The organism is Aureibacillus halotolerans (assembly GCF_004363045.1).
GTDB classification, from domain to species: domain Bacteria; phylum Bacillota; class Bacilli; order Bacillales; family DSM-28697; genus Aureibacillus; species Aureibacillus halotolerans.
This window is the reverse complement of sequence record NZ_SNYJ01000006.1, coordinates 166,320-222,090: the sequence shown is the minus strand read 5'-3', so window position 1 is coordinate 222,090 and position 55,771 is coordinate 166,320. Positions and strand designations below refer to the sequence as shown.

Here is a 55,771-nt window from a genome sequence, read left to right as displayed (position 1 = left end):
CAGCGCGAGCTGAAGATCCCCTCGGAAAGCCATGCTTTTTCGAGGAAGCTGAAGCCGTGCCCCACAGAAAGCGAAGTATGTTGACGGAGCGGTCGACATTCCCGTGCACCCTAGCGCATCTTCAACTCGAAAGGACCTCATCGTGTTTTCTTAGTCGTGGAGTCTCGCTAGTCGTCGCTTTTGGTTATGATAAAGGGCAGTGAAGGGTTGCCAAAGAAACTCCAGAAGCAATCCTATGATGTGGTGATTAGTACCTATGCCATGCATCACTTGGCAGACGAAGAGAAAGTCGACTTCATCAAGCAGTTATTTTCTGTTCTTAATGTAAATGGACGAATTTTAATTGGTGATATTGCCTTTCCTTCTCGTCAAGAGCTTCTCTTTTGTAGGGAACAAGCTGGAGATGACTGGGATGAAGAGGAGTATTATTTCGTCTTTGAAGAGTTAAAAAGTGACCTTAAAGCCATTTGTTATTGCGCTTTTCATCCGTATTCGTTCTGCGGAGGCGTGATTGTGTTGAGGCCGATTCAAAAAGAGGCTTAGGTGATGAAAGGGGGCAAGGAAAATTTTTGCCACCATCATTAGATCGACTAGGGACACGCTTGCCAGTAAGACGCAGTGTGCGACACTTTTTATTATTAATTTTTATAAAACGCTTACAATTAAAAATCGTGTTGACAAACTGAATTTCCAGGATTATGATGTGATCAACTTCATAGCTATCTCATTCATGATCGCTTAATTTTTCATTTGAAAAAGCGGGGGACCCATTTATGTGGCAAGTCCACTTGGGGTGAATCCATTGCGTGCAATGGTAGGGTGACTCTTACACCCGAATCCGACAGCTAACCTCGTCAGCGTGTAAAGAGAAGAATGTCTAGACCTTATTTGCGTACGCATTTTTGTCGTGCACGTAAAAGGCGGTGAGACGCTCCTTCTCACGGCCTTTTTTTCGTGCCTAAAAAGGAGGGATGGGATAGCTTGGCAAGTTTGTATGAAAGATAGTGGTCAGGGGAGGTTAAGAATGGATATTCTCATGGTGGTACTAATGATTGCTTTAGGAGGCGCACTATTTGGTTTATTAAAATGGAGTACGAATCTGATAGAGAAAGGTGATTTACATGATTGACGTTATCTTGATGATCAGTGCCGTTGTTGCTTTTGGTTATTTAGCCTATGCATTGTTACACCCAGAACGGTTTTAGTTTAGGAGGGAATGACGTTGGAGATTTCAATGATTGCAGTTGTTGTGACGCTACTCGTCTTGGCTATTGTGGCAAAGCCAACTGGGCGCTATGTAGCGATGGTTTTTTCTCATGAAAAAACCAAGCTGGATCGAGTATTTATGCCGGTTGAAAACGGATTGCTTAAACTTTCTGGGGTATCAAGCGAAGAGCAATCTTGGAAAAAATATGCGTTTACTTTATTGCTAGTGAATGTTGTGATGATTGCGATGGTGTATGTGATCTTTAGGCTTCAGGGAGTACTTCCATGGAACCCGACGAACATCGCAGGGATGGAACCTTCAACAGCCTTTAATACGGCGATTAGCTTCATGACCAATACAAACTTGCAACATTACAGTGGAGAAACAGGGTTGTCCATGTTTTCTCAGCTTACAGGGATTGTTTTTCTGATGTTTACTTCTCCTGCAACAGGATTGGCTGTTGCGATGGCCTTTATACGAGGAATTAGCGGCAAACCAATAGGGAACTACTACGTCGATATGATCCGGGCGATGACGCGAATCTACCTCCCGGGTGCTATCGTGATTGGGGTCATTTTCATTGCCCTAGGCATGCCGCAAACCCTCTCACCTAGTATAACAGCTCAGACACTGTCTGGTGTAGAACAAACCATTCTGAGGGGTCCGTTTGGTGCGTTTGAAGCCATTAAACAATTGGGAAATAACGGTGGCGGTCTGGTTGGAATGAATTCCGCCCATCCATTTGAAAATCCGAATGGCATGACCAACGCTTTGCAAATCATTTGTATGCTATTGCTTCCCGCATCGCTGCCTTTTACATATGGGTACATGACGAGAAACAAAAAGCAGGGATCGGTTTTGTTTGGTGCAATGGCAGCGATGTTCATCGTTTTCTTGAGCATCTCCATTCTTTCCGCAAGTGGAGGAAATCCTGCGTTAGAAGATCTTGGTCCTATAGCGTCAGGAGAGAGCATGGAAGGAAAAGAAACCCGATTTGGTGTTGTTCAATCGTTATTGTTCGCCATTACGACCACTGCCTCTGAAACCGGAGCGGTCAACGCCATGCATGATTCATTGCTGCCAATCGCAGGTATGCTTGCGCTGGCGAACATGATGTTGAATACCGTTTTTGGCGGTGTTGGAGTAGGTCTGATGAACGTCTTGCTATATGCCATCCTCGCTGTGTTTATTGCCGGCCTGCTAGTCGGTAGAACGCCTGAGTTTTTAGGCAAAAAAATTGAAAGCAAAGAGATGACGCTACTTGCGCTGACATTGTTGGTTCAGCCGTTAATGATTCTCGGATTCTCAGCACTTGCAGTATCCACAGGCTGGGGTACTGAAGGGATTAGCAACCCCGGTTTCCATGGTTTGACACAAGTGGTTTACGAGTACACCTCCTCGGTGGCGAATAATGGATCTGGTTTTGAAGGCCTTGGGGATGCGACCCCATTTTGGAATATCACTACAGGGATTGCAATGTTCATCGGGCGTTATTTTTCCATTGTTGCCTTGATGGCTGTTGCTGGATCGCTCGCGATGAAAAATACGGTCCCGCAAACAACTGGGACGTTCCGGACGGATCAGCCACTTTTTGGCGGTATCTTAATCGGTACAACGTTCATCGTTGGCGCGTTGACCTATTTACCAATCTTGGTACTCGGACCGATTGCCGAGCTACTGACACTTTCTTAGGAGGCGCTTAGTGATGGCAGAACCAATGATTTCAGAACAAACGTCGGCGCAAAAAAAGCGTCTTTTTACGAAAGAGCTTGCGAGTCAGGCACTCATTGATGCATGTGTAAAGCTTCATCCAAAACATATGGTGAAAAATCCAATTATGTTTCTTGTCGAGGTAGGGTTTATTGCTGCACTTATTTTGGCATTTGTTCCGCGATCACCAGAATCGACAACAGAAGGTTGGTTTTCCTTAAGCGTAGCCATCATTCTTTTGTTTACGATCCTATTTGCCAATTTCGCGGAAGCATTGGCTGAAGGTAGAGGGAAAGCACAAGCAAATTCTTTAAAAGAAGCGAAGCAAAGCATTACGGCTCACCGTTTGTCAAAGGCGGGAGGTGTAGAAGATGTCCCTTCTACTGAGCTAAGAAAAGGCGATGTCGTTGTCGTGTCTGAGGGGGAGTTTATCCCTGGTGATGGCGAAGTCATTGAAGGAATTGCCACAGTGGATGAGTCAGCCATTACAGGAGAATCAGCGCCTGTCATGAAAGAGGCAGGTGGCGATTTTAACTCGGTCACTGGAGGTACGCGTGTGGTTAGTGACCAATTGACCATTTCAATCGTCAGTCAGCCAGGTGAATCCTTTCTTGATCGCATGATTTCACTAGTTGAAGGGGCAGAGCGACAAAAAACACCAAATGAACTTGCATTGCACACTGTACTGATTAGCTTAACGATGATTTTCTTAATGGTCGTAGTGACGCTGCCGTTCTTCACGAATTATCTCGGGTTTTCAATCGATCCAGTGATTTTGATTGCATTGCTCGTCTGTTTAATTCCAACAACGATTGGAGGACTACTCAGTGCGATCGGTATCGCCGGAATGGATAGGGTGACTCGATTTAACGTCCTAGCGATGTCCGGCAAAGCTGTCGAGGCAGCGGGTGATATCAATACGATTATTCTAGATAAAACAGGAACGATCACTTTTGGTAATCGGATGGCCGCATCGTTTGAGCCAACAGGATCTCATGAAATGGATACATTAATTGAGGCAGCAGTGATGACATCTTTGAATGATGAAACGCCAGAAGGACGATCTGTCATAGAATTGGCGAAGAAACAGTGCGTTGAGTTAGACAAATCGACAATGGAAGAGGCAACAGTAGTTCCATTTACAGCCCAAACGAGAATGAGTGGCATGACGCTTCCTGATGGAATGGAGTTTCGAAAAGGTGCTGTTGACTCAGTGAGTCAATGGATAACCTCACAATCAGGAACAGTGCCACTTGATTTGAAGGAAAAAGCAGAGCGAATCTCAAAGCTTGGAGGAACACCTCTTGCAGTGGCCGTCAATGACCAGATTTTAGGGTTGATTTATTTAAAAGACACTGTAAAACCGGGCATGAAAGAACGTTTTGATAAGCTGCGTGAAATGGGCATAAAGACCGTTATGTGTACAGGTGATAACCCCTTGACGGCAGCGACAATTGCGAAAGAAGCAGGTGTTGATGAATTCATTGCTGAAAGCACACCTGAAGATAAAATTCGCGTCATTCAATATGAACAGGCAAAAGGGAAGCTCGTCGCCATGACAGGAGATGGAACAAATGACGCCCCTGCCTTGGCACAAGCCGATGTCGGTTTAGCTATGAACAGTGGGACAGCCGCAGCAAAAGAAGCAGGCAACATGGTGGACCTTGACTCCAACCCAACCAAAATCATTGAAGTCGTAGCTATAGGCAAACAGCTGTTGATGACAAGAGGCGCATTAACGACATTTAGTATTGCCAATGACGTTGCCAAATACTTTGCCATTATCCCAGCCATGTTTATGACAGCTATTCCACAAATGGCCGCATTAAATATTATGCACCTGTCATCACCAACATCCGCAATCTTATCTGCGTTGATTTTCAATGCCATCGTAATTCCTGCGCTCGTCCCTTTAGCCATGCGAGGCGTTGCTTACAAGCCAGGTAATTCAATGGAGCTATTGAAGCGAAACATGTCTATATATGGACTGGGAGGGATTCTTGTCCCATTCATAGGAATTAAAGTAATTGACATTTGTGTTGCTCTTTTTATCTAGTAAGGAGGCAAGAATATGAAAACAATTGGAGTTTCATTATGGAGTGCGCTACGTTTTAGTCTTGTTGGCATGATCATTTGTGGCTTGTTGTATCCTTTAGGCATGACGGCTATTGGGCAAGGTTTGTTCCACAAAAAAGCTGAAGGTCAATTGATTTATAATGAGGAAGGGAACGTGATCGGCTCTGCACTTATTGGACAACAATTTACCGAGCCTGGGTACTTCCACGGACGTCCATCAAGTATTGAATACAATGCAGGGTCTTCAGGGTCACCAAACTTTGCACCATCAAATCCTGCATTAGTAGAACGAATAAATGCTTCCATTGAGCAATGGGAGCAAGAGAATCCAAACGTGCCGATTGAAGACGTCCCTCAAGAACTACTAACAAACTCAGCGTCAGGACTTGATCCACATATCTCTGAAGCATCGGCACTTGTTCAAGTGCCAAGAGTGTCGGAGGCAACAGGGTTGTCAGAGGAAACTCTTCAAGAATTGATTACCGCAAACACACAGGGTCCTTCACTTGGTTTATTCGGTGAAGCAGGTGTTAATGTGTTAGAGCTGAATATAGACATCAAGGCATTGGTAGAGGATAGTCAATAAAATGGATTCATCCTTTCCATTTCGTAAAAAAACACCTGATGAGCTATTGGAGGAAGTCAAGCGAGACCAAAAAGGGAAGCTGACGATTTATATTGGTTCTGCCCCTGGCGTCGGAAAAACCTTTAGGATGCTTCAAGAGGCGCACGAACGTAAACAAGCTGGCGTGGATGTTGTCATCGGCTTGATTGAGACACATGGGAGAGCTGAAACAAAGGCGTTAATCGAAGGTCTTGAAATCGTCCCACTCCAGAACATGGTGTATAAAGGTCGTACATTTCAGGAGTTGGATATAGATGCAATCATCGAGAGAGCGCCAGGTGTTGTATTGATTGATGAGCTTGCTCATACGAATATTCCAGGCAGTCGAAACAATAAAAGGTATCAGGATGTACTCGATGTTTTAGATAAAGGCATCGATGTCATATCCGCCGTCAACATTCAACATCTGGAGAGTCTGCATGACCATATCCAACAAATCACAGGGGTGGCTGTGCGAGAGAGAGTTCCTGATTTCATCTTGCAATCAGCCTCAGAAATCCTGTTGATTGATGTGACGCCTGAGATTTTGCAGCAACGATTAAAGGCGGGGAAAATCTATCACTCATCAAAAATACAGCAATCCCTTATGCATTTTTTTACTTTAAATAATTTGTCCGCCTTAAGAGAAATCGCATTGCGAGAAGTTGCTGATGATGTGGATGAGCGTCTGGAAAAAAGTCACGTCTTAACAGGCAGTGAGGCACCAACGACTTCAGAAAGAATTTTAGTCTGTGTTCAAAACAATGCCAATGCTGAAATGTTAATTCGTCGAGGCTGGCGAATCGCCAAACGCTTAAATGCCCCGTTGTATGTGCTTCATATTATTCAAAACAATTCATCTGCCAACCCCCATTGGCAAGAGCTTTGTGAGCAATTTAATGCCATTTTCATTAAGGAGAAAAAACTTGATCGAACTGTCCCAGCGGCGATTAGTGATGTAACAAAGCGTTACCGAATTACGCAACTTATTCTAGGGCAGTCTGCTCGGAGCCGGTGGGAAGAAATCTTTAAAGGATCGATCGTCAACACCATGATGCGTCATATGACTGGTGTTGACATTCATATTGTGGCAGATAAACGAAACGAATAAGAAAAAAGCTGCGGATGGAATTTATCCGCAGCTTTTTTTCTAGACTTAAATTACTGAATAAAAGAAGCATTGACGAGCTCGGTGAAATCAGGTTGTTCATCGTAAAATTCAAGATCAAAGGAAGAATCACCAAATGCCTGAATTGTTTCGGGATCTACGTCATACGTAAACTGCGTTCTTTCAAAAGCGCGCTCCATAATCGTGAGCTCAAGCTCTTGCTTTGTAATGTCTTTGATCCCTGCAATGGTAATATCAATTGCTTCGTCTTTGTTGTTTTGAATGAAATCAATGGATCTTTTGTGTGCAGAGACAAGTTTTTCAACCACATCAGGATTTTTTTCTAACAGCTTCGTGCTCGTTGCAAAGACAGCTGCTGGCAATGTTTCGCCAAAAGAAACTTCGTCCCAATCGATGATGACGTTCGCACCGTCTGCTTCAATAACGGACGCCCAAGGTTCAGGGGCAACCGCAACATCAACCCGACCTTGCTTTAACATCCCAAGATATTGTGCCGGTTTTCCTGTGACATGTTTCAGTGTGCCGCCCGTCCGATTAGACGTAAGCCCTTTTTCTTTCATAAACGTTTCAAATTGCACATCATGTGTACAGCCAATGCCTGGTGTTACAAAAGTTTTTCCATCCATGTCCTCTGGGGTCGTAATACCGCTTTGTTCGCTAGCGAGGACGACAGTCCCACCAGTAGATGATCCCGCAACGACCTGTACTTTTGCACCAGAGACAAAATTGTTCATCGCTGGTCCTGGTCCGACAAGTCCGGCTTCAATTTCACCTGCTTGGAGCGCTGTCATGAAAGTGCCCCCGTCGGCAAATGTCTTGTATTCTACTTGGACGTCGTCTCCAAGAGTTTCTTCGTAAAAGCCTTTTTCTCGTGCAACCATAGCAGGTGTATGGTTGATGTTTGGGAAATACCCAATGGTGACGGTTGTTTTTCCTTCGCCTGCGTTTGAAGAAGAGCTCCCACAACCGCTGATGACGAAGAGCAGAAGCATCGAAAATACGAAAATGATCTTTTTCATAGGAAGTTCTCTCCTTTTATATGTTTTTTGATAAACCCCAGCGCCGCAACACCGAGCGTTCAATTTTTTGTAAAATAAATTGGTCCACACAAGCCCCGATCACCCCTATGATAATGATGACAGCAAAAACGACTTGGGGTTGCGCAAAATCACTGGCGAATTGAAGGGTGTACCCTAATCCTCCTCCAATTCCACCAAGCATTTCTCCTGCCATCAATCCCCGCCAACCAAATGCCCAGGCGAGCTTTAGGCCAGTGACAGCATAAGGCACAGAGGAAGGAATCATGACTTTAAAGAAAAGATCAAGGCCCGAGGAGCCCATTGTTTTGGCTGCCTGCACATAAAGTGGGGGGACATTCATCATTCCGACACGCATGTTCATCGCCATAACAAACGTTCCACCAATGACGATGACAAAAATAATGGCCGAGCTACTGAATCCAAACCATAAAAGGGCAAGCGGCACCCAGACAATGCCGGGAACACTTTGTAAGGCCAAGATCATTGAGCCCAATGTGTCGTCGGCTGTCTTTGATTTTGCCAATAAAACACCAAGGCTTGTGCCGAGGAAGACGGAAATGGCGAGACCGACAATGAGATGCTTAAAGCTTTGCAAAATGGCTTGTGGCAGCGAGCCATCCAAAAAGCCTTCATACAGCGCAGATGCCACAGCGAGCGGTTCAGGAAATTGACTTTGGATGTTAATTTGCAATGCAACGAGCTGCCAAATACCAATGAGTACAATATAAAATGCAAGACGTTTTACAAAGACTTTCATACTTGATATTCCTCTTCTTTGACTTTTCGAATTTCTTCAGACAATAATGCAAGCACGCGCTCTTCAAGCGGCACTAAATCCTGCTTGTTTCTTCTTGGACGAGGCAAATCAACAGGAAACTCTGTAAGAATTCGTCCAGGCTGCGTCCCCATGACCACAACGCGATCGGAAAGCTGAATAGCCTCGGATACGGAGTGGGTAACGAAAACAATCGTTTTCTTTGTTTCACTCCAAATCCCCTCCAGTTGATCATGCAAATGCATGCGAGTTTGTTCATCCAACGCCCCAAACGGTTCATCCATAAGCAACAACTTTGGGTCCATTGCTAATGTTCGAGCGATAGCGACCCGTTGCTGCATTCCTCCAGAAAGCTCATGAGGATATCGTTCTTTGAATTTACTCAAGTGAACCATCTTTAGAAATTTATCTGCAATTACAGTCTGTTCTGTTTTGCTGTGCTTTTTTCGCAGAGGGAACCGAACATTATCAAGAACCGTCATCCATGGGAATAGAGCAGGTTGTTGAAAGACAACGCCTCGGTCTGGTCCAGGTTTGGAAATGGACTGACCATCCAATAAGATAGTGCCGTCACTGGCTGGTAGGAGACCAGCAATGATGGAAAGGAGCGTTGATTTCCCACAACCAGAAGGACCAAGCAACGAAATAAATTCGCCCTCGTCAATGGATAAATTGATGTCAGACAATGCCGTGAATTTTGTCTGCTGATCGATATGAAAATGTTGATTTATATGAGATAGCTGTAGAAACATGTGTCACAACCCTTTTCATTTAAAACTCATTTACTTGGTGGGTATAGTATATACGCCAACCGCATGTTCAATGACAGATGCCTAGATTATAAGCAAGAGTTTTCATTTGACCATATCCTATGATCCCCCAAAATAAGAGCATCGTTAGAAAGAAGCTAAAGGAGGCACCTCGTCTAGAAAGAAACCGAGAGCCGATAGAGTAAAAAACACACATGATCAAAAAGAAAAGAAGTGGGATCAGCAAAAGGCCTTGAAATGGGGTCACCCAGTAATAATCATAAAATGGAATAACGATTGTGGTATACCATTCATAAAAAAAGACGTAGTACAGTCCAGCTAGGAGAATAAACAATGCGATTCCAAAAAGCAGAGACCCCTGCCATAGTCGTTGTACGTGCAAACCCACACCCCCTAAACCAACCGTTTTTATAGGTATAATCAATTTTATGTAATTGTGTGATAGTAGTCAATGTTTTTTTTGAGAAACAATCCACTTCAAGTACGGAAGTGGATTGTTTCATGACAAGTCGTTAGGTGATTGTGACGCCTGCACTGACATATCCAGACACAGAACCAACCAACAAATTCGTAGCGGAAACGACGAGAACTAAACGAGTTCCTGCGGTGACAGCAGCGCTGAGTCCGTTCAAGTTCCCTCTTGCAATGTCCCCAAGATTTATTGGAGCAGAGAGGGGGGAGAGTGCGAGTAATGTGCTGGCAATAGGCGTTAAGATATTTGTGGCTGGTGCAGCTGAAGCATACAATTGAATACGGATGGTGGTAGTTCCCAACAAGGATACAGCGGTCGTAGCACTGAAAAAGCCACTCATTGAAGTAATGGTCCCTGTCCGTGGAACCATAAAAGCATAGTTGATGGCTTGTGTTCCTCCACCAGTCAAGTCGACCTGACCCGTTCCGAGTAAGTTGAGTCCAGTTGTGCTATTTCCAAAGCCAATAAGACTAATTGTTCCGATCAGCCCGCCAACAACTGTTGTGAGTGTAACGGGGGCCGCAGATGCATACGGAATAATTGCCCCCACCCCAGTAGGACCTGTAACTCCTGTCGGTCCAGTGGCTCCAGTGGCTCCGGTAACAGAAACTCCAGTTGGACCGGTGGCTCCAGTAGCCCCGGTGGCCCCGGTAATGGAAAGCCCAGTAGGTCCCGTGGCTCCGGTAACGCCGGTAGCACCGGTGATGGAAAGTCCGGTAGGCCCTGTTGCACCCGTAGCACCAGTGGCCCCAGTGACGGAAAGTCCAGTAGGTCCCGTGGCCCCCGTAGCGCCGGTGGCCCCGGTAATGGAAAGTCCAGTAGGTCCCGTGGCCCCCGTAGCGCCGGTGGCCCCAGTGATAGAAAGTCCGGTAGCACCAGTAGGTCCAGTAACGCCAGTGATAGAAAGCCCGGTTGATCCTGTAGCGCCGGTGATAGAAAGTCCAGTAGGTCCGGTTGATCCTGTAGCGCCAGTAGCTCCAGTGATGGAAAGTCCGGTAGGTCCAGTGGTTCCCGTAACGCCGGTGGCGCCAGTGATGGAAAGCCCAGTAGGTCCAGTGGATCCAGTAGTGCCGGTAGCCCCGGTGATGGAAAGCCCAGTAGGTCCAGTCGCTCCCGTAGCGCCGGTAGCGCCAATGATGGAAAGCCCAGTAGGTCCCGTGGCACCAGTAACGCCGGTGGCGCCAGTGATAGAAAGCCCAGTAGGCCCGGTGGATCCCGTAACGCCGGTAGCTCCGGTGATAGAAAGTCCGGTAGGTCCCGTGGCTCCTGTAACTCCGGTGGCTCCGGTGATGGAAAGTCCGGTAGGTCCAGTAGATCCTGTAACGCCCGTGGCCCCGGTGACGGAAAGTCCAGTAGGTCCCGTGGAACCAGTAGTTCCGGTAGCGCCAGTAATAGAAAGCCCGGTAGGTCCAGTGGTTCCCGTAACGCCGGTAGCTCCGGTGATGGAAAGTCCGGTAGGTCCGGTGACCCCCGTAGCTCCGGTGTTCCCGGTGATGGAGAGCCCAGTAGGCCCCGTGGTCCCCGTAGCGCCAGTGGCCCCAGTGATGGAAAGCCCAGTAGGTCCAGTGGAACCCGTAGCGCCAGTGGCGCCAGTGATGGAAAGTCCGGTAGGTCCCGTGGGTCCCGTAACGCCAGTGGCTCCGGTGATGGAAAGCCCAGTAGGTCCAGTTGCTCCCGTAGCGCCAGTGGCTCCGGTGATGGAAAGCCCAGTAGGTCCAGTTGCTCCCGTAGCGCCGGTGGCTCCTGTGATAGAAAGTCCGGTAGCGCCAGTAGGTCCAGTAAAGCCAGTGGCTCCGGTGATGGAAAGTCCGGTAGGTCCGGTGGTTCCCGTAACGCCGGTGGCCCCGGTGATGGAAAGTCCAGTAGGCCCGGTGGTTCCCGTAACGCCGGTGGCCCCGGTGATGGAAAGTCCAGTAGGCCCGGTGTTCCCCGTAACGCCAGTGGCTCCGGTGATAGAAAGCCCAGTAGGTCCAGTGGAACCTGAAACGCCGGTGGCCCCGGTGATGGAAAGTCCGGTAGGTCCAGTGGTTCCTGTAGCGCCGGTAGCTCCGGTGATGGAAAGCCCGGTAGGTCCCGTGGCACCCGTAACGCCGGTGGCGCCAGTGATGGAAAGCCCAGTAGGTCCCGTGGGACCTGTAGCGCCGGTGGCTCCAGTGATGGAAAGTCCGGTAGGTCCAGTAGACCCAGTAACGCCAGTGGCGCCAGTGATGGAAAGTCCGGTAGGTCCAGTGGGTCCCGTAACACCGGTGGCGCCAGTGATGGAAAGTCCGGTAGGTCCCGTGGGTCCCGTAACGCCAGTGGCGCCAGTGATGGAAAGTCCAGTAGGTCCAGTGGCCCCCGTAACGCCGATAGCACCGGTGATGGAAAGCCCGGTAGGTCCAGTTGAACCCGTAGCGCCGGTGGCCCCGGTGACGGAAAACCCGGTAGGTCCAGTGGCTCCTGTAACACCAGTTGTGCCGGTGATGGAAATTCCCGTAGGTCCCGTGGCTCCTGTAGCGCCGGTGGCCCCAGTGATGGAAAGTCCGGTAGGTCCCGTGGAACCCGTAGCGCCAGTGGCTCCTGTAATGGAAAGTCCGGTAGGTCCCGTGGTTCCTGTAGCGCCAGTGACCCCAGTGATGGAAAGTCCAGTAGGCCCGGTGGCACCAGTAACGCCAGTGGCGCCAGTGATGGAGAGTCCGGTAGGTCCAGTGGGTCCCGTAACGCCAGTGGCTCCGGTGATAGAGAGTCCAGTAGGTCCAGTGGCGCCAGTGATAGAAAGCCCGGTAGGTCCGGTAGCTCCAGTAACGCCAGTGGCCCCAGTGACGGAAAGCCCGGTAGGTCCGGTAGCTCCAGTAACGCCAGTGATAGAGAGTCCAGTAGGCCCGGTGGCACCAGTAACGCCAGTGGCCCCTGTGACAGAAAGTCCAGTAGGTCCAGTGGAACCCGTAGCGCCAGTGGCTCCAGTGATGGAAAGTCCGGTAGGTCCGGTGGCTCCAGTAACGCCGGTAGCACCAGTGATGGAAAGTCCGGTAGGTCCAGTGGAACCCGTAGCGCCGGTGGCGCCAGTGATAGAAAGTCCAGTAGGTCCAGTGGTTCCTGTAGCGCCAGTGGCGCCAGTGATGGAAAGCCCGGTAGGTCCCGTGGCCCCCGTAGCGCCAGTGGCTCCGGTGATGGAAAGTCCGGTAGGTCCCGTGGCCCCCGTAACGCCGGTGTTCCCGGTAATGGAAAGCCCAGTTGGCCCGGTGGTTCCCGTAGCGCCAGTGGCGCCAGTGATAGAAAGCCCGGTAGGTCCCGTGGTTCCCGTAGCGCCAGTGGCGCCAGTGATAGAAAGCCCGGTAGGTCCCGTGGTTCCCGTAACGCCGGTGGCCCCAGTGATAGAGAGCCCAGTAGGTCCCGTGGTTCCCGTAACGCCGGTGGCGCCAGTAATAGAAAGCCCGGTAGGTCCAGTGACCCCCGTAACGCCGGTAGCTCCGGTGATAGAAAGTCCAGTAGGCCCGGTGGCCCCCGTAGCGCCAGTGGCCCCAGTGATGGAAAGTCCGGTAGGTCCGGTGGCCCCCGTAGCGCCAGTGGCCCCAGTGATGGAAAGCCCAGTAGGTCCAGTGGGTCCCGTAACGCCGGTAGCTCCGGTAATGGAAAGTCCGGTAGGTCCAGTGGCGCCGGTAGCCCCGGTATTAGAAAGCCCAGTAGGTCCGGTGGCTCCAGTAACGCCGGTAGCTCCTGTGATAGAAAGTCCGGTAGGTCCGGTGGCTCCAGTAACGCCGGTAGCACCAGTGATGGAAAGTCCGGTAGGTCCGGTGGCTCCAGTAACGCCGGTAGCACCAGTGATGGAAAGTCCGGTAGGTCCAGTTGAACCCGTAGCGCCGGTGGCGCCAGTGATAGAAAGTCCAGTAGGTCCAGTGGTTCCTGTAGCGCCAGTGGCGCCAGTGATGGAAAGCCCGGTAGGTCCAGTGGCCCCCGTAGCGCCAGTGGCTCCGGTGATGGAAAGTCCGGTAGGTCCAGTGGCCCCCGTAACGCCGGTGTTCCCGGTAATGGAAAGCCCAGTTGGCCCGGTGGTTCCCGTAGCGCCGGTGGCCCCAGTGACAGAAAGTCCGGTAGGTCCAGTGGTTCCTGTAGCGCCAGTGGCGCCAGTGATAGAAAGCCCGGTAGGTCCAGTGGTTCCCGTAACGCCGGTGGCCCCAGTGATAGAGAGCCCAGTAGGTCCAGTGGTTCCCGTAACGCCGGTGGCGCCAGTAATAGAAAGCCCGGTAGGTCCAGTGACCCCCGTAACGCCGGTAGCTCCGGTGATAGAAAGTCCAGTAGGCCCGGTGGCCCCCGTAGCGCCAGTGGCCCCAGTGATGGAAAGTCCGGTAGGTCCGGTGACCCCCGTAGCTCCGGTGTTCCCGGTGATGGAGAGCCCAGTAGGCCCCGTGGTCCCCGTAACGCCCGTGGCGCCAGTGATAGAAAGCCCGGTAGGTCCCGTGGCTCCCGTAACACCGGTGGCTCCGGTGATGGAAAGCCCGGTAGGTCCAGTTGCTCCCGTAGCGCCAGTGGCTCCGGTGATGGAAAGCCCAGTAGGTCCAGTTGTTCCCGTAGCGCCAGTGATAGAGAGTCCGGTAGTTCCTGTGGGTCCCGTAACGCCAGTGGCTCCAGTGAAGGAAAGTCCGGTAGCGCCAGTGACCCCAGTGATGGAAAGTCCAGTAGGCCCAGTAGCTCCCGTAGCGCCAGTGACCCCGGTGATAGAAAGTCCAGTAGGTCCGGTGGCTCCAGTAACGCCGGTGGCGCCAGTGACGGAAAGTCCAGTAGGTCCAGTGACTCCAGTAGGCCCGGTGGCTCCAGTGATGGAAAGTCCGGTAGCACCAGTAGGTCCAGTAACGCCAGTGGCTCCGGTGATAGAGAGTCCAGTAGGTCCAGTGGAACCAGTAGCGCCGGTAGCTCCAGTGATAGAAAGTCCGGTAGGTCCAGTAGATCCCGTTGCACCTGTGACGCCAGTGATAGAAAGCCCAGTAGGTCCAGTGGAACCTGTAACGCCGGTGGCCCCGGTGATGGAAAGTCCGGTAGGTCCAGTGGGTCCCGTAACGCCAGTGGCCCCGGTGATGGAAAGCCCAGTAGGCCCGGTGGCACCAGTAACGCCAGTGGCGCCAGTGATGGAGAGTCCGGTAGGTCCAGTGGGTCCCGTAAAGCCAGTGGCTCCGGTGATAGAGAGTCCAGTAGGTCCAGTGGCGCCAGTGATAGAAAGCCCGGTAGGTCCGGTAGCTCCAGTAACGCCAGTGGCCCCAGTGACGGAAAGCCCGGTAGGTCCGGTAGCTCCAGTAACGCCAGTGATAGAGAGTCCAGTAGGCCCGGTGGCACCAGTAACGCCAGTGGCCCCTGTGACAGAAAGTCCAGTAGGTCCAGTGGAACCCGTAGCGCCAGTGGCTCCAGTGATGGAAAGTCCGGTAGTTCCTGTGGGTCCCGTAACGCCAGTGGCTCCGGTGATGGAAAGCCCGGTAGGTCCCGTGGCTCCAGTAGGCCCGGTGGCGCCAGTGATGGAAAGCCCAGTAGGTCCCGTGGCTCCAGTAGCGCCTGTGACGCCAGTGACGGAAAGCCCAGTAGGTCCTGTTGAACCCGTAACGCCAGTGGAGCCAGTGATGGAAATTCCGGTAGGTCCAGTAGATCCAGTAGCCCCAGTGGCCCCAGTGACGGAAATTCCGGTAGGTCCCGTAGCTCCAGTAACGCCAGTGGGACCAGTGATGGAAAGTCCAGTAGGCCCGGTGGTTCCCGTAGCGCCGGTGGCCCCGGTAATGGAAAGTCCAGTAGGCCCAGTTGAACCTGTAGCGCCAGCAGGCAAAAGTATTGAGTAATCAGGAGAAGTATCAGGGAAGCCAAAAGGAGATGACACATTAGCTAAATAAAGGCCACCATCAAAAGTAACGACTTGCCCTGCTTGATAGCTTGGTGCCTCTGCTGGATTAAACGCGACAACTCCATCTAGCCCTATTCCAGTAGCTCCCGTAGCACCAGTAGCCCCAGCAGGTAGAAGTAATGAGTAATCAGGAGAAGTGTCAGGGAAGCCAAAAGGAGCTGAGACATTAGCAATAAATAGGCCGCCATCAAAAGTAACGACTTGCCCCACTAGATAGCATGGAGCTTCTCTCGGGTTAAACGCAACAACTCCATCTAGCCCTATTCCAGTAGGTCCAGTGGCGCCGGTAGCCCCTCTAATGCCTGGACAACCCCGAGGTCCGCGTGGTCCATGGGGGCCAGGTGGACAATTATAATGACTTGAATCAGATGACTCGCTCATGTATATAAAAGGATCATCTTGAGAAGGACATTCACAAAAGAAGCCATTCCTTATCGACTTAGATGAGCGAGTTATCAGTTTTTGGCAAAGGGGGCAACGCAAAAAAAAGAGACGTTTTATTCCTTTCACCTCCAAAACACAAGAAAATGGTATATGTTAGACTATGTCATCTTGTTCATTTCGTGAGACCAATAGTCATGACCATTAGAGGGCTCTCATCTTTTACATGAAGTCTTTTCAGCATTCATCACAAAAAAATGTTAAATGGTCACCACATTTTCTATTTCAACCCATTGCTTTCTTCAGCCAACTTGAACCACCGGGTTGCTACCCTTTAAAAAGCAAAAAGGCTCCCCTAAGCTAGGGAAGCCCTTGAATACGTTAGAACGAAGTAGCTTTAACGCCGCTCTTAAAAAATTCTTCGCCGGTCGTCATATTTCCGTTTCCGTCTCGATAAGCAATATGGTGTTCATTTAACTGTGTCGGATTTTTAACGCCTGCTGCGGCAGCAAGATTAAAAACGCCTTCACGTAAAGAAAGGACGTAATTGCAGACACGAAACGCTTTTTCCTCAACGATTAACGCTTTTTGAAGGTGAGGATCTGTTGAGGCGACCCCGACAGGGCAGTGGTTCGTATGACATACCTGCGCCTGAATACAACCAACAGAAAACATAAAACCACGTGCGATATTGACGAGATCCGCACCTAAGCAAAGGGCAAAGGCAACTTTATCTGCCGTAATTAATTTTCCTGAGGCGAATAGTTTGACGCGGTCTCTGACATTGTATCGTTTAAGCATCATATGCAAGGTTGGCAGGGCATACGTAAGTGGAAGGCCAGTTGCGTCTGCGAGTTCCTGAAACGACGCTCCGGTACCACCTTCTGCGCCGTCAACAGTAATAAAATCAGGCCCCTTCCCCGTTTGAGCCATATGTTTTGCCAATTCTTCAATGTCTTCGGTATGACCAACGACGATTTTTATGCCTACTGGCTTTCCCCCGACCTCTCTGAGCTTCTCTATAAAAGCAAACATCTCCTCAATTGAACTAAACTCATTAAACCGGTTGGGGCTATCGACAGATTCCCATGGCTCTAGATTTCGAATAGCGGCAATTTCTGGGGTAACTTTCGCTCCATCAACATGTCCGCCTCTTGTTTTTGCCCCTTGAGCGAGCTTAAGTTCAAATGCTTTTACATTTGGCAGCTTGCTGATTTTGGTGAAATCCTCCCACGAGAACTCGCCTTCTTTCGTACGATAGCTAAACAACCCTGGACCAATTTGGCAAATCAAGTCTGCCCCGCCTTTTAAATGGTGGGGGGAGAGACCACCTTCTCCAGTGTTCATCCACGTGCCTTGAGCGAGTCCGAGGCCTGTTGACAATGCCGTAATGGCTCTGTCGCCAAGGGCTCCGTAGCTCATTGCAGATTGCCCGATAAATCCTCGTACCCTAAAAGGCTGACGACATGTCTGCTCTCCAATGACGATCGCGTCTTCTTCACGTAAAAGAAATGGCGCGATATCAGCGTCTTCTCGGTGCTCACTGCGGCGGAAAAGGTTGTCTTTATCAATTTTATAAAGTTTTGATGAGATGTTGTTCTCATTGTCAACTTCGATCTCTTCTCGTTGCGTAGGGAAAAATGCATTTTTAATATAAAACCCAGGTAAGGAAAAGTCCCTCTGTGAACCAAAGCCAAGCAACCTTGAATGGTATTTTGCGGAAATATAGGTTGTTTTGATTTCTCTTCTGGAAAAAGGTTTTGCTTCATTGTCATTATGAAATAAATACTGCCGAAGCTCAGGACCAACCTTCTCAATAATATATCTCATCTTCCCTAATAATGGATAGTTACGAAGGATAGAATGCTCTGTTTGTTTCTCATCTTTTGCGATAAGGATGATGGCAAAAACGACTGGAACGGCAATGCAAATAACAAAAATAATAGCTAAAACAATGAGAATGACTGAAAGTGTATGCATAGATTAGACCTCCAAAATGATGTAAAGTAACCCCACCACCGTTTGGCGATGGGGAGATATTCTAGAAAAATCGCTGCAGGCTTTTCTTCAATGGCGGTAGTTCGGTCGAATGATTCTCGAATGCTTCTTTCAGCAGGTATTTAGAATAGTTAAGCGCCTGATGCACATTAATTTTTCCAGGTAGTGGCGGTTGGTCCTTGATGACCACGTCAACAATGGTCGGTTTTTTTGACAGGACAGCCTTTTCAAGAGCAGGGCGCAGCTCGTCTCGAGTTTCCACACGATAGCCCTCACCGCCGCACGCCTCCGCAAACTTTGCATAGTTTGCGCCGTGCAACTCAATGCCTTCATTAAGGTGACCGCCGACTTGCTGCTCGTATTTAATCATGCCAAGAACTTCGTTGTTCATCACAATAATCAGCATGGGCAGTTCATATTTAACGGCAGTCAGAAAATCCTGCATGCCCATTGCGAAGCCGCCATCTCCACAAAAAGCAATGACTTGCCTCTCTGGATACGCAATCTTCGCGGCAATAGCGCCAGGGAGTCCACATCCCATAGTGGCTAGCCAACCTGAAGATACAAACTGGTGATTGACAGCTTTAAAATGACGAGCAGCCCATACGGTTACATTGCCTACATCAATAGAAACGACGGCGTCATCGTTCGTCAATCGCTGTACTTCAGGAACGACCTGGTGTGCGAGAATGGGGTTCGTGTAAGCTTCTTCATCATGCGCTAAATGAGCACGCCAATGCTCCATCGTTTTCTGACATGCTTCGAGGAAGTTCCGCTCGTTTATTCGTGGGGTTGCCTGAATAAGTTCTTTTAGAGTGGTTTTGGCGTCTCCTAGCAATCCACATGTAATCGGGTACCGTTTTCCCATTTGCGTGGGATCGTTGTCAATTTGAATGGCGGGCGCATCATCGGGCAAAAAATCACGATAGGGAAAGGATGTCCCAACCATAATAAGCAGGTCTGTTTCTTCCATAGCTTCATACGCAGGTTTTGTCCCAATTTGACCTAAATGCCCAAGCATGAAGGGGTGTTCGTCTGGTATAACTCCTTTTCCTAGAAAGCTTACAATGACAGGGGCAGCCCAATGATCTGCAAATGCTTCAAGCTCTTTGCGCGCGTGCATGGCTCCTTTTCCCGCAAGAATGACCGGCTTTTTCGCTTTCGAAAGAGCATCGATTGCAGTAGACAACGCATCTGCAGGTGGAAGCTCATCCACACGCTTGTGAAGGGAAACGGATGTATGAGGTAAGATTGAATCAAGTTTTTGTGCCGCGATATCGTCCGGGACAATGATAACGGCAACGCCTTTTTCAGCGTATGCCGTTCGAATGGCTTGATTGGCAATGTCCGGCAGTGAATCCGCCGAAGTCACTGATTGGCAGTACACGGCAACATCATTAAACAAGCGGTCTAAAGCGACTTCTTGAAAGGCGTCTCGTCCCATACTTTCACTGGACACTTGTCCGATAATCGCCAGCACAGGTGCGCTATCGTTTTTGGCATCATATAACCCATTAAGTAAATGAATCGCTCCTGGACCGCCAATGGATAAGCAAGCACCAATCTTTCCTGTTAATTTTGCATAAGCAGCAGCTGCCAATGCACCGGTTTCTTCGTGTCTTATTTGAATAAAATCAATCGCATCAGACGTTTTCCGTAAAGATTCAATCACATTGTTTATTGAATCACCAGGCATACCGTAAATATGAGATATATTCCATGCCTTAAGTCGTTGTACCAGATGGTCTGCGGCAGTCGTTGACATACTTCATTCCTCCTATCAGGTGTAAAGGACTATAACCTATTTTTTAAAAAGATAAACTGTCAATCGCACTGTGGGGTGGTGTGATGAGATGTTCAAGCCGTTTCTATATGTAGTGACTTTTCATCTCCTGCATGCGAAACTATTTATAGCATTTGCAAAGAGGAGGAAATTTATGACGGCACTTCATTGCATACAACATGTTTCTTTTGAAACACCAGCATTTATAGAAGATTGGGCAAAGCATCGTGGCGTGAAACTCACAAGTACACTTGCAGAGGAAGATCCGACGTTCCTTGAAGGCAAACGAGCGGACGGGCTAATCGTATTGGGTGGCCCAATGGGTGTGAATGATGAGACATTGTATTCATGGCTAGCACCTGAAAAAACATTTCTGAAACAGAGTCTTGCGACGGACAAACCGATTCTAGGAATTTGCTTAGGTGCTCAGCTTATTGCGCAGCTGCTTGGTTCAACGATTTTTCAGGGCAATCGACCAGAGATTGGCTGGTTCGAAATACAAAAACAAAACAACACTGGGAGGACTCTTTTTTCGTCATGGCCGCAAACGCTAACGCCTTTCCATTGGCACAATGATCAATTCACACTGCCTCCTGGTGCAGTTTCTCTAGGCGGAAATAAGATGTGTGAGTGTCAGGGATTTTCATTGAACGATCGAGTTGTAGGCTTACAATGCCATTTTGAAATGAGACCAAAGGATATTGAAACATTAATTGAGCATGATGGACAGGCACTGAATCACCCAGCAAGCACTGTGATGACAAGGTCAGAAATAATGGAACGTAACTCGACTTTTACAAAAGCTCCAAACGACCTCTTGAACGAACTATTAGACAAGCTTTTTCTAGATAAAGAGCAGGAAGTTCGCTAACGATACCGAAAAGAGGGTAATCTAATAAGAAAGAGACCAAAAGGAGGCTATACCGATGGAACAAGCAACATTTGCTGGTGGCTGTTTTTGGTGTATGGTGAAGCCATTTGACCAAGAACCAGGGATTGAGACGGTTTTATCTGGCTATACAGGTGGGCATACAGAACATCCGACGTATGAAGAGGTTTGTTCGAACCAAACAGGGCATTTTGAGGCCGTACAGATTACGTTCGACCCTGAGGTGATGTCCTATGAAAAACTGCTAGACTATTTTTGGCAACAGATCGATCCAACGGATGCGGGAGGACAGTTTCATGACCGTGGTTCGTCATATGAAACAGCCATTTTTTATCATTCGGATGCACAGAAACATTTAGCTGAAGCATCTAAGGAAGCTTTGGAGACAAGCGGGAAATTCTCCAAACCGATTGTGACAAAAATCCTTCCGGCGAAGCCGTTTTACCTTGCTGAAGAGCATCACCAGGACTACTACAAAAAGAATCCAGGCCATTATGAACGCTATTCTAAAGGGTCGGGTCGCGCTGATTTCATTCAACGGAATTGGGGCAACAGTAAGAAACCTTCCAAACAAGAGTTGCGTGATCGACTAACTGATATTCAATACGCAGTCACACAGGAAAATGCGACAGAACGCCCCTTCACGAATGAGTATTATAATAATGTAGCAGAAGGCATTTACGTTGACATTGTCTCTGGGAAGCCCCTATTTAGTTCCCGCGATCAATACGATGCAGGATGTGGCTGGCCAAGTTTCACTCGACCAATTGATGAAAAGGAAGTCATTGAAAAAAGTGATTTGACACACGGTATGATTCGTACAGAAGTTCGTAGTCACGAAGCAGATTCACATTTAGGCCATGTGTTTAATGATGGTCCTGGGCCAAATGGATTACGGTACTGTATTAACTCTGCGGCATTGCGCTTTATCCCTAAGGCAAACCTTGAGAATGAAGGATTTGGGGCTTACAGCGTATTGTTCGACAAGGAATAAAGCCGCTTTCGAGCGGTTATTACATAGAAAAGGGACGAGAGCTGAATGCGATTATATATAGGCAGAAACATTTCCAAGGAAATAATGTTGCGTCTTCAGGAGGCGAACCCTGAGTGGACGATTGTCTCGAAAGACAGTGTCGAGGATGAAATGCAGGAATTGCAACGGGCTGACGCTGTGGCGGCTCCTTCAAGTGAAATGCTGAAACGGATGACCACTACTGCTGGGTCAGTGAAATGGGTGCATACGTGGAGCGCAGGGGTCGACAATGTGCCACTAAAGGAACTTTCTGAGAATGGCATCACGGTGACGACGTCAAGTGGCGTGCATGGTGTTCCTATCGCTGAAACAATCTTTGCATTAATGCTTGGTTGGACCCGTAAAATTCCTCAATATGTCCGGCAGCAAAAGGACCGAAAATGGCATCATGCCAATATGAATGCGGAGATGTATGGGACGACCGTAGGGCTTTTTGGAACTGGAGCGATTGGGCAAGAAACGGCAAAGCGCTGTAAAGCATTTGGCATGAATGTGCTTGGCATTTCTAGAAGTGGGAGAGCGGTTGAAGGTTTTGACGAAATATTTGCGGAACAGCAAACAAATATCGTATTGGATCGATGCGACTTTGTCGTTAATAGTTTGCCGCTCACAGAGGCAACAACGGGCTTTTTTGGAAAGGAACAGTTTGGAGTAATGAAGCCCAATGCTTTCTTTGTCAATGTCGGTCGGGGAAAGACAGTGGATGAGGATGCGTTGTTGCATGCACTTGAAAGGGGCACAATAGCAGGTGCAGGTCTGGATGTATTTGAAACGGAGCCCCTTCCAGAATCTCATCCGTTTTGGACTATGGATCAAGTGGTGATGACGCCACATACCGCAGGCTCAACTCTCCATTACGATGAGCGTGTATGCGACATCTTGAACGACAACATGAGCTCCTTAACGAGTAAGGGCACACTTTCTGTCAATGTGGTTGATGTCAAACTCGGTTATTGAAGCGCAGGGTCAAATGATGGAGCTTCGCCATAACGAGACCATTCCAATTGCTTGGCTTCATTTATTCCACAGTACAGAAGCTCATCGACGGATAACTCATGTGTGGCAAGCAAGGCTTTAAATTCAGGAAGACTCATCGCAACGCTATCGAGTGCAGAAGCAATAATACGTTTTTCCATGACAACAGTGACAAAAAACGTCGAACGTGCACTTTGTTTAACAATGGACAAACTACCAGAATTCTCAACATAGCCTGCATAGACGTCATTGACTGAGAAGATGCTTTGCTCTCGCAAAAGCTCAAGAATATTGTCAGGACTGTATTGGACATCAAGGAGTCGCTCACTCAGCATTTTTCCGTCAAAGATGACAAGCAATGGTTCGAAATTCGCCACCTTCCGTACCTGCTGCCATTTCATTTTGCAAATGGCAGCTGTTTTTTGAAGAAGTGCGATACAGGTGAGGGCAATAAGCGTAGGCCAATACACAATATGAGGATCAGCGAGGTCGGCCCCAACAAGCGAACCGATCAACAGCACGATCATAAAATCAAAAATACCTAAGCGGTTCATAGAGCGTTGTCCCATAAACAACAAAATGAGCCATAAAAACGGCAAAATAATAATGAGCCTAACGAGAACAGTGATTAAATCAATCCACATCATATATTCCTCCTTCTCGTTAGTGTAGACGAATTGGAAAATTACTATGTGTATAGTATCGCTGCCAATGTCCATGCTAATAAACGCGTAACCTTAAAGGATAGAAAGGAAGAGACGCATGGACAAACGTATATTGCGATATGTATTATCTGGTGCTGCAGCCGCAGCTCTACTAACAGGTTGTGCGAATGGTTCTACGGATAATGGAGAGCAAAGCCTTCAACGGAATAGCGCTTCAGAACTCCGTCAAGTGCGTTATGATAACAACCGCTACAGTATGCGTTATGATAACGCGCAGGATGGCCAACCAGGGCTACGTCGTATGTCTGAAACGAATAACGATGTAGATATGAACAATGAGCGCTTCCGAGTTGCTGAAAAAGCTTCTGAAAAAGTGACAGAGCTTGAAGAAGTAGAAGATGCTACCGTGGTTGTAACAAATCACAACGCCTTCGTCGGTGTGAAGCTAAAAGATGGCAATGAAAACGCCATGTCTTCAGAAACGAAGAAGAAAGTAGCAGACAAGGTTCGTGAAGCGGACAACTCTATCGAACGTGTGTATGTCTCCGCAAATGCAGATTTTCTAGATCGCTTACAAGGTTACGTGACGGATATTGAAAACGGAAAACCGATTAGCGGTTTTGTTGATGAATTCAATGAAACCATTCAGCGTATTTTCCCTAAAGCTCAATAACGTGAAAAAGTCTCCCGCGTTAGTATCATGCGGGAGGCTTTTTTTTCAGGCTTTTGAGAAACGCTCGCTTTCATCGTTGTTTTGCTTCGTTCGGTGCTCATTGCCCTTATGGCAACTCCGCGCCTCACTCAGCTTCACGCCTCGAAAGACAAGCGTTTTCAATGCGCCTGAAGGGTTGGAGATGAGAAACGCTCGCTTTCATCAATGCTTTGCTTCGTTTGAATGCTCATTGCCTGTATGGCAATTCTACGCCTTCACTCAGCTTTGTTCCTTAAAAATCGCATAACAAAAAGAGCTGTACGGCTTTTACATCAAGCAGTGTTAAACAGCTCTACTACCAAACTTATATGTAATTAGATTACAGTGTAAACAATAAGGGAGGAATGTTCAAAGAGGTTTTTAATTCACATTAGGGTAAATGGAGGACTTATTCAGCGATATGATGACGTAATGCATAGATGGCTGCCTGCGTTCGATCATACACATCAAGCTTTTGAAAGATGCTACTGACATGGGTTTTAACGGTTTTGATCGTAATGCATAGTGTGTCGGCAATATCTTGATTGGATTGTCCATCCGCGATGAGCTTAAGCACTTCAAGCTCCCGTACAGTAAGCTGATCATGGGGTTGTTTTTGATTTGCTGTTCGCATTCTCTGGATCATCTTGTTCGTTACTTGCGTTTCCATGACGCCTTCGCCACGGAACGTAGCCCTTATTGCTTGAGAAATGTCCCACGCTTTAGAGGTTTTCAACAAGTAGCTCATGGCTCCCGCTTCAATGACAGGATAGACCTTTTCATCATCCATAAAACTAGTGAGTACAATAATTCGGGCTGCTGGATTTTTCTCAATAATCGCCTTCGTTGCCTCGATTCCATTCATTCCATCCATCACTAAATCCATTAAAATAACGTCAGGCTGACGCTCAGTGGCTAATTTGATCCCATCTTTGCCGTTTGACGCCTCGCCAATGACATCAATGTCCTCCTGTGTACTTAAATAAGCGGCGAGCCCCATTCGTACCATTTCATGATCGTCAACAAGCAATACTTTTATCATTACGCTTACTCTCCTTTTTGGGCGAGAAGTGGAACCTTGATATGGATTGTCGTTCCTTTATTCGGCAAAGAATGTATTTCGAGCACTCCGCCAACTTCGATAATGCGCTCTTGCATTGTCTTTAAGCCATACGACGACGTGCGTTGCTGCTCAACATTAAACCCTATGCCGTTATCGGCGATTTCAATACGAAGCTGTTTTTGAACAGTCGTCACTTTAAATAAAATCTTTGATGCTTGGCTATGTCTGAGAATATTTGATAATGCTTCTTGAGACACGCGAAAAAGGTGGTCCTCAACGCCTTTCGGAATATGGCTTGGTGATCCCATATGCCACTCGATATCAACCTCTTGTTTGGAGTGTAGCTCCATAAGTAATTCTTCAAGACCTTCGACTAATCCTTTTCCTTCTAAATGTGCGGGACGAAGATGTAAGAGAAGGGCTCTCATCTCAGATTGTGCGGTGCCAGCCATGCGCTCAACGGCCTCAATCTGTTTCTGTGCAGGACTATCATCAGCAATCGTTTGTTGTAGAGCAGAAGACATCATTGAAATCGCAAACAACTGTTGACTAACGGCGTCATGCAATTCTCTCGCGAGGCGTTGGCGTTCTTCATTGACGGCTTTTTGTTTCATGCCGTCGCTCCATTCCGCTCGTTCATTTGAGAGCTTTTGCAACGACGCAATTTGCGCCTCGATTCTACTCGCCATCGCGTTAAGCTGCTTCGCCATCTCGCCAAATTCATCATCCCCTAAATCTGGGATGAGCTTCGTGAAATTTCCTCTCTCTAAATCAAGAATCGATTGCGAAAAGAGTTCAATTCTCTTTTTAAAAAGATTTCCTAAAATATAGCCGCTCATCGCCCCAATAAAGCTACATCCCAAAATCATTAAAAAAGAAATCGGGATGCCGATAAACGTTTCTTGCACCCACCATGTCCACGTCAACTCTCTGAGAAGCGTTAAAACAAGGATTGCAATGAAACTGACAGCACCCGATATCCAGGCTCCGAAGCGAACAAATTTCCATTGAGTATTTGATAGCTTACGTTGTTGTTGCATGTTAAATATACCTCACTGACACGTCGCCCACTTGAAGAGAAATGTCGAGCTTCACCTTTTTGATGGAATGATCATATCGATTGCTCTTTACCTTAACCTTCCGATTCAATCCACCTTGTTTGTAACCTAATACCTCTAGGTCACCAACCGTTACAGAAGCTTCAACAAACACATCGAGGTCGTAAGGTACATAAATCGTTATATCCCCGATCATTCCACTTAATTGAAGAGTTGTTTCTTCTTGAAGGATGATGGCTTTTGACAAATCAATTGTCATGTCACCGATTCCATTCGAAATTTTAGAATGCTTTAATTCAAATCGCTGGTCCACCATTTTGAAATCACCAATAAGGGAGCTTCTCGAAAAGTTCACAGCGACGTGGTCATCGAATGAATGTGCATGTTTCTTATGAGAAGAGGAGTGCGAAGACGTTCCCCCTTGAGAATGCATCTGATGTCCCATGGCTTCTTCAAACTCTTTGTCAAATTCTTTATCCCAGTCTGTTGTAAACGTTGGTGATTCCTCTTCGTCTTCCCGTACCTTTTTTGGTCGTTTATGCTTCGTTGACAGAAGGTAATAGCCTGCAACGATTAATGCAAAGGCAAACACCAATCCAGATATATCGACAGAGAACACATTAAAAAGAATGACAACACTGATGGCTAATAATGACCCGCCAAGCAGCTTTCGTCCACGGCGGTAAAAATGCAGACCAATGATAAAGAACAAAGCAGGACCAAAGAAGTCGGATATATCAATGCTCTCAATGAGGATCTCCAATAGGATGAAGAAACCCAGCAGCATAACAAGATATCCAAATAGAGAGTTCTTTTTTCTCATGGCCCATACTCCTTTCACCTCGTTCTAAATGTCTCGCATTCCATTCTACTACAATTCGACAAAAGAGAGAATGGATTTTGGTGAAGCAGTTCCTCATGAGGAACTGCTAGTAGTTGTTGATGACGCCTTTTCGACTTTCTCTGGAGAAGCTGAAGGCTTGCGTAATTTAGAAAGTTGTTCATCAATCGCATTGTTCATTTCAATGTTTTCAACACGGTCGCTTGTGGAAGAATAGGCACGGTTTTGACGCAACACTCGTACTTTTGATTCTTTCTCAGCAATTCGTTCTTCCATACGATTGAAACCTTTCATTGCACTCTCATTATCGAAGGACTCAATCGCAGTAAGCATCTGTTCCTGTGTTTTTGCGGCATTGGCTCTTGCAATCAACACATGCTTACGGTCTTTTAAATCACTATATTGGCTGCGAAGCTCGTTCAATTGTGATTGAAGCTCTTCCACCTGTTCTTTAGCTTGAGCGTAATAGGCTTCATAGTTTTCAATTTTTTGTTCGTGGTGATAGCGTTCGGTTAGGGCTTTTCTTGCTAAAATTTCTTCACCTGCATCCATGGCAGTTTGCGCTTGACGAGTACGGCGCTCAATGAGGTCTTTTGTTTCTTGCAACTGACGTCCAAAACGATCTTCAACTGCCATATGCTTACTTACAGCTTGCTGTGCACGGGCAATTTCTTCTTCCATGTCACGAATATACTGGTTCAAAAGGGAGACAGGATTCTCCAGCTTATCAATACCATCATTAATGCTTGCCTTTGTTAGGTCACGTAAACGTTTAAACATCATCATAATTCCTCCAAATTAATTATATTTTTTTGTGTTCATTTTTCTTTCAAATTCTTTGTCAAACGAATGAGCTTGGGCGTTCGTTTCAAAGTAACCAGGCGTGACGATCTCGATCTCTGGCTCCTTTTTGCCTTTTAATAATTTTGTGCCGAGCCATATAAAAAGAGCTGATATGGCAAGCCCGATCAATATATCAAGTGAGCTGATGAGCAGAATACCACCGATGACGGCGAAAATAATTGTGGCTGTTTTCGATTCTTTACGTGATGTGTGGCATTTCCACGCAAGATAGAAAAACAGTACAGCAACACCTAATCGAATGATATTTCCTAAATTCAAACCGAGCACAGCGAGAAAGATAATCACACCAAGACCTGCGAGCAATGTACCGAATATCGGGTGCTTTTTGCGATGATGAGGATCGTGCACTTGGGCTCCCTCCTTTGCAATGTTTGTGACTTACTACGTTTAGTTTAGGGTAATTCAGTAAGATCTATAACGAGCGGAAGAATGGTGTTATGATCAGACTATAGTCTGAGGCACGGTACGACTGAGTGCCAATCGAAATCACTTGTTTAATTAATCGACTAGGCGTTATGATGAGAGCAATCGTATTAGAAAGGATGTCACTATGGCTGCGCATGAAAGAAAAACGTTGTTTTATGTACTTTCTCACCCAGAGCAGAACATGCTTTTTACACACGGAATGACATTTAAAGATTTTCATTCCCATAGCCTCTATCCACTTTCGCAATTGTTGCTCCTTGCAAGTGAAGGTGGTCAAACAGATGTAAATCTTCATACACTGCTTCCATTGATTAATGAAGACACGCTACATCTATTACACGAACAGAAGGAAGGGGGCCGCTTGTGCTGGGTAGACTTTGACGATATAGATAGCGTGAATTCTCTTAGCGACAATGAGTTGGCGAACCTTTTATTTTTAGGACATAAAATGAGTCCGGTGCGTTCGGCATTTTCTCCCGTTCTTCATAATCGCTTTGCTTTTCTAACGCATTATGATGGCTTCCTTAACAAGCTATACTACAAACAATCAAAAGATTTTACATACTTTCTAAGTCAGTTTATTTCGGCGCAAGTGCAAAAAAACAGCCTAAAGAAGCTACCAATTCCAGGCTTTAGAAAGCAAGCGGTTCCATCTTTGCCAGATTCATTGGCTGAACATCTCTTTGAGCTTTCGCGAGATGGGCTTGTTATTCACTTTGCCGAAATTACGTCATCACGAACGCAGCTGTCAGTTCCTTTGTGGCTAGCAGGTCGTTACACTAATATGGATGAGATGAGAGACACTGCTGTCCAAAAAAGAGAAGCCTCTGCGTATAAAGCGACGCTTGTTTTTCAAAAAAAGAAGCGTGAATGGGCTATTGAGCGGTTGGATCATTAGACAGAAGGTTTTAGATAAATAGAGAAGTGGGTATATCCTTGAAAAACGACAAAAGGACATGAGGATTAGGAATGAGCACAGATTTGAAACAAAAGCTTCCAATATCTAGAATAATATTTGTTTTATTAGGAAGTCTTGTCGTCATTGCTTCGATGGCGACCTTTATTACAATTGCTGAAGATATTTTAGAAAAAGAGCGTTTTGCATTTGATGTCATCGTAAATGGGTGGGTCGAGCAAGTGAACACCCCAGCCGTTACGAACGGCATGGCCTGGATCACAGAGCTCGGGTCCATTTGGTTTTTAACCGTACTATCCATTGGTGTCGTCATCATCATGATAAGGAAAAAGGAGTCATGGTTTTCAATCATCCTTTTTTGTATCACTGTAGGGGGTGGAGGGCTGTTAAACACTTTATTGAAGCAAATTTTTCAAAGAGAACGCCCTTCCTTATTAGAAACAGTAGATGGCATAGGGTATAGTTTTCCGAGTGGACACACGATGGGAAGCTGTATTGCTTACGGAATGATCGCATACATACTGTCACGATACGTCACGTCCAAACGTAAACAATTCTTGCTGCTAGTGAGTGCACTTGTACTTTCTCTACTCATCGGTTTAAGTCGAATTTTTTTAGGTGTGCATTATCCTACAGATATACTCGCTGGCTTTGCTGCTGGTCTCATTTGGTTAAGTGTATGTATTAGTGCGTTAGAATGGCGGAATTATAGGTCCAAACGACTGCTGCAATCAAGCTCAGGCTGATGACAAACGCTCGCTTTCATCGTTGTATCGCCTTGTACGGTGCTCATTGTCTGTATGGCAACTCCGCGCCTCCCAAGGCTTCACGCTTTGAGAGACAAGCGTTTTCATCCAGCCTGAGAAGGAAGGGGTAGGCAAACGCACGCTTTCGTTGTTGCATCGCTTTTAAGGTGCTCATTGTCTACACTCGAAAACAATCGTGAACTAGTCACGATTGCAATGTCATCCATGATAACTAAGCGTTTGGGAATTGCTGTTTTTCTTGAGAGTACTGTTGAACAGCTTTAGCGATGTCTGCTTGATTGGCGGGAGTTAAGGAATACCAGCCTTTCTGGAACATGAGGGTATACAATGAACGTTGACATGCTTGCGTTTCACGAGCAATGGTGTCTACACAAGAAAAAAGCTGCTGATGGCTCATCTCGTTTAACGCAACGCCATACCCATGTGACATGTACTTTTCGGTACTTAACGCTTGTGTAATAAATTCTTTATCTGTCATTGCGACAGTGCCTTGCGTCATTGCATTTTGGTTTTGAACCGGTTGTTGTTGTATCATTATTGAACGAACCTCTCTTGTTTTGAGGACATCTGATCTAGAAGCATGTCAAAATGTTTTTGATGCATCGTGTAGGCTTGCTGTAGAGCTTGAGAAATTTGAGGATCGGTACAACGATTTGCGTAATCTTGAAGTGTTTTGATGGCAGTTGTGTTCCACGAAAGCATGTCTGAAATATAAAGCAAGTCCTTCGTTGTAATGACAGCAGGAGGCTGCGTCATTGTCGATGATTGTGCTTGCAAAGTCTTCTTCCTCCTTAATATAATTGTCGGTATAGTGTGTGTGTGTGAAGAAAAACTATACTGTGATAAAAAACAAAAGCGAGATGATCTTATGGGAAAATTAACGATTTACATGTATCCTCCTTGTAGCACATGCAAAAAAGCCGTGAAGTGGGGAAGAGATAATGGTATTCATTGGGAAGAGGTCCATATCGTAGAACACCCCCCAACGGCAGAGCAGCTGATGCAATGGGCAGATGAGAATAATCTTCCATTAAAATCATTTTTTAATACGAGCGGTAAAAAATACAGAGAGCTTCAATTGAAAGACAAGCTTCCGACAATGACTGAGAATGAAAAGGCGACATTGTTGTCGTCAGATGGTATGCTAATAAAACGCCCTATCATTACTAATGGAGTGACTGTAACGGTGGGCTTTAAAGAAGAGGTTGCTCAAGCCACATGGCTCGATTAGCAATAAAGAAATTATAATTGTTATTATGTACGATCTATTGTAAAATAGTATCTATCTAACATATCGGAGGGTTAAAAAATGAATTTACCAAAGGATCTACGCTACTCGGAAGAACATGAGTGGGTAAAAAGTGAAGAAAAGCTTGTGAGAATTGGCATTACTGACTTTGCGCAATCAGAGCTTGGTGATATTGTCTTTGTTGAACTGCCTGAGGTTGGGGCTGAGATCAAAGCGGACGAGCCTTTTGGAAGTGTTGAATCAGTCAAAACAGTTTCTGAGCTGTATGCGCCGATTAGTGGCAAAGTCGTTGAAATTAATGAAGACTTGGAAGACAGCCCCGAGCTTGTCAATGAGGCTCCTTATGATAAAGCTTGGATGATTGTTGTTGAACCTGCAAACAACGAGGACATCGAAGAATTAATGAACGCAGAACAGTACCAAGAAATGGTTGAGGAAGACTAAATTAGCATTGTTTTTTCTGCGTGATACAGATTGTATTTCACATACTAGGAAGGTGGCAATCACCTTAAAAGGATGTGGATTGTGATGGACAAAGCCTTGGATATCACAGCAGAAGTTTATGCGAAAATTGTAGATGGAAGCATTGTCCTCTACCACGAGGAAGATGAGATAGGTGCTATTTCTGCATCCTCTTCAAAAGTCGCTTATCAGCTTAAACCAGGCTATTCCGTAAGTTCAGATCAAACGCATATTTTTCATTCACTAAGAGAAACACCAGATGCCGCTCTTCAGGACACTGAGGATTGTGATCTTGGTTGGTGTAGGTAACCTGCATACGAAAGGAAAAGGGGGTAGCGATAATGACGCTGCCCTTTTTCTGTGTTGCCTGCTTTGCCTTAATGGATTTCATGTGTCCGCCGTCACATTTTTTGTAGGATCATGGTAAACTAATAAGGACCTTACTGAAGAGGGTGTGGGACGAATGGATTTGGACGGTCGAAAAGTATTAATTGTTGAGGGCAGAACGGACAAAGAAGCCATAAAAAAAGTCATTAATGAACCACTTGATATCCTATGCACCTATGGCACTTTGGGCGTTGAAAAGCTTGATGCAATGATTGAAGAACATGAGTTGGATAATCGTGAAGTGTACGTGCTTGTCGATGCTGACGATGCAGGTGAAAAATTGAGAAAACAGCTACGAATAGAACTTCCACATGCAAAACATTTATACGTGGATAGGGTATATCGAGAGGTAGCGACAACACCTGCAGACTATTTAGCCTCCTTAATGGCGCAAGCGAATATCACAGTGAAGTTTACTTAGAATGATGAATGCTGATTGGAGTCGTCGTATGAAAGAATGGGATATGAACAAGCTTGAGAATGTGTTAGCGAAGTCAGACAATCAGGCAAGCTATATCTTCGTATCGACAACAATGTGTGGTACGTGTCAGCTTGCTGAGAAAATACTTACGATTGTAATGGAAGTCAGACCTGAGCTAATGATTGGAAAAATAAATGTGAATTATCATGCTCAAAAGGCAAAGGAATGGAAAATTGAAAGTGTTCCTTGTTTAGTGAAAATCGAAAATCATCAAGCTGTTGATAAGTTGTATGCATTTGAATCAGTGCCTAAAGTAGTTGAATTTGTTCAGACGCCATAAAGTTACACAAAATAAAGAGGCCTCGATGTTCGATAAAGAACGTCGGGGCCTTACCTGTGAAAAACTCGCAATGCAATTGACATTATGACAGCATATGAACAGGAGTGTAGACATCTCCGACGATGTAATCAGGTTTTTTTGAACCCTTTTTATCAAGGTCGTTTAAAAGGCAACGATATTCCCGAGGTGATAATTCTTCGTCGATATAGCAGGCTGTGGCATAATCCAATAAATCATTCACGTTGGCCGGTTTTTGCTTTTTAATGAGGATGTAGTGATTGATAAATGATTCCAAATGCATGTCTTCAACCCCCTAATTTTGATAGCGCTTACATAAAGGATTGTAACATAGGATTTCCATAACTGTATTTATTAGAATTTTTCAACTTTCGACAGGTTTTGTAGTTGTAAGGTTGCAAGGTCCAAAGTCCTGAATGTTCATTGTTTTTTCTACAAAATAATTTTCCTTAATTGTAGCGAGTGTGAAACTTTTTCCACTTCATTTCGTCTAATAAATGTGGTCATTCTTAGACCAAGATTACATTCTTGTGATAAATACGGGTTGAATTTTACGGTTTCAATACAATTTCTGCCCAAGTATTCTGCTTGCTGGCTTAAATATGTTATAAATTGAATGAGTACTTCTTTCTGACTACCAATTGCCAGTTATTTATTTCGCTTCACACGACGATAGGCTATTGGAAAAATGATTTGACGCTTTTCACTACTATTTTCTGAAAGACTAATCCACAAAATTATTCGACATTTTACGTATACATTAATCTTAAAAAAAGAGGTGAAGGATGTATGGTCTCTCTTCGCTTAAAATGGGCGACACCTGAAAACGGACAACCTTCAATCATGGAGGATAAGGTGAAACTAGCACAAAGTGGTGATGAGTTATTGCGCCATGAACTAATTTCAGGATACCAGCCCTTTGTAAAAAAAGTTATTTCAAAGGTTTGTAGACGGTATATTAATGAGTCAATGGATGAATACAGTGTAGGACTTCTTGCGTTTAATGAAGCGATAGATCAATTTCAGTCTAATCAAGGGAGCAAGTTCCTCACGTTTGCCAATATGGTCATACGCCGAAGGGTCATCGATCATATTCGTCGTGAACAACGTCAAAATCAACATATTGTCCTTCCGTACGAGGAGGATGAAGATTTTGCTCAGGAAGAGAATTATGCGGAGCAACGTGCGTCCATTGCCCATTACGAAATTGAGTTACAACGTGAACAACGAATGGATGAGATTGAAGATTATCAAATGCTACTGCAAGAGTTTGGCATCACGTTTAGTGTCCTTAGCAAGCAATGTCCGAAACATATCGATGCTAGGGATAACGCAAAGGAAATTGCGCGCCTTTTAGCTACAGATAGTGAGCTTTCTGAGTATTTAATGCAAAAAAAGCGACTTCCAATGAGAAAATTAGAGGAATTGGTGTCCTGTAGTCGAAAAACTATTGAAAGGAATCGAAAGTATATAATAGCAGTTGCGTTGATTTATCTTAAAAATTTCCATGCGCTGCAGTCTTACATTGATTCGTAACTCGCCTTAGGAAAGGAGGGGGAGCGTTGACGAAAGGGATCGTGGTCGATAAAAAAGGCAAAAAAACCATTGTCCTAACCAAGGATGGTGCGTTTCGAAGAGTGTTTTTGAGAGGTGACGTTCATCTAGGCGATGAAGTCCATCTTCCGAAACGCAACTTCTGGGGCCCTTTCATACCTCTTGCCTCATCTTTTATGGTTGTTTTATTAAGCGCCCTCATTATCACAACGTATGTGCCGAGTGCAACACAGGATGAGAAGGTATCAGCGTATGTGAGCATGGATTTAAAAGCAAGTTTAGAGGCATCTTTAAATGATTCTATGCAGGTGATTTCATGGACACCCATTCCTCCAACCGATGAAACGTTTGTCGATGAGATGAACCTGACACCTTTTATTTCCTTTACCTTATTTGCTCAAAAATACCTTGCGGCTTCTAAAAAACAAGGTCATTTGCAGGAGCAACCAGAGGTATTGATGTCGCTGACGATGGTAGATGAACAAAAAGATGCGCAAGCTTTTCGTATGACGATTCAAAATGAGATGGAAAAGCTCTCGAATAGTGAAGTGGTTCAAGAGCCCATTGCTGTGACAACGATGTCTACAAATAATGAACGTCGGATGGAAGCCTTAGAAAAAGGCGTTTCTCCAGCAAAATACATGTTGTTTTTGAGTGCTTCGAGGCATCAAGTTCCTTTCACTTTGCAAGAGTTTAAAGCCCTTTCTTTTAAAGAGATAAAGAAGCAGCTTGCAAACTCAAAAGAAACAGCTTGGCCTTGGTCTGTTGCCAATACTCCTGAAAAAAATCTTATTATAGAAGCAACTCCATAAAGAGGATTGCCTGGGAAATAAAACGATTGACCTATACGGTATGGCGTGTTAAAATTCGTTAAATCCAATCAGGATTATCGGTTTTAAGCACGCTTATTTTAACGTGTATAGGGGGAATTGGAATGTCTGCAAATAAACATCGTTTTGAGACAATTGGTGTCCACGGAGGTTTATCACCTGACCCTGTAACTGGTGCAAGAGCATTGCCTATTTATCAATCGAATGCATATGCGTTCAAAGATCCTGCACATGCAGCCAATTTGTTTGGTTTGCAGGAAGAAGGGTATATCTACTCGAGGATTCATAATCCGACAGTCGCTGTCCTTGAAGAGAGAGTCGCTCAATTGGAACAAGGCGTCGCTGGATTGGCTTTGGCAAGTGGAATGGCAGCAATCTCTACAGCGATTTTAACAATTGCTGGGAGCGGTGATGAAATCATCGCCTCAAACTCACTTTATGGAGGGACGTACAATCTTTTTGCGATCACATTGCCTCGTTACGGCATTAAAACCAAGTTTGTCGATCTGAATGATAAAGAAAAAACGAAAGCCGCCTTCACAACAAAAACGAAAGCCGTTTTTGCTGAAGCCATCGGCAATCCAAGCATGCGTGTACTCGATATTAAGGCGGTTGCAGATGTCGCTCATGAGAACGGCGTACCTCTAATCGTGGACAATACGTTTCCTACTCCATATCTATTACAACCTCTTGTACACGGCGCGGATATTGTTGTTCATTCTGCGACAAAATGGATCGGGGGCAATGGCACTAGCCTCGGAGGAATTATCGTTGATGGTGGACATTTTGATTGGAATTCCTCAAAATACCCTGGCTTTACAGAACCAGACCAAAGCTACAACGGCATTGTGTATGCAGAAGCCTTTGGCAATCAAGCCTTTATCGTGAAAGCGCGCGTGCAGGTTCTGCGAGACTTAGGCGCAGCAATTAGCCCATTTAATGCGTTTCAACTGGCCCTTGGTTTAGAAACCCTCCATGTTCGCATGAAGGAGCACATCTACAACACAAGGAAAGTGGTTTCGTATCTAACTAATCATCCGAAAGTAACTTGGGTAAGTTATCCTGAGCTTTCATCTCATCCCGACCAACAGCACGCAACCACCTATTTACCAAAAGGAGCTGGCGCGGTCATTGTTTTTGGCATCCAAGGAGGAAGAGATGCCGGAGTTAAGCTAATAGAGCATGTGGAGCTGTGGTCACATTTAGCCAATGTCGGAGATGCAAAGAGCTTAATTATTCATCCAGCGAGTACAACGCATCAGCAGCTATCAAAAAGCGAGCTAGACGATTGTGGTATATCAGAAGACCTCATTCGTCTCTCTGTCGGTATTGAACACATTGATGACTTGATAGAGGATTTAGATCAGGCCTTTGCTTTTGTCAATTAATTGAACGATCTCGATTTAGGTTGACATAACGCCATCTCACATGCGAAAATCTTTTGAGTTATCGATTCATTAGTGTAATGAAGAATGAAACTTCTGCAAATTCCTGATAAATGAATGAAGTTGCATTTCTTTTTTCTACACTCTGAATTTTTATATGTAGAGACGTAGAAAGCAGGTTGAATACAATGATTCAAATTGAAAAGTTGAAAAAAGTCTTTAAAACAACTCAAGGGTCTTTGCATGCTGTTGATGGCGTTAACCTAAAAGTAGATGAAGGAACCATCTTCGGGATTATTGGATATAGTGGCGCAGGGAAAAGTACTTTGATTCGTCTTTTAAATGGGCTTGAACGTCCAACCTCAGGAGATATCTTTGTGGCAGGACGGAACATGAGAAAGGTCCAAGGGGACGAACTGCGGAAAGCTAGGCAAGAAATTAGTATGATCTTTCAACATTTCAACCTCCTCTGGTCAAGGACCGTGCGTGAGAATATTTTGTTTCCTCTTGAGGTAGCAAAGGTCCGCACGGATGAGAAAGAAAAAAGAGTGAGTGAGCTTATTAAATTGGTAGGTTTAGACGGACGTGAAGACGCCTATCCATCCCAGTTGAGCGGTGGTCAAAAGCAACGCGTTGGTATCGCTCGTGCACTCGCAAATAATCCAAAGGTGTTGCTTTGTGATGAAGCAACCTCAGCGCTTGATCCGAAAACAACGGATTCCATTCTAGAACTTCTTACTGACATTAACGAGAAACTAGGATTAACGATTATCCTCATTACGCATGAGATGCATGTCATTCACAAAATTTGTGATCAGGTGGCTGTCATGGAGGAAGGCAAATTCGTTGAACAAGGAAATGTTATTGAGGTTTTTCAACAACCAAAAAAGGACATTACAAAGCATTTTGTCAAGCAGGTGATGGATCCTGGTGGGACTTCCTCAACTCCTGAAGAATTAGCTGCTCTTCATCCGAAAGGGGCTATTGTTCGCATCGATTACGTTGGAAAAGATGGTGAGGGCCAATTGCTCCCACTGCTCATCCGTGCTTACCCTGAAGTCGATATTTCCATAGTGCAAGGCAATATCGCGAAAGCAGAGGAAGGCACGTATGGTCATTTGTTGCTTCATATTGCTGAAGACAATGAAGACACACGCAATGATATGTATTCCTTTCTTTCAGAGAAGCACGTGCAATTTGAGGTGATGCAATCGTGATAAACCAATGGTTCCCGAATTTTGATTTGGAGAAGTGGCAAATTGCGACGTATGAGACAGTCTATATGATGGTGATTGGCATCGCTTTGACATTCATCTTTGGGATATTAATTGGGTTGCTCTTATTCCTCACATCAAAGAAGCAAATGTGGGAGAATCGGTTTATTCACTGGATTGTGGCGGCATTTGTCAACGTCTTTCGATCGATTCCTTTTATCATCTTAATTATCTTATTGCTGCCCTTCACGAAGGTCTTGATGGGCACTATTTTGGGGAAAAATGCAGCGTTGCCCGCCTTAGCCCTTGGAGCAATTCCGTTTTATGCAAGGCTCGTTGAAATAGCCTTCAGAGAAGTTAATCGAGGTGTCGTTGAGGCGGCACAATCGATGGGAGCAGGGCCTTTAAGAATTATGTTTCGCGTGTACCTTCCGGAAGCGATGCCTGCGTTAATTTCAGGCATTACCGTAACAACCATTGCGCTAATTGGCTACATTGCGATGGCTGGGGCAATTGGAGCAGGTGGTTTAGGAGATTTGGCCTACCAGGAAGGTTTTATGCGAAGCAATCCCGACGTCACGGTTGTGGCGACCATTACCATCTTAATCATTGTGTTTATCGTCCAAGCCATTGGCGACGGACTTACAAAATGGATAGACAAAAGATAGAAAAACGGAGGGTTAATGATGAAGAAATTATCAAGTCTTTTATTGCTCGCTTTGCTCGTATTGCTCGCGGCATGCGGACAATCTGGCGGAAGTGGGACAAGCGATTCGAATTCATCTGCATCAGATGGTGAAGGGGATCAACCGACAGCTGAAGAACCTGTTGAGCTCGTTGTTGGTGCCTCTGTGACGCCACATGCGGAAATTTTAGAACATGCAAAGCCACTTTTGGAAGAAAAAGGCGTTATTCTAGAAATTGAAACGTTCACTGATTATGTAATGCCAAACAAGGCTTTAGAATCAGGGGACTTAGATGCGAATTACTTCCAACACATTCCTTATCTTGAAGCCCAAAAAGAAGAATTCGGTTATGATTTTGTCAATGCAGGCGGCATTCATATTGAACCGATGGGCTTTTACTCGCAGCGTATTGAATCTTTAAGCGACCTTCCAGAAGACGGGACGATCATCATAAGCAATAGCGTCTCTGATACTGGCCGGACGTTAGCTCTTTTAGAAAAAGAAGGTGTCATTACGCTTGACGAAAGTGTCAACAAGGCCGATGCAACGCTTGAAGACATTGTTGAAAACCCAAAAAACATTACGATTCGCAATGATGTTAACCCAGAGCTATTAACGGCAACGTATGAAAATGATGAGGCTGATGCAATTGCCATCAACACGAATTTTGCCATTGATGCTGACCTTAATCCGTTGGAGGATGCGATTGCTTTAGAAGGGTCCGAATCTCCATATGTCAACATCATTGCTGTTCGAAGTGAAGATAAAGACAATGAAGCGATCAAGACTTTGGTTGAAGTATTGCATTCGGACGAACTGCAAACGTTTATGGAAGAAGAATTTCAAGGAGCTCTTGTCCCGGTAAGTGAATAATTGCTGTAGAAAACGCTTTGGTTTATATACCAAGGCGTTTTTTATTTGCGCTCAGGCAGTAGAGTCAACAGTTTCCTCATTTATATCAGCTTCTTTTTCATTTCAAGCGGATAATAAGTCGCTCTAGAGAGCAACGTAAAGAAAATGAAATGAAGGAGGAATTGATGTTGGAGCATAATGAAACCACATACTCAGAAGCTGCTTTGCAGGATTATAAGATGGGGATTGGTCGTATGCATGAACGTATGCCAGATCTCATTCATCAGTACAATGCCTTTACAGAGGCGTGCTTTTCAGAGGGAGAATTAACGAAAAAAGAGAAGCAACTCATTGCTTTAGGAATTTCGATCGCCACGCAGGACGAGTATTGCATTATTTATCATACAAAGGGTTGTATTGATCAAAAGGCAAGTGATAAAGAGGTATTAGAGGTCGTTGGAATTGCGGCAGCATTTGCAGGAGGTGCTGCCATGAGCCAGGGGGTTACACTCGTGCAAGAGTGCCTTCAGGATTTAGGCAGTACACAACATCCGCAGTAAAGTAGAAGGATCGGTAGCTATTTTCACAAAAAGAATGTCAGAATGGCTCACAAGCTCACAGAGCATCTTAGAGGTCTTGAAACGGATTGTATGGGATTTTGAGATATATCCGTTACTGTGCTAAAGTTTTTATGTGCCCTATAGCACAGAAAGGGATGACCTTACATTACACCTTTACAATTGACGTACACACAGGAAATGGAACGAGGCCTGATGTCCACGCACGGTTGCTGCTTTGCAGAGTATGGGCGTAAGTTAGACACTTTGCTAGAAGTTGAAAAACGACGTGAGAAAAACTATGCTAAAAGTCAGCAGCTTGCGGAAGAGTGTGAACGTCTCAACGCGATCAAAAGCTAAATAGATGATAGAAACAACACTAAACAGCCAGGACATTTCTGGTTGTTTTTTCTTTGCCGCAGGAGTGTACGTATGTTGACTACGCTGAGGTTTGTTACTGCGTTTTTATTCATGTCACATCATATCATGAGGCCAGCATTAAAAGATGCCACAAGCGAGGCTCCGCAGAGCGCAGTATGCGATCGAGGAGGCGTAGCAGAAGCCAGGCGGCAAAGAAATCACGACGAAGTCTTTTTGAGTCGATGATGCACTTGTACCCTTTAGGGTGAAAGCGAGCGTATGGCAGCTTGTATCAAAAGTAACTACAATATTAGATTGTAGTTCTTTTAAGCTTAATGCGAGCTATCATCCTTGCTTAATCAATCCTAGAAAGGCGATACTACAGGGGTTCGATTTGTGGAATGATCCCTCAGTAACACCAAGCTTTAATAATAGTGAATAGTTCAGTATAATGGAGGGTATGAGTTTACTTGTACATGTTGATGAGACAGGCAGGTTGAAACTAGATTTAAAATGTTATAAAATTAGAATGAGAATAAAATGAGAATAGCTGTCGGTTTTTCGACAGTGAATCAATATAGTGGAGGTATAAAAAATGTCATCAGTATTAAAAATTACCGATCTTCATGTTGAAATTGAAGGCAAGGAAATTTTAAAAGGGGTAAACCTCGAAATTAAATCAGGTGAAATCCATGCAGTCATGGGACCAAACGGGACGGGTAAGTCTACTTTGGCTTCAGCAATCATGGGGCATCCTAAGTATGAAGTGACAAAAGGATCCATCACTATGGATGGTGAGGACGTTCTTGAAATGGAAGTTGACGAACGTGCGAAAGCCGGCCTATTCCTTGGGATGCAATACCCGAGTGAGATTAGTGGGGTTACCACGTCTGACTTCCTTCGTTCTAGCATGAATGCGCATCGTGGAGAAGGAAATGAAGTTCAATTAATGCCTTTTATTAAGCAAATGGACGCGACGATGGACTTTCTTGAAATGGATAAAAACATGGCACAGCGTTATTTAAATGAAGGCTTTTCCGGCGGGGAGAAAAAACGCAATGAAATCCTTCAGCTTATGATGATTGAGCCAGCAATTGGCATTCTTGATGAGATTGACTCTGGTTTAGACATTGATGCATTGAAGGTTGTTTCTAAAGGAATTAACAAAATGAGAGGCGATGCGTTTGGATGCTTAATCATTACGCATTACCAACGCCTATTAAATTATATCGAGCCTGATTTTGTCCACGTGATGATGCAAGGTCGCGTTGTGAAATCTGGTGGCAAAGAGCTCGCGCAAAAATTAGAAGCACAGGGATATGAATGGATTAAGCAAGAGCTTGGCATTGAAGATGAAACGGTTGAACAAAAAGCATAATTGAAAGGAGGAGTCCCCTTGGCTGTGGAAACGAATATTATTTCATTTGATGAAAAAGAGGTACGTACATTTTCAGATCAGCGGGGAGAGCCTGCGTGGTTTTTAGAAGCACGGTTGGCAGCATTGTCTAATCTAAATGCGCTACCGATGCCTTCCCCTGATAAAACGAGCATTAAACGGTGGAATTTTACTGATTTCACCTATGAGTTGCCAGCATCCAATTTATCGTCATTGGATCAGCTTCCAGAGCAATTAAAAACAGTTGTCAATCCTGAGAAACCTGCGGAAAATCTGCTCATTTTGAAGGATCAACATGCTGTATATCAATCACTCTCTAAAGACTTAGCTGACAAGGGTGTTGTGTTTACGGACTTAAACACGGCATTGAAGGAACATAGTGACCTCGTCAAATCGTATTATTTAAACGAAGCTGTTAAAGCAGATGAGCACCGTCTTACGGCATTGCATGCGGCTTTTGTAAATGGAGGAGCCTTCCTCTATGTGCCAAAAAATGTTGTCATTGAGGAGCCTCTACAAGCTGTCTACTGGAACGAAGCAGAAGGTGCTGGGTTCTTCAATCACGTCCTCATTGTGGCAGAAGAAAATGCTGCTGTTACCTATGTTGAGAGCAATATGTCGACAGGAAATGAGCATGCGGTGGGCAACATTGTAGCTGAAGTCATTGCTAAAAATAACGCTCAGGTGAAGTTTGGCGCGGTTGATCTTCTAGCAAGCTCAATGACGTCTTATATTAATCGTCGTGGCATTGCGCACCGTGATGCACGCATTGATTGGGCCCTTGGTCAAATGAATGAAGGAGACACAATCTCTGACAACCTTACGCTTCTTATGGGTGATAATTCATATGGAGACACCAAATCTGTTTCTGTTGGGAGAGGCGAGCAAAAGCAAAACTTCTCAACCAACATTACACATTATGGTAAAGCGTCAGAAGGGTATATCCTTCAGCATGGCGTGATGAAAGATAGTGCGAGCTCTATCTTTAATGGCATCGGGAAGATTGAACACGGAGCAGTCAAAGCAAATGCTGAGCAGACGTCACGTGTACTCATGCTAAACGATCGTGCACGCGGAGATGCGAACCCGATCCTTCTTATTGAAGAAGATGATGTAACAGCTGGACATGCAGCTTCTGTTGGACGTGTAGATCCATCTCAGCTTTTTTATCTTATGAGTCGAGGGATTTCTCGAACGGAGGCTGAACGCCTTGTTATTCGTGGGTTCCTTGCCCCTGTTTTAAAGGAGCTTCCAATCGAAGCTGTGCAAAAACAATTGGCTGCCGTAATTGAGAGGAAGCTATCCTAATGGTGGATGCTACTCTTAAAAAGCAGTTCCCTTTATTGGACCAGAACGTGAACGGTCATCCGCTCGTTTATTTGGACAGTGCGGCAACATCGCAAAAGCCGTTTCAAGTCATCGAAGCGGTTGAACGGTATTATAAAACGTGTAATTCGAATGTCCATCGAGGCGTCCATACGCTTGGTACACAAGCAACGGATGCTTACGAAGGCGCGCGAGAAAAGGTTCGAGCGTTTATCAACGCCTCGTCTCTAGAAGAAATCATTTTCACCCGTGGCACAACGACAGCCATTAACACAGTGGCAACGAGTTATGCGAGGGCGAATCTGACTGAGGGTGACGAGATCGTGATTACGCCAATGGAGCACCACAGTAACCTCATCCCTTGGCAGCAAGTCGCTAAGCAGACAGGAGCGACGTTATCGTATATTCCGCTTGAGGACGATGGATCCATCTCGCTGGCGGCTGTTGAGAAGACGATTACAGAGAAGACTAAAATTGTATCTGTCGTTCACGTGTCGAATGTGTTCGGCGTAATCAACCCAGTGAAAGAAATTGCGGAGGTTGCACACCGACATGGAGCGGTGATGATGGTCGATGGCGCCCAAAGCACGCCGCACATGAAGGTTGACGTACAAGAGCTTGACTGTGACTTCTTTGCATTCTCTGGTCACAAAATGTGTGCACCAACTGGTATTGGTGTGCTCTATGGCAAGAAAGAGTTATTAGAAAACATGGAGCCTGCTGAGTTTGGTGGCGAAATGATCGACTTCGTTGATCTCTATGAATCAACGTGGAAGGAGCTCCCTTGGAAGTTTGAAGGGGGAACTCCCATCATTGCAGGTGCCATCGGCTTAGGTGCAGCCATTGACTTTTTAAATGATATTGGCATGGATGCGATTCTTGCGCATGAACATGACTTGGCGTTATATGCGATGGATCAGCTTCAGCAATTTGGTGGCTTAACACTGTATGGACCAGAGCATCGTGCAGGTGTGGTGACATTTAATCTTGACAATGTTCACCCTCACGATGTGGCCACTATTCTCGATATGAATGGCATTGCTGTTCGAGCAGGTCATCATTGCGCACAACCATTGATGAAATGGTTGAATGTGACCGCAACCGCGCGGGCAAGCTTTTACTTGTATAACACGAAAAATGACGTCGATTCTCTTGTGAAGGGTCTGCGACAGGCGAAGGAGTATTTTGGCGATGTCCTTTCCTAATCTCGATGCATTGTATCGGACTGTGATTATGGATCATTACAAAAATCCGCGCAATAAAGGCATTCTTGAAGATAGCTCAGTGACCATTCATATGAATAATCCGACCTGTGGAGATCGTATTCAATTGCAGCTGACCATAAAAGATGGCAAGGTAAGCGATGCTCGATTTGATGGGGAAGGTTGCTCGATTTCACTTTCCTCAGCTTCAATGATGACACAGTCGATTAAAGGCAAAGACCTCAAAGAAGCACTCGAGATGTCGGAAACCTTTTCTGAAATGGTTCAAGGCAAGGAATACAGCACGGAGCATGATTTGGGAGATATTGAAGCCCTTCAAGGTGTTGCAAAATTTCCTGCACGAATCAAATGCGCGACACTGGCATGGAAGGCCCTTGAAAAAGGTATCGAAGAGAATCAGAAGTAATGCTGTGATTGTGGAGAGATGTCGATGACCCTCTCCCTTTTCAAAGCAACGCGACTTTGATACACTTTACTAACAAGGTCCGCATGCTGTTTACACAAAGCCTGCCGAAAATAAGGCATAGGAGGGAAAACGCATGGCGAAGAAAATGCCTGAGATTGGCGATTACAAATACGGATTCCATGACAAGGACGTATCGATTTTCCGTTCAAAGCGTGGCTTGACGAAAGAAATTGTTGAAGAAATTTCGAAGATAAAAGAAGAACCTCAATGGATGCTTGATTTCCGTTTAAAATCTCTTGAGATGTTTTATAAAATGCCGATGCCTCAATGGGGCGGCGACTTAGGTGAGTTGAATTTTGATGAAATCACTTATTACGTCAAACCATCAGAGCGTTCAGAGCGTTCTTGGGATGAGGTTCCAGAAGAAATCAAACGTACGTTTGACAAACTAGGAATTCCAGAGGCAGAGCAAAAATATCTTGCTGGGGTATCGGCTCAGTACGAATCTGAAGTTGTGTACCACAACATGCAAGAAGACCTTAAAGACATGGGCATCGTTTTCAAAGACACAGACTCAGCGCTGAAAGAAAATGAAGACTTGTTCCGTGAGTATTTTGGAACGGTTATCCCGCCTTCAGACAACAAATTTTCTGCTTTGAACTCAGCGGTATGGTCTGGCGGCTCGTTCATCTACGTGCCAAAAGGCATTAAATGTGACACACCGTTGCAAGCCTACTTCAGAATTAACTCTGAAAACATGGGGCAGTTTGAGCGTACGTTAATTATTGCAGATGAGGATTCTTCAGTGCATTATGTTGAGGGGTGTACCGCACCTGTGTATACAACGAACTCATTGCACTCAGCGGTTGTTGAGATCATCGTTAAGAAAAATGCCTATTGCCGTTACACAACGATCCAAAACTGGGCCAACAACGTCTTCAACCTCGTAACAAAACGTACGGTGGTCGACGAAAACGGCACAATGGAATGGATTGACGGCAACATTGGATCGAAGTTAACGATGAAATACCCAGCATGTATCCTGCGTGGCCGTGGAGCTAGAGGTTTGACGCTATCGATTGCAATTGCGGGCAAAGGGCAGCATCAAGATGCTGGCGCGAAAATGACGCATATCGCACCTGATACGTCATCTACGATCGTCTCCAAATCCATTTCGAAGCATGGCGGTAAAGTAACGTACCGTGGGATTGTTCACTTTGGTCGTAAAGCTGATGGAGCACGCTCCAACATCGAGTGTGATACGCTCATCATGGATAACGAATCCACATCAGATACGATTCCTTACAACGAAATTATGAACGAAAACATTTCTCTTGAGCACGAGGCTAAAGTCTCTAAAGTGTCCGAAGAGCAGTTGTTCTACCTCATGAGCCGTGGCATTTCAGAGCAAGAAGCGACTGAAATGATCGTCATGGGCTTCATCGAACCATTCACACGCGAGCTCCCAATGGAGTATGCCGTGGAAATGAACCGTCTCATTAAGTTCGAGATGGAAGGGTCGATCGGTTAATAAGCTTGACCCCTTTATTCATAGGGGGTTTCGGTTAGAATTAAATACGAGGATTATGAAGTGTGCCAATTTCGTGCCACTTCAAATGATCTTTTAGTGTAGGAGGCGAACTTAACTAGTTCGCCTTTTTTTGTATAGTGTCATAACTTGCATATTCAAGTGAAGAAGCATGAAGATAAGGACTTTACTTCAAGAAACTGTAGGGTTGAAAGTCCATTATTGAGAAAAAGTGAGAATTAGCAATGGTAAAATTGACTTGCTGTGATCAGTCAAGGACGTGACTTTGGCTTACAAACAGCTGATTGAAGTGGGAGATTCTTTTCGGAGCAAAATCGTTATATGGTTTCAAATATAAGGCAGAGAATGTTTTATATTTGATTCGGTAAACTTTCAACATCATACTCTTCATTAAAATACCTGCGACTCTAACGATTAAGTAGTCCGGAGTTAATTGTTGCCTTAATGTAGTTTATAATGATAAATGTATGAAAAAAATAAATATTACAATTTCAAAAACAAATTCACTCTAGATGCTTCTAATAGTGAACACAAAATTCTTTTTGCTTCATTTAGAGTCGATTGAGGAGAAGTTAAATGTCTGATTCGATACAAATAAGAGTGACTGGGATATTGATAGAAGTAGACAAAATAGTATTGGTAAAACAAACAGTGTCCCCCTCAAGAAATTGGTCCTTACCTGGAGGTAGACTTGAACAAGGAGAATCCTTAGAAACTGCTTTAATTAGAGAGTTTTTGGAGGAAACTGGATTATCGATTGAAGTAATCAAGCTTTTGTATGTGTGTGAAGTACCTACTAATGTACCGGCTGTTATCCACGTCTCTTTTTTAGTTAAAAGAATTAGTGGTGAGATTAAGTTACCAACAAATGAATTTGATGAGAACCCAATTAGTGATGTTCAAATGGTTTCTATTAACCACCTTGAAAGGTATGGTTTTTCTGAGAAATTCATTGATATGGTCAATCAAAATTTCCCTAATAGTGGATCATATATGGGGTTAAAGAAAAATATAGGACTATAACATGGACCAAACCTAATAAGTAGTGCTTGACAGTCAGGCCGACAGTCGATTACGGTTACATTCCAAAAGAATGCCAGTTTTTTAGCGACCATAGTGTTTAGTTTAGTGAAGTAGTGCCTGTGTTGGTAAGCTAAGCCGGACCTAAACGGTCGCATTTATCCAACGGCATTGATTGTCGTTGGAAAACACTCGCGAATCCAGCAGTGGCAGGCTTGTGCCAAAACCATCTCCTGGCAACAGATCCACAATCGTTTCTCCTCTGAGATTGTGATTGCCAGTGTTGTATCGTAAAAGCGAGTGTATGACAGCTAGTAAAAAAAGCAACCCCAACAATGGATTGCCCTTTTACCACGCAATAACTAAGCGGTTCTCCCAAATCTAAAGTGTGAGAGTTGTGTTAATACATGATGAATTTCTTCAGATATTAAGCGTACACCATAGATAACAAAAACAAGTCCGAATAAGAGATCGAGATACAGTTGAAACTTGAGGAACAATCTTTTAATAAAACTGAGGCCAACTACGCAAATTGCAAAAACATACCATGAACTATTCGCGATTAATATGACTGCCGCAATGAAGAATGGTTGGCTCGCAATTTGTTCAGGTGAAACAAATTGAGGAAATACACTTAGAAAGAATATACTTACTTTGGGGTTTAGGAAATTGCTTAAAAATCCCATTCTGCAAGCATGTAAATTTCCGATTTTATAGCTTTTAGGTTTTAGTATGCCCTTCTTATTTTTGAAAGAAGAGTAACTACTTTTTAATTTAGTAATGCCAATGTAAATTAAGTATAGAGCACCTAATGTCTTAATTATGGTAAATAGAATGACCGATTGTTGTAATATTATCGATAAACCTAACAAGGCGAATGTTAAATGCATTGTAAAACTCACTCTGTTACCGAGTAATGTTAAGAACCCAATTTTCTTTCCGTGCGAGAGTGTGTTGCTAGTTAGGAGGAAAAAGTCTGGGCCTGGTGAAATTGCGAGTACTAAACCGACAAAAAATATCTCTATCATGTATGACGCCACCCCGAGTTGCTCATTTTTTAAGTGATTAATTCTACAAATACTCGTCGTATTCACTTGAATTTCGTATCGAGATACTATTTTTCATCGCTTCTTTGAAGTAGCGCGGCAAAATAAGCTCCTATTCCCCCTCCTATGACCGCAATCATCACAAGTATTATTATCTTTCTAGCATTAATCTTACTTTTTGTCAAAACTACGATCGTACCGCAGGACCACTAAGACTCCGATAATAAATTGTTTATTACGCCTCTTACAAGCGTACAAAAGGAGAATCAAAAAAAATCTTGTCAAACCCTAATAACATGGTACAATATGACTTATCTTTTATAAAACGTAATACCTATCACTCGTATAATTTTAGGAATATGGCCTAAACGTTTCTACCAGGATACCGTAAATACCCTGACTATGAGTGAGCAATGGTTGCCAGAGTCGGTTTATTTGTGTGATTCTATTTTTGATCGCCTATTCAAAACCAAAGGCCCTTGCTCATCTCATACGGATGAGTATGGAGATCTTTGGTTTTTTTATGTTGTGTATTGCTATGGCGTGTCTTAAAACTCGCTAAGAGGCATCTGTCACCGCCTTTTCGTCCCCTGCTGCGTTCCATTTCCTTGACGTACGTCCGGTACGCCTGCGAAAAAGCGCCTTGCTTGAAACGAAAATTTGGCAACATCTGATCCCTTCAGAGTTCTCAGACACGCCCTAGATAAAATGAATTGGATGAGGTGACCCCATGGAGCTGTTGCAGAAAAAGATTGTTGAGGAAGGAATAGCGCTTTCTGAGACGGTGCTTAAGGTCGATCGGTTTCTAAACCATCAGATTGATCCCCAGCTGATGAGTGAAATCGGGAAAGAATTTGCGACCCGCTATCAGGATGAGAAGGTCACAAAAATTGTTACTCTTGAATCGTCTGGCATTGCACCGGCGGTAATGACAGGGCTTGTGATGGGTGTGCCTGTGGTGTTTGCACGTAAGAAGAAATCCTTAACGCTGACAGAAGGATTGATCACGTCATCGGTTTACTCGTATACAAAACAGGAAACGACGGACATTTCGATGTCTAACAAATTTGTCGATCAAACAGACCGTGTGTTGGTCATTGACGATTTTCTCGCAAATGGACAAGCTGCGTTGGCTCTTATTGACCTCATCGATAAAGCAGGAGCAGAAGTGGCTGGCATTGGCATCGTCATTGAAAAGGCATTTCAGGACGGTGGCATGCTCTTGCGAGAAAAAGGGTATCGCGTTGATTCACTTGCAAGAATTGCCTCATTAAACAATCAAACCATTCAATTTGCAACGGAAGAGGAGACCATCCGATGAACCTGACAAAAGGAAAAATCGCTTCATTAGGCATTCAGCATGTATTGGCGATGTATGCAGGTGCTGTCATCGTGCCACTCATTGTTGGTGCAGGCATCGGGCTCACAACCGAACAGCTAACGTACTTGATCTCCATTGATATTCTGATGTGTGGTGTTGCCAGTATTCTTCAAGTGTGGAAAAACAGATTCACGGGCATAGGGTTACCGGTCGTCCTTGGCTGTACCTTTACTGCGGTTGGCCCCATTATTGCGATTGGGAATGAATATGGCATTACTTCAGTGTATGGAGCAATCATTGTCTCAGGACTTGTGGTTGTGTTGATTGCGAAGTATTTCAGTAAGCTGATTCGCTTCTTTCCCCCCGTCGTAACAGGCAGTGTTGTCACAGTGATTGGGATTACGCTCATTCCTGTCGCTATGAATGATTTGGCTGGCGGACAGGGGAGTGCGGATTTTGGAAGCCTCACGAACCTAGTGTTAGGCTTTGGGACATTGCTCATCATTCTGGTGATCTTTCGTTTTGCCAAAGGGTTTATGCAGTCTATTGCGATTCTCATCGGTATATTAGCCGGAACCATTATTGCATCCTTCTTCGGCATGGTTGACTTATCTGCTGTTGCTGGAAGCTCATGGCTTCACTTGCCTACGCCATTCCATTTCGGAACACCAGAATTCCATCTCATCCCGATTCTTACGATGATTTTAGTGGCAATTGTAAGTTTGGTTGAATCGACAGGAGTGTATTTTGCGCTTGGAGACATTTGTGAGAAGAAGATTGATGAGAAGGATCTGGAAAAAGGCTACCGTGCCGAAGGTCTTGCCATTTTCCTTGGAGGTATTTTCAACGCCTTTCCTTATACGACGTTCTCACAAAACGTAGGGTTGATTCAGCTGTCAGGAATCCGTACGAACAATGTCATTTATACAGCGGGAGGTATGCTCATCCTGCTTGGGCTTGTTCCTAAAATCGGTGCGCTCACGCTTGCCATTCCAAAGCCGGTACTTGGCGGGGCCATGATCGCTATGTTTGGCATGGTCATAGCTTATGGAATTAAAATGCTAAGTCGCGTGGATTTTAATCTTCAGCAAAACTTGTTGATAGTGGCTTGCTCTGTTGGGATGGGTCTCGGTGTAACCGTTGTTCCAGAGGTGTTCGCAGGATTTGATGAAAGTGTGCAAATTCTAACGGATAGTGGCATTGTGCTAGGAAGCTTGACCGCCATTTTTCTAAACATCGTCTTTAATTTTAGAAAGACAAGCTCGTCATCTATGGCACATAAAAAGTCAGCGTAGGTTTTTTGTGCAAAAGGCTCTCTGTCGTGAATCGTTTAAATAGGAAGAAGGGGCTGTCCAAAATGTCATTCGCGTGACATAGGGACGCCCCTTCTTTTAAATGTGTTCATCAGGTTTTATTACCACGACTTTGTACGTCCACCCGCTTTGTTCGAAAAAGCCCTTTAGGAGCAGTTGACCAATTGGGGTTAACAGATCGCTCTTGTTGAACATCTCGGCATTTTTTCGCACACCCCGAGCATTTCCCACGACTTCTTCTTTCATGTATTCAAGCAGTATAGCCCCGTCAAATTGCTCCATCACCCACGATTCGATCTGACTCATGTGGGCATCCAAAGAGTCTGTTTTAAAATGAAATGTTGTATCTGTTTGGCTCGAATTCATGCATCATCCTCCTAAAACAGTAAGGGTAGGGAAAGATTTAACAAGCAGACATTATTCGGATGGCTACGAATTTTGGTACAATAAGCATAGCATACAACGAAAGGATCGAAAGCATGATCTATGTAGGAGTCACAGGCTGGGGCGACCATGATGCCTTATACGAGAAAACACCGGCGAGTGAGAAGCTTGAGGCTTACAGCAGTCATTTCCCGGTCGTTGAGGTGGATAGCTCGTTTTATGCCATCCAGCCCCAAAAAAATTATCTTCGTTGGCTTGAACAGACACCAGAAACGTTTCGGTTTATCGTAAAGCTGTTTCAGCAAATGACTGGTCATATTCGCGGGGAAGGACCGTTTCAATCAATCGATGAGCTGTACGACGCATACGTGCATTCAATTGAACCGATGAGATCATCTGGACGCCTTGGCGCTCTGCTTTGTCAGTTTCCACCTTGGTTCAATTGTACGTCAACGAATGTGGCCATTTTGAAAGATATGAAAATGCGTTTAGAAGGGTTTCCGCTCGCATTGGAGTTTCGCCATACATCATGGTTTCAAGAGGGTATGCGAGAAAAAACGCTCCAATTCATGACTAAAGAAGGTTGGATGAACAGTGTTTGTGATGAACCACAAGCAGGTGATGGGTCTATTCCTCCCGTACCCGTCACGACGTCAAAAGAAGCGAACGTACTTCGATTTCATGGGCGAAATGTGGAAGGGTGGCGTAGACAAGGACGGAGTCGTGAGGAATGGCGGAAAGTTCGCTGCCTATATCGCTACACGCCACAGGAACTGAAGGAATGGGTTCCTATCGTTCAGCGAATGGCGGAGGAATCCAACGACGTATACGTGCTTTTTAATAATAATTCAGCTGGGGACGCCGTGCCGAATGCGAAGCAATTTATTGAGATGCTTGGTCTTGATCAAAGTGCATTGCTAGCCCCGAAACAGCTTACACTATTTGATTGAATGAAAGGGGGCGTAATGCATGAGAGAAGTCATTCAAATCATTCATACGAACGATTTCCATAGTCATTTTGAGAATTTCTCTCAAAATGCAGAAACGATTAGGCGCCTCAGAACGGATATCGATGATTTGGGTCAAGAGCACATCACCATTGATTTAGGAGATCATATGGACCGATCACATCTTATTTCTGAAGCGTCCAATGGAAAGATGAATGTTCGGCTGATGAACAAACTCCATTATCAATACGCAACGCTAGGCAATAATGAAGGAATTACGTTGGAAAAAGAGCAGCTTGATGAACTTTATGAGGAAGCTGATTTTCCGCTGATTGTGGCCAACCTTTATGAGACTCTGTCGAAACGAAGACCAGACTGGTGCAAACCTTACGTCATTCATACGACAAAACAAGGGACAAAAATGGCACTCATTGGTCTAACAGCACCATTCAATCATTTTTATACGCTTCTTGGCTGGACTGTTCAATCACCTGAGGACGTATTGGCTGAAATCATTGCAGAAGTAGAGCCTCGTGTTCATGCGATTGTTCTTCTATCGCACCTTGGGTACCCAGCAGATGTGGCGCTTGCACAAGCATTTCCAGAGCTTAATGTTATCCTTGGTGCCCATACGCATCACGTGCTGCCAGATGGCGAAACACATGCTCATTGCAAGATCGCACAAGGGGGACGTTTCGGCGAATATGTCGGGCAGACCACGTTGTGTTTCGATCAACATGCACTGGTTGATTCGACTATGACGCTTCACAAGAGCGACAGAGGAGAAGGCTCAGCAGCAATGAGCGAAATGCTTGATGCTCTTTCTGCTCAAGCAAAGGAAGACATGCAAATACCGATTGCGTCACGTGCGGTCCCTCTCATTCACGATTGGTTTAAAGAAACCAATTTCTCAAAGCTGCTGGCCAAAACCTTACGTTCCTGGTGCGATGCAGATATCGGAATGGTGAACGCGGGGTTGTTGCTTGCAGACTTGCCGAAGGGCTCTGTCACGCAAATGGACATTCACACCGCTTGTCCACATCCAATTAACCCATGTGCGCTCACGATCAACGGTCAGCTTCTTCAGGAAATTGTGCGTGATGCGGCAACGAACGAAAAAATTCAAATGCCTATTAAAGGGCTCGGTTTCCGAGGCAAACAAATGGGCGTCATGGTCTACGATGGGCTTGAATTCCAGATTGATCGCCATAAAGATGGCTCAACAAGTATTGCATCGATTACCATTCATGGGGCGCCGATTGACCTTGATCGTGACTATCGCGTTGGTACAATTGATATGTTTACGTTCGGTCATCTCTATCCATCAATTGTCAGGCTTCCAAATAAGGAGTATTACGTTCCAGAAATGATGCGTGATTTGCTCGCATGGGCCATTTCAAACCCTGACGAACCGCAGTAAACGGGCACACTTCTGTTCCCTTCCCTTCATAAACTACTGTGAAAGGAGGGGACGACATGGTTACTTTGACTCCTATCCAAGTTGAGGGGAAGTCTTTTACTGCTGTTGTTGTTAAGCTACCAAAAACAAATTTTATGGCCGTTACCGGAGATCTTGGTTATGTCATGTGTGGTGCTCTGGATGTTGCCCTACTTAACGAGAAACTTGCCGAGCGTCGCATTTTGGCTGGACGGGCTGTAGGCGTTCGAACCATAGATGATCTTTTAAACGCCCCGTTAGAATCCGTCACAAATGCAGCTATCGAAAAGGGTGCAAAAGTTGGAATGTCCGTTCGCCAGGCACTTCTTTTGATGAACGCTTAGGAGGCGTAGGGCAAAACAACGGTCTTAGCGAGCGTTTGTCACTCAAACAGTTCAGGCTGAAGAGTCCATAAGGGCTCTTTTTTTCATGCCTGAATCAAACTTGTCCACTTCTAAATGCCTGGACTCTCATCATATAGTGAGACGATAGGAGGGACAGCCATGACAAAAAGGAAACGTCCCATACGATTGCGCACATCCATCATGATAAGCGTTGTCGTGTTCATCATATTAGTGATACAGGGACTTTGGCTCGTCAATAAAGGCATTGAACCGACACTCATGGACCTTGCCAAAATAAAAACAGATCAATTTGCCGTGCATGCCATTAATGATGCCATTGAGAAGGAGGTCGTCGGTGGGGTTGATATCCGCGAACTCATTGTTTTGCATGACAGACCGTCGGACAAAGTAAGCTACAGCTTTAATCCACAAGTGTACAATCAACTGCTTTCCTCATCTATACAATATGTAGAGGCTTACATTAAGAACGTTGAACAAGGAACCATTGACGATATGACAAGCTTTGATGCCCCTGCTGGCATGGAGATTACTTGGACTCAGGACGATGAAGGCGTCGTGTATTGGATTCCAATCGGTGTATCAACGCAAAACGCCTTGCTCGCTAACCTAGGACCAAAAATCCCTGTCCGTTTTAGCTTAATTGGAGACGTTCAAGCGGAGATTGATACAAAAATCTCAAAGGTGGGCATTAACAATTCCTATCTTGAGCTTTATGTCAATATGACGGTTCGTTTAAATGTCATTATTCCATCAACCGAAACAGAAACGGTCATAACGAATGCCATTAAAATAGGGGATCTCTTTATTGAAGGCGATGTGCCACAATTTTATCAGTCTGGTGGAGGTAAGGCGACACCAGTCATCCCTTTTCCAACGAATAAAGAAGACGAAAAAGAGGAGACGGGCACGTAATAAGCAAGCTGATCAAATGAAAATCTCTTATTGCGCGCAAAAGTGCTCGCCTCGGCACCAATTGATTATAAGACATCTACGCTTTAGAAAAACAAGAGCAAGAAAAATGAGTACTATGCTCTCATTTTCTCTTTGCTCTTGTTTGTCGTTCCCACACACGTAGGGAAGGGAAAGGGTCAAATGAGAACTCGGTGAACCCATTGTCCTTGTACATGCCATAATGGAGATGTGGGGGGAATTTACCTTGGGTACCAGGCGGTCCATACCCAGAACTTCCTACCGAACCAATTTGTTGTCCAGGGGTGACAATTGTTCCTATGTCGATGTCTTCAGAGAAACCTTGGAGGTGCGCAAAGTAATGGTATACATTGTTTGCATCTCGGATTCCTAAACGCCATCCACCATAGCGGTTCCACCCTTTCATTTCGACGACACCGTATGTTGTGGCCATCACCGGTGTTCCATAACTAGCAAACAGGTCAGTGCCTTCGTGAATACGTAAACCACCGAAGCCTCGTTTGGCGCCCCATGTGCTACGGTATGAATAATGAGAAGAAAGGGGGAGTGGGAAGTGTCGTTCAATCAATTGATGTGTGCCCATTTTTTGATAAATCATTGACATTGCATGGATGGACCGAACGGATTGGTCACGCTGGTATCTTCGCCAAAGCGCTTCTTTAATATGAGATGCGGAATATCCAAATGGGACAATTTGTTTGCTTAGTGTATAAAGGACATCTTCGGGGTCTTCACGGTCAGCTTTTCCATCGTTGTCACCATCTTGACCGACCCCTTCAAATAATTCAATACGCCATGG

General features: G+C 45.1%; 55 protein-coding genes, 1 pseudogene and 2 riboswitches (1 of these 58 running past the window's edge). Of the genes and pseudogenes, 38 read left to right on the top strand and 18 right to left on the bottom strand.

Annotated features, from left to right (window positions below; genetic code table 11):
* Window positions 1-207 precede the first annotated feature (207 nt).
* From EV213_RS09595 to kdpDN, 6 genes are all read left to right on the top strand, one after another.
* Window positions 208-543 (top strand): class I SAM-dependent methyltransferase, encoded by a 336-nt coding sequence (locus EV213_RS09595; protein ID WP_133580301.1) that lies wholly within the window; start codon window positions 208-210, stop codon window positions 541-543.
* A gap of 182 nt (window positions 544-725) precedes the next feature.
* Window positions 726-876, top strand: a riboswitch (cyclic di-AMP (ydaO/yuaA leader).
* Between the two features lie 245 nt (window positions 877-1,121).
* The gene (locus EV213_RS21325) at window positions 1,122-1,205 is read left to right on the top strand and encodes a potassium-transporting ATPase subunit F (protein ID WP_424923040.1); all 84 of its coding nucleotides are present in this window, start codon (window positions 1,122-1,124) and stop codon (window positions 1,203-1,205) included.
* 23 nt (window positions 1,206-1,228) lie between these two features.
* Complete coding sequence (kdpA, locus tag EV213_RS09585) at window positions 1,229-2,899, top strand: potassium-transporting ATPase subunit KdpA (protein WP_133580315.1); 1,671 nt, start codon at window positions 1,229-1,231, stop codon at window positions 2,897-2,899.
* A 13-nt stretch (window positions 2,900-2,912) separates the two neighbouring features.
* On the top strand, window positions 2,913-4,973 hold the full coding sequence (kdpB, locus tag EV213_RS09580; RefSeq protein ID WP_133580299.1) for a potassium-transporting ATPase subunit KdpB: 2,061 nt from the start codon (window positions 2,913-2,915) through the stop codon (window positions 4,971-4,973).
* A 15-nt stretch (window positions 4,974-4,988) separates the two neighbouring features.
* On the top strand, window positions 4,989-5,579 hold the full coding sequence (gene kdpC / locus EV213_RS09575; RefSeq protein ID WP_133580298.1) for a potassium-transporting ATPase subunit KdpC: 591 nt from the start codon (window positions 4,989-4,991) through the stop codon (window positions 5,577-5,579).
* A gap of 1 nt (window position 5,580) precedes the next feature.
* Window positions 5,581-6,708: a KdpD-like non-kinase potassium sensor gene (gene kdpDN / locus EV213_RS09570; protein ID WP_133580297.1), complete on the top strand. Its 1,128-nt coding sequence runs from the start codon at window positions 5,581-5,583 to the stop codon at window positions 6,706-6,708.
* A 50-nt stretch (window positions 6,709-6,758) separates the two neighbouring features.
* On the opposite strand, the gene EV213_RS09565 is transcribed toward kdpDN, so the two are convergent.
* The 6 genes from EV213_RS09565 to EV213_RS09540 all read right to left on the bottom strand — a co-directional run bounded on the left by EV213_RS09565 (window position 6,759) and on the right by EV213_RS09540 (window position 19,787).
* Window positions 6,759-7,745: an ABC transporter substrate-binding protein gene (locus tag EV213_RS09565; protein WP_133580296.1), complete on the bottom strand. Its 987-nt coding sequence runs from the start codon at window positions 7,743-7,745 to the stop codon at window positions 6,759-6,761.
* 16 nt (window positions 7,746-7,761) lie between these two features.
* On the bottom strand, window positions 7,762-8,523 hold the full coding sequence (locus tag EV213_RS09560; RefSeq protein WP_133580295.1) for an ABC transporter permease: 762 nt from the start codon (window positions 8,521-8,523) through the stop codon (window positions 7,762-7,764).
* Window positions 8,520-9,293 (bottom strand): ABC transporter ATP-binding protein, encoded by a 774-nt coding sequence (locus tag EV213_RS09555; RefSeq protein WP_133580294.1) that lies wholly within the window; start codon window positions 9,291-9,293, stop codon window positions 8,520-8,522. The genes EV213_RS09560 and EV213_RS09555 overlap by 4 nt, the downstream gene beginning before the upstream one ends.
* A 530-nt stretch (window positions 9,294-9,823) precedes the next feature.
* Window positions 9,824-16,024: a hypothetical protein gene (locus EV213_RS09550; RefSeq protein ID WP_243740052.1), complete on the bottom strand. Its 6,201-nt coding sequence runs from the start codon at window positions 16,022-16,024 to the stop codon at window positions 9,824-9,826.
* A 381-nt stretch (window positions 16,025-16,405) separates the two neighbouring features.
* Window positions 16,406-18,004, bottom strand: a complete 1,599-nt coding sequence (locus EV213_RS09545; RefSeq protein WP_133580293.1) for an FMN-binding glutamate synthase family protein — start codon at window positions 18,002-18,004, stop codon at window positions 16,406-16,408.
* Between the two features lie 61 nt (window positions 18,005-18,065).
* A complete protein-coding gene (locus EV213_RS09540; RefSeq protein WP_133580292.1) occupies window positions 18,066-19,787 on the bottom strand; it encodes a pyruvate oxidase in 1,722 nt (573 codons plus the stop codon).
* Window positions 19,788-19,959: 172 nt separating this feature from the next.
* Here EV213_RS09540 and EV213_RS09535 point away from each other — a divergent pair, with 172 nt between their 5' ends.
* The 3 genes from EV213_RS09535 to EV213_RS09525 are packed head-to-tail and all read left to right on the top strand — an operon-like array spanning window position 19,960 to window position 22,684.
* On the top strand, window positions 19,960-20,676 hold the full coding sequence (locus EV213_RS09535) for a type 1 glutamine amidotransferase (protein ID WP_166639235.1): 717 nt from the start codon (window positions 19,960-19,962) through the stop codon (window positions 20,674-20,676).
* A 55-nt stretch (window positions 20,677-20,731) separates the two neighbouring features.
* Window positions 20,732-21,688 (top strand): peptide-methionine (S)-S-oxide reductase MsrA, encoded by a 957-nt coding sequence (msrA, locus tag EV213_RS09530; RefSeq protein WP_133580290.1) that lies wholly within the window; start codon window positions 20,732-20,734, stop codon window positions 21,686-21,688.
* A 45-nt stretch (window positions 21,689-21,733) separates the two neighbouring features.
* Window positions 21,734-22,684, top strand: coding sequence for a D-2-hydroxyacid dehydrogenase (locus EV213_RS09525; RefSeq protein WP_133580289.1), 951 nt, complete (start codon window positions 21,734-21,736; stop codon window positions 22,682-22,684).
* On the opposite strand, the gene EV213_RS09520 is transcribed toward EV213_RS09525, so the two are convergent.
* Window positions 22,678-23,349 (bottom strand): DUF421 domain-containing protein, encoded by a 672-nt coding sequence (locus EV213_RS09520; protein WP_166639234.1) that lies wholly within the window; start codon window positions 23,347-23,349, stop codon window positions 22,678-22,680. The genes EV213_RS09525 and EV213_RS09520 overlap by 7 nt on opposite strands.
* A 115-nt stretch (window positions 23,350-23,464) precedes the next feature.
* On the opposite strand from EV213_RS09520, the gene EV213_RS09515 reads away from it, so the two are divergent.
* On the top strand, window positions 23,465-24,040 hold the full coding sequence (locus EV213_RS09515; protein WP_133580287.1) for a YhcN/YlaJ family sporulation lipoprotein: 576 nt from the start codon (window positions 23,465-23,467) through the stop codon (window positions 24,038-24,040).
* A gap of 427 nt (window positions 24,041-24,467) precedes the next feature.
* Here EV213_RS09515 and EV213_RS09510 read toward each other — a convergent pair whose 3' ends face one another.
* From EV213_RS09510 to EV213_RS09490, 5 genes are all read right to left on the bottom strand, one after another.
* Complete coding sequence (locus tag EV213_RS09510) at window positions 24,468-25,100, bottom strand: response regulator (protein WP_133580286.1); 633 nt, start codon at window positions 25,098-25,100, stop codon at window positions 24,468-24,470.
* Between the two features lie 5 nt (window positions 25,101-25,105).
* Window positions 25,106-26,161 carry a HAMP domain-containing sensor histidine kinase gene (locus EV213_RS09505; RefSeq protein WP_133580285.1) on the bottom strand — a complete coding sequence of 352 codons (1,056 nt, stop codon included), beginning with the start codon at window positions 26,159-26,161 and terminating at the stop codon, window positions 25,106-25,108.
* Between the two features lies 1 nt (window position 26,162).
* Complete coding sequence (gene liaF, locus EV213_RS09500; RefSeq protein WP_133580284.1) at window positions 26,163-27,002, bottom strand: cell wall-active antibiotics response protein LiaF; 840 nt, start codon at window positions 27,000-27,002, stop codon at window positions 26,163-26,165.
* 93 nt (window positions 27,003-27,095) lie between these two features.
* Entirely contained in the window at window positions 27,096-27,806 is a 711-nt protein-coding gene (locus tag EV213_RS09495) for a PspA/IM30 family protein (protein ID WP_133580283.1), read from the bottom strand.
* Between the two features lie 12 nt (window positions 27,807-27,818).
* Complete coding sequence (locus tag EV213_RS09490) at window positions 27,819-28,232, bottom strand: LiaF transmembrane domain-containing protein (protein WP_133580282.1); 414 nt, start codon at window positions 28,230-28,232, stop codon at window positions 27,819-27,821.
* Window positions 28,233-28,434: 202 nt separating this feature from the next.
* Between EV213_RS09490 and EV213_RS09485 the strand changes: the two genes are divergently transcribed.
* Both EV213_RS09485 and EV213_RS09480 read left to right on the top strand, forming a co-directional pair.
* The gene (locus EV213_RS09485) at window positions 28,435-29,208 is read left to right on the top strand and encodes a hypothetical protein (protein WP_133580281.1); all 774 of its coding nucleotides are present in this window, start codon (window positions 28,435-28,437) and stop codon (window positions 29,206-29,208) included.
* Between the two features lie 71 nt (window positions 29,209-29,279).
* Window positions 29,280-29,972 carry a phosphatase PAP2 family protein gene (locus EV213_RS09480; RefSeq protein WP_133580280.1) on the top strand — a complete coding sequence of 231 codons (693 nt, stop codon included), beginning with the start codon at window positions 29,280-29,282 and terminating at the stop codon, window positions 29,970-29,972.
* Window positions 29,973-30,204: 232 nt separating this feature from the next.
* Here the strand turns inward: EV213_RS09480 and EV213_RS09475 are convergent, their stop codons facing one another.
* Both EV213_RS09475 and EV213_RS09470 read right to left on the bottom strand, forming a co-directional pair.
* Window positions 30,205-30,528 (bottom strand): spore coat protein, encoded by a 324-nt coding sequence (locus EV213_RS09475; RefSeq protein WP_243740051.1) that lies wholly within the window; start codon window positions 30,526-30,528, stop codon window positions 30,205-30,207.
* Entirely contained in the window at window positions 30,528-30,770 is a 243-nt protein-coding gene (locus EV213_RS09470) for a DUF305 domain-containing protein (RefSeq protein WP_243740050.1), read from the bottom strand. Before EV213_RS09470 ends, EV213_RS09475 begins: the two co-directional genes overlap by 1 nt.
* 91 nt (window positions 30,771-30,861) lie before the next feature.
* On the opposite strand from EV213_RS09470, the gene EV213_RS09465 reads away from it, so the two are divergent.
* The 5 genes from EV213_RS09465 to EV213_RS09445 all read left to right on the top strand — a co-directional run bounded on the left by EV213_RS09465 (window position 30,862) and on the right by EV213_RS09445 (window position 32,852).
* Window positions 30,862-31,224: an arsenate reductase family protein gene (locus tag EV213_RS09465; protein WP_133580279.1), complete on the top strand. Its 363-nt coding sequence runs from the start codon at window positions 30,862-30,864 to the stop codon at window positions 31,222-31,224.
* 78 nt (window positions 31,225-31,302) lie between these two features.
* Window positions 31,303-31,686 carry a glycine cleavage system protein GcvH gene (gene gcvH / locus EV213_RS09460; protein ID WP_133580278.1) on the top strand — a complete coding sequence of 128 codons (384 nt, stop codon included), beginning with the start codon at window positions 31,303-31,305 and terminating at the stop codon, window positions 31,684-31,686.
* A gap of 84 nt (window positions 31,687-31,770) precedes the next feature.
* Window positions 31,771-32,013, top strand: a complete 243-nt coding sequence (locus EV213_RS09455; RefSeq protein WP_166639232.1) for a DUF2553 family protein — start codon at window positions 31,771-31,773, stop codon at window positions 32,011-32,013.
* A gap of 154 nt (window positions 32,014-32,167) precedes the next feature.
* Entirely contained in the window at window positions 32,168-32,512 is a 345-nt protein-coding gene (locus EV213_RS09450) for a toprim domain-containing protein (protein WP_208112737.1), read from the top strand.
* Between the two features lie 28 nt (window positions 32,513-32,540).
* Entirely contained in the window at window positions 32,541-32,852 is a 312-nt protein-coding gene (locus EV213_RS09445) for a thioredoxin family protein (protein WP_133580276.1), read from the top strand.
* Between the two features lie 82 nt (window positions 32,853-32,934).
* On the opposite strand, the gene yppF is transcribed toward EV213_RS09445, so the two are convergent.
* Window positions 32,935-33,153 (bottom strand): YppF family protein, encoded by a 219-nt coding sequence (gene yppF, locus EV213_RS09440; protein WP_133580275.1) that lies wholly within the window; start codon window positions 33,151-33,153, stop codon window positions 32,935-32,937.
* 506 nt (window positions 33,154-33,659) lie between these two features.
* Here yppF and sigI point away from each other — a divergent pair.
* From sigI to EV213_RS09375, 15 genes and pseudogenes are all read left to right on the top strand, one after another.
* Window positions 33,660-34,406 (top strand): RNA polymerase sigma-I factor, encoded by a 747-nt coding sequence (sigI, locus tag EV213_RS09435; protein ID WP_133580274.1) that lies wholly within the window; start codon window positions 33,660-33,662, stop codon window positions 34,404-34,406.
* 41 nt (window positions 34,407-34,447) lie between these two features.
* Window positions 34,448-34,540: pseudogene (locus EV213_RS21320) on the top strand (anti-sigma factor domain-containing protein); the annotation flags it as partial.
* Between the two features lie 144 nt (window positions 34,541-34,684).
* Window positions 34,685-35,236 carry an anti-sigma-I factor RsgI family protein gene (locus EV213_RS09430; protein WP_243740049.1) on the top strand — a complete coding sequence of 184 codons (552 nt, stop codon included), beginning with the start codon at window positions 34,685-34,687 and terminating at the stop codon, window positions 35,234-35,236.
* A 122-nt stretch (window positions 35,237-35,358) separates the two neighbouring features.
* A complete protein-coding gene (locus EV213_RS09425; RefSeq protein ID WP_133580272.1) occupies window positions 35,359-36,642 on the top strand; it encodes an O-acetylhomoserine aminocarboxypropyltransferase/cysteine synthase family protein in 1,284 nt (427 codons plus the stop codon).
* A 185-nt stretch (window positions 36,643-36,827) separates the two neighbouring features.
* Entirely contained in the window at window positions 36,828-37,856 is a 1,029-nt protein-coding gene (locus EV213_RS09420; protein WP_133580271.1) for a methionine ABC transporter ATP-binding protein, read from the top strand.
* Window positions 37,853-38,521, top strand: coding sequence for a methionine ABC transporter permease (locus EV213_RS09415; protein WP_133580270.1), 669 nt, complete (start codon window positions 37,853-37,855; stop codon window positions 38,519-38,521). The genes EV213_RS09420 and EV213_RS09415 overlap by 4 nt, the downstream gene beginning before the upstream one ends.
* Before the next feature lie 15 nt (window positions 38,522-38,536).
* Entirely contained in the window at window positions 38,537-39,412 is an 876-nt protein-coding gene (locus EV213_RS09410; RefSeq protein WP_133580269.1) for a MetQ/NlpA family ABC transporter substrate-binding protein, read from the top strand.
* A 167-nt stretch (window positions 39,413-39,579) separates the two neighbouring features.
* Complete coding sequence (locus tag EV213_RS09405) at window positions 39,580-39,951, top strand: carboxymuconolactone decarboxylase family protein (RefSeq protein ID WP_424923039.1); 372 nt, start codon at window positions 39,580-39,582, stop codon at window positions 39,949-39,951.
* A gap of 198 nt (window positions 39,952-40,149) precedes the next feature.
* Window positions 40,150-40,308, top strand: a complete 159-nt coding sequence (locus EV213_RS21410; protein WP_481725540.1) for a YuzK family famiily protein — start codon at window positions 40,150-40,152, stop codon at window positions 40,306-40,308.
* Between the two features lie 595 nt (window positions 40,309-40,903).
* Window positions 40,904-41,686, top strand: coding sequence for a Fe-S cluster assembly ATPase SufC (gene sufC / locus EV213_RS09400; RefSeq protein ID WP_133580267.1), 783 nt, complete (start codon window positions 40,904-40,906; stop codon window positions 41,684-41,686).
* An 18-nt stretch (window positions 41,687-41,704) separates the two neighbouring features.
* Entirely contained in the window at window positions 41,705-43,012 is a 1,308-nt protein-coding gene (gene sufD / locus EV213_RS09395; RefSeq protein ID WP_133580266.1) for a Fe-S cluster assembly protein SufD, read from the top strand.
* Complete coding sequence (locus tag EV213_RS09390; RefSeq protein WP_133580265.1) at window positions 43,012-44,235, top strand: cysteine desulfurase; 1,224 nt, start codon at window positions 43,012-43,014, stop codon at window positions 44,233-44,235. Before sufD ends, EV213_RS09390 begins: the two co-directional genes overlap by 1 nt.
* Window positions 44,222-44,659, top strand: a complete 438-nt coding sequence (gene sufU, locus EV213_RS09385; RefSeq protein WP_133580264.1) for a Fe-S cluster assembly sulfur transfer protein SufU — start codon at window positions 44,222-44,224, stop codon at window positions 44,657-44,659. The genes EV213_RS09390 and sufU overlap by 14 nt, the downstream gene beginning before the upstream one ends.
* Before the next feature lie 133 nt (window positions 44,660-44,792).
* The gene (gene sufB / locus EV213_RS09380) at window positions 44,793-46,190 is read left to right on the top strand and encodes a Fe-S cluster assembly protein SufB (RefSeq protein ID WP_133580263.1); all 1,398 of its coding nucleotides are present in this window, start codon (window positions 44,793-44,795) and stop codon (window positions 46,188-46,190) included.
* 594 nt (window positions 46,191-46,784) lie between these two features.
* The gene (locus tag EV213_RS09375) at window positions 46,785-47,231 is read left to right on the top strand and encodes an NUDIX hydrolase (protein WP_133580262.1); all 447 of its coding nucleotides are present in this window, start codon (window positions 46,785-46,787) and stop codon (window positions 47,229-47,231) included.
* Window positions 47,232-47,590: 359 nt separating this feature from the next.
* Here the strand turns inward: EV213_RS09375 and EV213_RS09370 are convergent, their stop codons facing one another.
* Window positions 47,591-48,256, bottom strand: a complete 666-nt coding sequence (locus EV213_RS09370) for a LysE family translocator (RefSeq protein WP_133580261.1) — start codon at window positions 48,254-48,256, stop codon at window positions 47,591-47,593.
* A 339-nt stretch (window positions 48,257-48,595) separates the two neighbouring features.
* Window positions 48,596-48,697, top strand: a riboswitch (purine riboswitch).
* A gap of 307 nt (window positions 48,698-49,004) precedes the next feature.
* On the opposite strand from EV213_RS09370, the gene EV213_RS09365 reads away from it, so the two are divergent.
* Together EV213_RS09365 and EV213_RS09360 are read left to right on the top strand one after the other, a co-directional pair.
* The gene (locus EV213_RS09365) at window positions 49,005-49,595 is read left to right on the top strand and encodes a xanthine phosphoribosyltransferase (protein ID WP_133580260.1); all 591 of its coding nucleotides are present in this window, start codon (window positions 49,005-49,007) and stop codon (window positions 49,593-49,595) included.
* Window positions 49,592-50,890, top strand: a complete 1,299-nt coding sequence (locus tag EV213_RS09360; RefSeq protein WP_133580259.1) for a nucleobase:cation symporter-2 family protein — start codon at window positions 49,592-49,594, stop codon at window positions 50,888-50,890. Before EV213_RS09365 ends, EV213_RS09360 begins: the two co-directional genes overlap by 4 nt.
* 96 nt (window positions 50,891-50,986) lie before the next feature.
* Here the strand turns inward: EV213_RS09360 and EV213_RS09355 are convergent, their stop codons facing one another.
* Window positions 50,987-51,274 carry a hypothetical protein gene (locus tag EV213_RS09355; protein WP_133580258.1) on the bottom strand — a complete coding sequence of 96 codons (288 nt, stop codon included), beginning with the start codon at window positions 51,272-51,274 and terminating at the stop codon, window positions 50,987-50,989.
* 113 nt (window positions 51,275-51,387) lie between these two features.
* Between EV213_RS09355 and EV213_RS09350 the strand changes: the two genes are divergently transcribed.
* From EV213_RS09350 to yunB, 4 genes are all read left to right on the top strand, one after another.
* The gene (locus EV213_RS09350; RefSeq protein WP_133580257.1) at window positions 51,388-52,242 is read left to right on the top strand and encodes a DUF72 domain-containing protein; all 855 of its coding nucleotides are present in this window, start codon (window positions 51,388-51,390) and stop codon (window positions 52,240-52,242) included.
* A 19-nt stretch (window positions 52,243-52,261) separates the two neighbouring features.
* On the top strand, window positions 52,262-53,659 hold the full coding sequence (locus EV213_RS09345) for a bifunctional metallophosphatase/5'-nucleotidase (RefSeq protein ID WP_133580256.1): 1,398 nt from the start codon (window positions 52,262-52,264) through the stop codon (window positions 53,657-53,659).
* A 56-nt stretch (window positions 53,660-53,715) separates the two neighbouring features.
* Complete coding sequence (locus tag EV213_RS09340) at window positions 53,716-54,021, top strand: YunC family protein (RefSeq protein WP_133580255.1); 306 nt, start codon at window positions 53,716-53,718, stop codon at window positions 54,019-54,021.
* Window positions 54,022-54,180: 159 nt separating this feature from the next.
* Window positions 54,181-54,954: a sporulation protein YunB gene (gene yunB / locus EV213_RS09335; RefSeq protein ID WP_166639231.1), complete on the top strand. Its 774-nt coding sequence runs from the start codon at window positions 54,181-54,183 to the stop codon at window positions 54,952-54,954.
* Window positions 54,955-55,075: 121 nt separating this feature from the next.
* Here yunB and EV213_RS09330 read toward each other — a convergent pair whose 3' ends face one another.
* Window positions 55,076-55,771 carry the 3' portion of a M23 family metallopeptidase gene (locus EV213_RS09330; RefSeq protein ID WP_341770331.1) on the bottom strand. It continues 294 nt past the right edge of the window, so 696 of the gene's 990 nt are visible here — the last part of the coding sequence; the start codon falls outside the window, past its right edge; the stop codon is at window positions 55,076-55,078.

Excerpts from the sequence above, each read along its gene's own strand:
- EV213_RS09430 (WP_243740049.1), top strand. The coding sequence starts at position 34,685 with ATGGATTTAAAAGCAAGTTTAGAGGCATCTTTAAATGATTCTATGCAG.
- kdpC (WP_133580298.1), top strand. The coding sequence starts at position 4,989 with ATGAAAACAATTGGAGTTTCATTATGGAGTGCGCTACGTTTTAGTCTT.
- EV213_RS09495 (WP_133580283.1), bottom strand. The coding sequence starts at position 27,806 with ATGATGATGTTTAAACGTTTACGTGACCTAACAAAGGCAAGCATTAAT.
- EV213_RS09520 (WP_166639234.1), bottom strand. The coding sequence starts at position 23,349 with ATGATGTGGATTGATTTAATCACTGTTCTCGTTAGGCTCATTATTATT.
- EV213_RS09345 (WP_133580256.1), top strand. The coding sequence starts at position 52,262 with ATGAGAGAAGTCATTCAAATCATTCATACGAACGATTTCCATAGTCAT.
- EV213_RS09510 (WP_133580286.1), bottom strand. The coding sequence starts at position 25,100 with ATGATAAAAGTATTGCTTGTTGACGATCATGAAATGGTACGAATGGGG.
- EV213_RS09425 (WP_133580272.1), top strand. The coding sequence starts at position 35,359 with ATGTCTGCAAATAAACATCGTTTTGAGACAATTGGTGTCCACGGAGGT.
- yppF (WP_133580275.1), bottom strand. The coding sequence starts at position 33,153 with ATGCATTTGGAATCATTTATCAATCACTACATCCTCATTAAAAAGCAA.
- EV213_RS09565 (WP_133580296.1), bottom strand. The coding sequence starts at position 7,745 with ATGAAAAAGATCATTTTCGTATTTTCGATGCTTCTGCTCTTCGTCATC.
- EV213_RS09455 (WP_166639232.1), top strand. The coding sequence starts at position 31,771 with ATGGACAAAGCCTTGGATATCACAGCAGAAGTTTATGCGAAAATTGTA.
- EV213_RS09480 (WP_133580280.1), top strand. The coding sequence starts at position 29,280 with ATGAGCACAGATTTGAAACAAAAGCTTCCAATATCTAGAATAATATTT.
- EV213_RS09355 (WP_133580258.1), bottom strand. The coding sequence starts at position 51,274 with ATGAATTCGAGCCAAACAGATACAACATTTCATTTTAAAACAGACTCT.
- gcvH (WP_133580278.1), top strand. The coding sequence starts at position 31,303 with ATGAATTTACCAAAGGATCTACGCTACTCGGAAGAACATGAGTGGGTA.
- EV213_RS21410 (WP_481725540.1), top strand. The coding sequence starts at position 40,150 with ATGGAACGAGGCCTGATGTCCACGCACGGTTGCTGCTTTGCAGAGTAT.
- EV213_RS09545 (WP_133580293.1), bottom strand. The coding sequence starts at position 18,004 with ATGCATACACTTTCAGTCATTCTCATTGTTTTAGCTATTATTTTTGTT.
- kdpB (WP_133580299.1), top strand. The coding sequence starts at position 2,913 with ATGGCAGAACCAATGATTTCAGAACAAACGTCGGCGCAAAAAAAGCGT.
- EV213_RS09350 (WP_133580257.1), top strand. The coding sequence starts at position 51,388 with ATGATCTATGTAGGAGTCACAGGCTGGGGCGACCATGATGCCTTATAC.
- EV213_RS09535 (WP_166639235.1), top strand. The coding sequence starts at position 19,960 with ATGACGGCACTTCATTGCATACAACATGTTTCTTTTGAAACACCAGCA.
- EV213_RS09450 (WP_208112737.1), top strand. The coding sequence starts at position 32,168 with ATGGATTTGGACGGTCGAAAAGTATTAATTGTTGAGGGCAGAACGGAC.
- EV213_RS09360 (WP_133580259.1), top strand. The coding sequence starts at position 49,592 with ATGAACCTGACAAAAGGAAAAATCGCTTCATTAGGCATTCAGCATGTA.
- sufB (WP_133580263.1), top strand. The coding sequence starts at position 44,793 with ATGGCGAAGAAAATGCCTGAGATTGGCGATTACAAATACGGATTCCAT.
- liaF (WP_133580284.1), bottom strand. The coding sequence starts at position 27,002 with ATGAGAAAAAAGAACTCTCTATTTGGATATCTTGTTATGCTGCTGGGT.
- sufC (WP_133580267.1), top strand. The coding sequence starts at position 40,904 with ATGTCATCAGTATTAAAAATTACCGATCTTCATGTTGAAATTGAAGGC.
- EV213_RS09340 (WP_133580255.1), top strand. The coding sequence starts at position 53,716 with ATGGTTACTTTGACTCCTATCCAAGTTGAGGGGAAGTCTTTTACTGCT.
- EV213_RS09525 (WP_133580289.1), top strand. The coding sequence starts at position 21,734 with ATGCGATTATATATAGGCAGAAACATTTCCAAGGAAATAATGTTGCGT.
- msrA (WP_133580290.1), top strand. The coding sequence starts at position 20,732 with ATGGAACAAGCAACATTTGCTGGTGGCTGTTTTTGGTGTATGGTGAAG.
- EV213_RS09365 (WP_133580260.1), top strand. The coding sequence starts at position 49,005 with ATGGAGCTGTTGCAGAAAAAGATTGTTGAGGAAGGAATAGCGCTTTCT.
- EV213_RS09560 (WP_133580295.1), bottom strand. The coding sequence starts at position 8,523 with ATGAAAGTCTTTGTAAAACGTCTTGCATTTTATATTGTACTCATTGGT.
- EV213_RS09375 (WP_133580262.1), top strand. The coding sequence starts at position 46,785 with ATGTCTGATTCGATACAAATAAGAGTGACTGGGATATTGATAGAAGTA.
- EV213_RS09390 (WP_133580265.1), top strand. The coding sequence starts at position 43,012 with ATGGTGGATGCTACTCTTAAAAAGCAGTTCCCTTTATTGGACCAGAAC.
- EV213_RS21325 (WP_424923040.1), top strand. The coding sequence starts at position 1,122 with ATGATTGACGTTATCTTGATGATCAGTGCCGTTGTTGCTTTTGGTTAT.
- EV213_RS09515 (WP_133580287.1), top strand. The coding sequence starts at position 23,465 with ATGGACAAACGTATATTGCGATATGTATTATCTGGTGCTGCAGCCGCA.
- EV213_RS09445 (WP_133580276.1), top strand. The coding sequence starts at position 32,541 with ATGAAAGAATGGGATATGAACAAGCTTGAGAATGTGTTAGCGAAGTCA.
- sigI (WP_133580274.1), top strand. The coding sequence starts at position 33,660 with ATGGTCTCTCTTCGCTTAAAATGGGCGACACCTGAAAACGGACAACCT.
- EV213_RS09420 (WP_133580271.1), top strand. The coding sequence starts at position 36,828 with ATGATTCAAATTGAAAAGTTGAAAAAAGTCTTTAAAACAACTCAAGGG.
- sufU (WP_133580264.1), top strand. The coding sequence starts at position 44,222 with ATGTCCTTTCCTAATCTCGATGCATTGTATCGGACTGTGATTATGGAT.
- EV213_RS09555 (WP_133580294.1), bottom strand. The coding sequence starts at position 9,293 with ATGTTTCTACAGCTATCTCATATAAATCAACATTTTCATATCGATCAG.
- EV213_RS09550 (WP_243740052.1), bottom strand. The coding sequence starts at position 16,024 with ATGAGCGAGTCATCTGATTCAAGTCATTATAATTGTCCACCTGGCCCC.
- kdpDN (WP_133580297.1), top strand. The coding sequence starts at position 5,581 with ATGGATTCATCCTTTCCATTTCGTAAAAAAACACCTGATGAGCTATTG.
- EV213_RS09540 (WP_133580292.1), bottom strand. The coding sequence starts at position 19,787 with ATGTCAACGACTGCCGCAGACCATCTGGTACAACGACTTAAGGCATGG.
- EV213_RS09505 (WP_133580285.1), bottom strand. The coding sequence starts at position 26,161 with ATGCAACAACAACGTAAGCTATCAAATACTCAATGGAAATTTGTTCGC.
- EV213_RS09465 (WP_133580279.1), top strand. The coding sequence starts at position 30,862 with ATGGGAAAATTAACGATTTACATGTATCCTCCTTGTAGCACATGCAAA.
- EV213_RS09370 (WP_133580261.1), bottom strand. The coding sequence starts at position 48,256 with ATGATAGAGATATTTTTTGTCGGTTTAGTACTCGCAATTTCACCAGGC.
- EV213_RS09410 (WP_133580269.1), top strand. The coding sequence starts at position 38,537 with ATGATGAAGAAATTATCAAGTCTTTTATTGCTCGCTTTGCTCGTATTG.
- EV213_RS09485 (WP_133580281.1), top strand. The coding sequence starts at position 28,435 with ATGGCTGCGCATGAAAGAAAAACGTTGTTTTATGTACTTTCTCACCCA.
- EV213_RS09475 (WP_243740051.1), bottom strand. The coding sequence starts at position 30,528 with ATGATACAACAACAACCGGTTCAAAACCAAAATGCAATGACGCAAGGC.
- yunB (WP_166639231.1), top strand. The coding sequence starts at position 54,181 with ATGACAAAAAGGAAACGTCCCATACGATTGCGCACATCCATCATGATA.